At 58.2% G+C, this 57671-nt stretch carries 37 protein-coding genes and 2 tRNA genes (2 of these 39 cut by a window edge); 8 read left to right on the top strand and 31 right to left on the bottom strand.

Going from position 1 to position 57671, the window contains the following annotated elements:
• The 3 genes from tmk to G1C95_RS10950 all read right to left on the bottom strand — a co-directional run.
• On the bottom strand, window positions 1–285 hold the 5' end (the start) of the coding sequence (gene tmk, locus G1C95_RS10960; protein ID WP_169173020.1) for a dTMP kinase. 336 nt of this gene lie to the left of the window's left edge; only the first 285 of its 621 coding nucleotides appear in the window; it begins with the start codon at window positions 283–285; its stop codon lies beyond the left edge, outside the window.
• Between the two features lie 257 nt (window positions 286–542).
• The gene (gene topA / locus G1C95_RS10955) at window positions 543–3578 is read right to left on the bottom strand and encodes a type I DNA topoisomerase (RefSeq protein WP_169172987.1); all 3036 of its coding nucleotides are present in this window, start codon (window positions 3576–3578) and stop codon (window positions 543–545) included.
• A 99-nt stretch (window positions 3579–3677) separates the two neighbouring features.
• Entirely contained in the window at window positions 3678–4910 is a 1233-nt protein-coding gene (locus tag G1C95_RS10950; RefSeq protein WP_169172986.1) for a phosphatase PAP2 family protein, read from the bottom strand.
• Between the two features lie 330 nt (window positions 4911–5240).
• Here G1C95_RS10950 and G1C95_RS10945 point away from each other — a divergent pair, with 330 nt between their 5' ends.
• Window positions 5241–6602, top strand: a complete 1362-nt coding sequence (locus tag G1C95_RS10945) for an Abi family protein (protein ID WP_169172985.1) — start codon at window positions 5241–5243, stop codon at window positions 6600–6602.
• A 228-nt stretch (window positions 6603–6830) separates the two neighbouring features.
• Here G1C95_RS10945 and G1C95_RS10940 read toward each other — a convergent pair.
• The 3 genes from G1C95_RS10940 to gltX all read right to left on the bottom strand — a co-directional run bounded on the left by G1C95_RS10940 (window position 6831) and on the right by gltX (window position 8819).
• A tRNA-Gln gene (locus G1C95_RS10940) sits at window positions 6831–6905 on the bottom strand.
• 40 nt (window positions 6906–6945) lie between these two features.
• Window positions 6946–7018, bottom strand: a tRNA-Glu gene (locus G1C95_RS10935).
• A 250-nt stretch (window positions 7019–7268) separates the two neighbouring features.
• Window positions 7269–8819, bottom strand: coding sequence for a glutamate--tRNA ligase (gltX, locus tag G1C95_RS10930; RefSeq protein ID WP_169172984.1), 1551 nt, complete (start codon window positions 8817–8819; stop codon window positions 7269–7271).
• A gap of 158 nt (window positions 8820–8977) precedes the next feature.
• Here gltX and G1C95_RS10925 point away from each other — a divergent pair, with 158 nt between their 5' ends.
• Window positions 8978–10255 carry a DUF805 domain-containing protein gene (locus G1C95_RS10925; RefSeq protein ID WP_169172983.1) on the top strand — a complete coding sequence of 426 codons (1278 nt, stop codon included), beginning with the start codon at window positions 8978–8980 and terminating at the stop codon, window positions 10253–10255.
• 84 nt (window positions 10256–10339) lie between these two features.
• Here G1C95_RS10925 and G1C95_RS10920 read toward each other — a convergent pair whose 3' ends face one another.
• Both G1C95_RS10920 and G1C95_RS10915 read right to left on the bottom strand, forming a co-directional pair.
• Window positions 10340–11359: a prolipoprotein diacylglyceryl transferase gene (locus G1C95_RS10920; RefSeq protein WP_169172982.1), complete on the bottom strand. Its 1020-nt coding sequence runs from the start codon at window positions 11357–11359 to the stop codon at window positions 10340–10342.
• Between the two features lie 41 nt (window positions 11360–11400).
• A complete protein-coding gene (locus G1C95_RS10915) occupies window positions 11401–12060 on the bottom strand; it encodes a histidine phosphatase family protein (RefSeq protein WP_169172981.1) in 660 nt (219 codons plus the stop codon).
• A 351-nt stretch (window positions 12061–12411) separates the two neighbouring features.
• Here G1C95_RS10915 and G1C95_RS10910 point away from each other — a divergent pair, with 351 nt between their 5' ends.
• The gene (locus G1C95_RS10910; RefSeq protein ID WP_169172980.1) at window positions 12412–13839 is read left to right on the top strand and encodes an MFS transporter; all 1428 of its coding nucleotides are present in this window, start codon (window positions 12412–12414) and stop codon (window positions 13837–13839) included.
• A 318-nt stretch (window positions 13840–14157) separates the two neighbouring features.
• On the opposite strand, the gene G1C95_RS10905 is transcribed toward G1C95_RS10910, so the two are convergent.
• Window positions 14158–14691, bottom strand: a complete 534-nt coding sequence (locus tag G1C95_RS10905; RefSeq protein ID WP_169173019.1) for a GtrA family protein — start codon at window positions 14689–14691, stop codon at window positions 14158–14160.
• Between the two features lie 124 nt (window positions 14692–14815).
• Complete coding sequence (gene glf, locus G1C95_RS10900) at window positions 14816–15994, bottom strand: UDP-galactopyranose mutase (protein WP_169172979.1); 1179 nt, start codon at window positions 15992–15994, stop codon at window positions 14816–14818.
• A gap of 442 nt (window positions 15995–16436) precedes the next feature.
• On the opposite strand from glf, the gene G1C95_RS10895 reads away from it, so the two are divergent.
• Window positions 16437–17900 carry an ATP-binding protein gene (locus G1C95_RS10895; protein WP_169172978.1) on the top strand — a complete coding sequence of 488 codons (1464 nt, stop codon included), beginning with the start codon at window positions 16437–16439 and terminating at the stop codon, window positions 17898–17900.
• Window positions 17901–18047: 147 nt separating this feature from the next.
• Here the strand turns inward: G1C95_RS10895 and G1C95_RS10890 are convergent, their stop codons facing one another.
• The 8 genes from G1C95_RS10890 to G1C95_RS10855 all read right to left on the bottom strand — a co-directional run bounded on the left by G1C95_RS10890 (window position 18048) and on the right by G1C95_RS10855 (window position 28640).
• Window positions 18048–18644 (bottom strand): heat shock protein transcriptional repressor HspR, encoded by a 597-nt coding sequence (locus G1C95_RS10890; RefSeq protein ID WP_169173018.1) that lies wholly within the window; start codon window positions 18642–18644, stop codon window positions 18048–18050.
• A gap of 91 nt (window positions 18645–18735) precedes the next feature.
• A complete protein-coding gene (locus G1C95_RS10885) occupies window positions 18736–19755 on the bottom strand; it encodes a DnaJ C-terminal domain-containing protein (protein ID WP_169172977.1) in 1020 nt (339 codons plus the stop codon).
• Window positions 19756–19883: 128 nt separating this feature from the next.
• On the bottom strand, window positions 19884–20555 hold the full coding sequence (gene grpE, locus G1C95_RS10880) for a nucleotide exchange factor GrpE (protein WP_169172976.1): 672 nt from the start codon (window positions 20553–20555) through the stop codon (window positions 19884–19886).
• A 9-nt stretch (window positions 20556–20564) separates the two neighbouring features.
• Window positions 20565–22445, bottom strand: a complete 1881-nt coding sequence (gene dnaK / locus G1C95_RS10875; protein WP_169172975.1) for a molecular chaperone DnaK — start codon at window positions 22443–22445, stop codon at window positions 20565–20567.
• A gap of 311 nt (window positions 22446–22756) precedes the next feature.
• On the bottom strand, window positions 22757–25336 hold the full coding sequence (locus G1C95_RS10870) for a glycoside hydrolase family 31 protein (protein WP_169172974.1): 2580 nt from the start codon (window positions 25334–25336) through the stop codon (window positions 22757–22759).
• Window positions 25337–25489: 153 nt separating this feature from the next.
• Window positions 25490–26320, bottom strand: a complete 831-nt coding sequence (locus tag G1C95_RS10865) for a carbohydrate ABC transporter permease (RefSeq protein ID WP_169172973.1) — start codon at window positions 26318–26320, stop codon at window positions 25490–25492.
• Entirely contained in the window at window positions 26317–27195 is an 879-nt protein-coding gene (locus tag G1C95_RS10860) for a carbohydrate ABC transporter permease (protein WP_169172972.1), read from the bottom strand. Before G1C95_RS10860 ends, G1C95_RS10865 begins: the two co-directional genes overlap by 4 nt.
• A 53-nt stretch (window positions 27196–27248) precedes the next feature.
• Window positions 27249–28640, bottom strand: coding sequence for an extracellular solute-binding protein (locus G1C95_RS10855; RefSeq protein ID WP_169172971.1), 1392 nt, complete (start codon window positions 28638–28640; stop codon window positions 27249–27251).
• Between the two features lie 294 nt (window positions 28641–28934).
• Here G1C95_RS10855 and G1C95_RS10850 point away from each other — a divergent pair, with 294 nt between their 5' ends.
• Window positions 28935–29951, top strand: coding sequence for a LacI family DNA-binding transcriptional regulator (locus G1C95_RS10850; RefSeq protein WP_169172970.1), 1017 nt, complete (start codon window positions 28935–28937; stop codon window positions 29949–29951).
• 179 nt (window positions 29952–30130) lie between these two features.
• Window positions 30131–32389, top strand: a complete 2259-nt coding sequence (gene malQ / locus G1C95_RS10845) for a 4-alpha-glucanotransferase (protein WP_240947541.1) — start codon at window positions 30131–30133, stop codon at window positions 32387–32389.
• Window positions 32390–32547: 158 nt separating this feature from the next.
• Here the strand turns inward: malQ and G1C95_RS10840 are convergent, their stop codons facing one another.
• From G1C95_RS10840 to G1C95_RS10830, 3 genes are all read right to left on the bottom strand, one after another.
• Complete coding sequence (locus tag G1C95_RS10840) at window positions 32548–33150, bottom strand: DUF624 domain-containing protein (protein WP_169172968.1); 603 nt, start codon at window positions 33148–33150, stop codon at window positions 32548–32550.
• 306 nt (window positions 33151–33456) lie between these two features.
• Window positions 33457–34302, bottom strand: coding sequence for a carbohydrate ABC transporter permease (locus tag G1C95_RS10835; protein WP_169172967.1), 846 nt, complete (start codon window positions 34300–34302; stop codon window positions 33457–33459).
• Entirely contained in the window at window positions 34302–35156 is an 855-nt protein-coding gene (locus G1C95_RS10830; RefSeq protein WP_169172966.1) for a carbohydrate ABC transporter permease, read from the bottom strand. The genes G1C95_RS10835 and G1C95_RS10830 overlap by 1 nt, the downstream gene beginning before the upstream one ends.
• Window positions 35157–35514: 358 nt before the next feature.
• Here G1C95_RS10830 and G1C95_RS10825 point away from each other — a divergent pair, with 358 nt between their 5' ends.
• Complete coding sequence (locus G1C95_RS10825) at window positions 35515–36531, top strand: LacI family DNA-binding transcriptional regulator (protein WP_169172965.1); 1017 nt, start codon at window positions 35515–35517, stop codon at window positions 36529–36531.
• A gap of 158 nt (window positions 36532–36689) precedes the next feature.
• Here the strand turns inward: G1C95_RS10825 and G1C95_RS10820 are convergent, their stop codons facing one another.
• The 5 genes from G1C95_RS10820 to G1C95_RS10800 all read right to left on the bottom strand — a co-directional run bounded on the left by G1C95_RS10820 (window position 36690) and on the right by G1C95_RS10800 (window position 47910).
• Window positions 36690–38015 (bottom strand): ABC transporter substrate-binding protein, encoded by a 1326-nt coding sequence (locus G1C95_RS10820; protein ID WP_169172964.1) that lies wholly within the window; start codon window positions 38013–38015, stop codon window positions 36690–36692.
• A 739-nt stretch (window positions 38016–38754) separates the two neighbouring features.
• Window positions 38755–39807 (bottom strand): ketol-acid reductoisomerase, encoded by a 1053-nt coding sequence (gene ilvC / locus G1C95_RS10815; protein WP_169172963.1) that lies wholly within the window; start codon window positions 39805–39807, stop codon window positions 38755–38757.
• A 631-nt stretch (window positions 39808–40438) separates the two neighbouring features.
• Window positions 40439–41491 carry a ketol-acid reductoisomerase gene (ilvC, locus tag G1C95_RS10810; RefSeq protein WP_169172962.1) on the bottom strand — a complete coding sequence of 351 codons (1053 nt, stop codon included), beginning with the start codon at window positions 41489–41491 and terminating at the stop codon, window positions 40439–40441.
• 439 nt (window positions 41492–41930) lie between these two features.
• Window positions 41931–43295, bottom strand: coding sequence for an MFS transporter (locus G1C95_RS10805; RefSeq protein WP_169172961.1), 1365 nt, complete (start codon window positions 43293–43295; stop codon window positions 41931–41933).
• A gap of 478 nt (window positions 43296–43773) precedes the next feature.
• Entirely contained in the window at window positions 43774–47910 is a 4137-nt protein-coding gene (locus G1C95_RS10800; protein ID WP_169172960.1) for an LPXTG cell wall anchor domain-containing protein, read from the bottom strand.
• A 254-nt stretch (window positions 47911–48164) separates the two neighbouring features.
• Between G1C95_RS10800 and G1C95_RS10795 the strand changes: the two genes are divergently transcribed.
• On the top strand, window positions 48165–49208 hold the full coding sequence (locus G1C95_RS10795; protein WP_169172959.1) for a LacI family DNA-binding transcriptional regulator: 1044 nt from the start codon (window positions 48165–48167) through the stop codon (window positions 49206–49208).
• A 98-nt stretch (window positions 49209–49306) separates the two neighbouring features.
• Here G1C95_RS10795 and G1C95_RS10790 read toward each other — a convergent pair whose 3' ends face one another.
• From G1C95_RS10790 to G1C95_RS10770, 5 genes are all read right to left on the bottom strand, one after another.
• Window positions 49307–50335: a LacI family DNA-binding transcriptional regulator gene (locus tag G1C95_RS10790; RefSeq protein WP_169172958.1), complete on the bottom strand. Its 1029-nt coding sequence runs from the start codon at window positions 50333–50335 to the stop codon at window positions 49307–49309.
• Window positions 50336–50510: 175 nt separating this feature from the next.
• Window positions 50511–52142 (bottom strand): MFS transporter, encoded by a 1632-nt coding sequence (locus G1C95_RS10785; protein ID WP_169172957.1) that lies wholly within the window; start codon window positions 52140–52142, stop codon window positions 50511–50513.
• Between the two features lie 231 nt (window positions 52143–52373).
• On the bottom strand, window positions 52374–53903 hold the full coding sequence (locus tag G1C95_RS10780; protein ID WP_169172956.1) for an MFS transporter: 1530 nt from the start codon (window positions 53901–53903) through the stop codon (window positions 52374–52376).
• Window positions 53904–54133: 230 nt separating this feature from the next.
• The gene (gtfA, locus tag G1C95_RS10775; protein WP_169172955.1) at window positions 54134–55648 is read right to left on the bottom strand and encodes a sucrose phosphorylase; all 1515 of its coding nucleotides are present in this window, start codon (window positions 55646–55648) and stop codon (window positions 54134–54136) included.
• Window positions 55649–56136: 488 nt separating this feature from the next.
• Window positions 56137–57671 carry the 3' portion of a bacterial Ig-like domain-containing protein gene (locus tag G1C95_RS10770; RefSeq protein WP_169172954.1) on the bottom strand. 844 nt of this gene lie beyond the right edge of the window, so only the last 1535 of its 2379 coding nucleotides appear in the window; the start codon falls outside the window, past its right edge — the gene reads right to left on this strand; the stop codon is at window positions 56137–56139.

Below are 57671 nucleotides of genomic sequence, written 5' to 3'. Positions count from 1 at the left end.
GACTACGGCACCACGCTGCAATGCTGGGCGAATCACCTCCGCGACATGCTGTGCACGGTCAGCGGCGAACAGCAACGCTTCGGCGCGTGGCGCGATATCGGCCGAGCTTTGCGGCACGCCGTTCAGCAGCAGCTGCCTGATGGTGGCACCCAATGGTGTGCCGCCGGGCTCGCGGGTGACGACAACCTCACGGCCGCGGGCCTCGCAATATTCGCGCAGTCGCTCAACCTGCGTGGTTTTGCCCACGCCATCTACGCCTTCAAAGGAGATGAATATGCCTTGCATATCCATCACTGTACCCTGCGACGCTCACGACGCTACCGCTGCTCGCTGCCACAAACACTCCACCGGACTGTTTGTCCTTCAAAGGAGATGAATATGCCTTGCATATCCATCACTGTACCCTGCGACGCTCACGACGCTACCGCTGCTCGCTGCCACGGACAGTCCACTGGACTGTCCGCATTTTGTGCGGGCGCACGCGCTGCGTGCTTGGCTACGGACAGTCCACTGGACTGTCCGTCCTTCAAAGGAGATGGCAGTTACTTCTTTTTGGCGGGGGATTTGGCCACCACGGCCGGGCGCACATACCCCTCGTTGGCGGTTAGCCATTCGATGTCGGACTTTACGGTGGCAGGCGTGGAGCCGATGCTCTCGGCGATGCGCTGATTGGCCCATCCCTGATCCGCCAGCTTACGCACCTCAGCACGACGCTCGATACGCTTAGCCTCCGCAGCACTCACCTTCGGCGAGGCGGCAGCAGCCGCACCCTTACCCTTGGCACCGGCAGCCTTGCTGCCAGCACGCCCACGACCACGCGCACCACGGGTCGACGGCCCGGCAGCACGCTTTTCCGCCAGCAAACGGAACGCATCCTCAGGCTCGATGGTCGTGGGATCATACTGACGCGGCAGCGTACGGTTCGTTTCACCATCGGTGATGTATGCGCCGAAACGACCGTCCTTAATCGTCACGTTCTTGTTGGTGTTCGGGTCGGTGCCCAGCTCGCGCAGCGGCGGTTTGGCTGCTCCCCTACCGCGCCCGCGCCCATACTTGGGCTGGGAGAACAGTTCCTTGGCCTGATCCAGGGAGACGGTGAAAATCTCGTCTTCACTGGCCAGCGAGCGGGTTTCGGACTTGCCGTCGGCACCAGTTTTAGTCAGATACGGGCCATAGCGACCATTATTGGCGGCCACCGTGCACTGCGAAACCTCGCCAGTTTCGGCATTGGTTTCCTCATACTGGCCGACTTCGCGCGGCAGGCTCAGCAGTCGCAGCGCGTCGTCCAGCGACAGTGATTCGGGACTCATCGTTTTGAACAGGCTCGCCATCTTCGGGCGCGGTGCTTCCTTTGCCCCTTCGGGCGTGGGCAGAACCAGCGCCACATACGGACCGAAGCGACCGTTGCGCACTTCGACCACACCACCGGTGGCCGGGTCGGTGCCCAGCTCTCGCGGCCCGCCCGAATGGTTGTCGATCAGGTCACGGCCTGCTTCGACGGTGAGCTCGTCAGGGGCGAGCGTGTCGGGCAGGGAAGCACGCTTCGGATTGCCCTCGGCGTCCATATGCTCCATGTCTTCCAGATACGGGCCGTAGCGGCCCACACGCACGTGCAAACCGTCGCCAATATCGATGGTGTTGATGGCGCGCGCGTCGATTTCACCCAGCTGGGCGACCTGCTGTTGCAGACCTTCGTGCGCTTCGTCGGCGTTGCGTGCCGCGCCCTCGCCGGAGCCGAAATAGAAGCGCGTCAGCCAGTCGCGGCCGGTTTCCTCACCGTGGGCGATACGATCCAGGCCGTTTTCCATTTCGGCGGTGAACTGGTAGTCCACCAGCTTGGGGAAGTTCTGTTCGAGCAGTTTGGTCACGGAGAACGCCAGCCAGCTGGGAATCAGCGCACGGCCACGCTCGTAAACATACCCGCGATCCATAATCGTGGAAATAATCGATGCGTAGGTGGACGGACGGCCGATTTCCTTGGCTTCCAGCGTTTTGACCAGCGTGGCTTCGGTGTAGCGTGCGGGCGGCTGGGTTTCGTGCCCATCAGGCTTGATATCGCGGGCTTCGATCTGCTGACCGACGTTCATTGGCGGCAGTGAAGCGTTGCTATCAGCAGTATCAGCGCCAGCTTTCGCTTCGGCACCGGCTTTTGCCGTCGCAGCAGCATCGGCCGCGGCAGTACCCGACTTTGCGGCGGCGGGCTTGCGTCCTTCGCCGGTCGCCTTCATAAAACCAGGGAATTCGATCACCGTGCCGGAGGCTTGGAATACAGCCTCGCCGTCAGCGGCTCCGGCCGGAGCGGACAGGCGCACGGTGGCGGTCGAACCGGTGGCATCGGCCATCTGGCAGGCGAGCGTGCGCTGCCAGATCAGCGTGTACAGGCGCAACTGATCAACCGGCAGTTTGCTGGCCAGTTCGTCGGGATCATGGAATCGTGCGCCTGCGGGGCGGATACATTCGTGCGCCTCCTGTGCGCCAGCCGTTTTGGTGGCGTACTGCTTGGGCTCAGCCGACAGGAACTGATCGCCGAAGTGATAGCTGACAGCGTTGCGCGCCGCCTGAATAGCCTCCTGCGAAAGCGTAACCGAATCGGTTCGCATATACGTGATATAGCCGTTTTCGTACAGGCTTTGCGCGGCGCGCATCACTGCACGGGCACCCATGCCCAAACGGTTGCCTGCGGTCTGCTGCAGCGTGGAGGTGGTGAACGGCGGCTGCGGACGGCGACGGTACGGCTTGGTTTCCATCGACATCACCGTAAAATCGGCGGTCTTAAGCGCTTCGGCCACCGCCGTGGCACCAGCTTCGTCCAGCTGGCGAACATTATCTTTGAACCCGTCCGGCGTCAGCTTGCCATCGGCACCAAAATCCTTGGATCCGGCGAGTCTTTTGCCTCCCAGCGACACCATGCGCGCGGAGAATTCGCTGGTTTCCCCCGACGCATCGGGTGCGGCCAGCGTGGCGATAACATCCCAATAGGGCGCGCGGCGGAAGGCCATACGCTCGCGCTCACGCTCCACAATCAGGCGGGTGGCCACGGACTGCACACGGCCGGCGGACAGGCCCGGCCCAACCTTGCGCCACAGCACCGGCGACAGCTCGTAGCCATACAGACGGTCGAGAATACGGCGCGTCTCCTGCGCGTCAACCATCGCACCATCCACGTCGCGCGTTTTGGTCAACGAGGCGTTGATTGCGTCTTTAGTGATCTCGTGGAACACCATGCGCTTCACCGGCACCTTGGGCTTCAGCGTTTGCACCAAATGCCATGCAATAGCCTCACCCTCGCGATCCTCATCAGTGGCGAGGTAAAGTTCGTCGGCACCCTTGAGCGCGGATTTGAGTTCGGAAACCGTGCGCTTCTTGTCGCCGTCCACGATGTAGTAGGGCTTGAAACCGTCGTTGACGTCCACGCCGAACTTGCCGAACTTGGCTTTGTCGGCCGCGGGCACCTGACTGGGCTGTGCAAGGTCTCGGATATGGCCCACCGATGCCATGACGGTGTACCCCTTACCTAGGTAGTCACCGATTTTGTGGGCCTTGGTTGGGGACTCCACAATCACCAGCTTGGTAGCCATAGCCTCTCCTTATATATAGTGGCGACGAATGGAACGTCTGGCGTCATAATACTCACGGAATATAGCCAAACGGCAAATCGTATGCGCGTTATCTGGCGTTTATCTGCGCGGCGGGGCCGGCGGCGCGCCGATAAGACCGAGCCTGCTCAGAGGCGACGCCGTGAGTTGACGAAACGTCAGAATCAGACCTTGCGTGAGGGCTGCCAGCCCGCTCAGGCCAACGATGGAGCTGATAATCGCGCCTTCGACCGACCAGCTGGCGCTGATGGTCAGCCCCGGTGCCACCTGCCAGATGACGTACGCACTGTAGGCCAGCAACAGCAGTCCGCCGGTGATCAGCACAGTGCCCACAATTTGTATGCTGACTGATGAGACACGGCGGCCTGGCTCGTCCATGCCGGAAGCGCGGGTGAAAGTCAGGGTGAGCAGGGCGATGCCGGCGACCAGCAGCAGCGACATTGCTACGTCGCCGGTGCGATGCCACTGGCCCACCATCACCGACACGCCGACGGTCAGCGACCAGGCCACAGCGACGACGGAAGCCAGTGCCCTGGCTGCCCTGGGCACGCCGAGTACCAGCACTACAACTGCTGCTGCGGCCAGAATCGTATGGCCGGAGGGTGCCGAGTTCGCCGCAGGTGATTCGGTGTTGATGATGAATGGGCGAGGCAGTAGGCCTTTCAGGCGCGTTGCTGTCAGACACAGCACGGCGAAAACCGCCATTTGGCCGAGCAGCCACCAGCGGCGACGCAGAGCGGCTATGACAATGCCGATGATGGCAAGCACGCAGCTGACAGCGATAACCAGCCAAGAATGTGCGACGGCACCCATCAATCCCATGCTCCATGCGGGCGCGCGATCCGGCAGTTGCTTCCAGATCAGTTCGTCGTAGGATTGACCGCTTTCGGTGAATACGCAGCCATACCATACGCCGAACGCGGCGGCGATGAGCAGCAGGCCGAACAGCACGCACAGTATGCTGCTGGAGATGCGCGGGCGTGCGATTAACGGATCGACGCGTGTGATGCTGCGGTCAATGCTGGATGCGGAAAGGCCCGTCGGTGTATTGCGGTCGGGGCCGAGGGCCGCCAACGGATCCTGCTGATTGTCCGCGCGCAGGTTGCGCAACGCGTCAATGCGCGGAGTGTCAGCGTAAGATTCACCGGCATATGCGGCACCAGCGCGACTGCCGTCGGCGTGGCCAGCTCCAGCATTCACGGCACCGGCGCGCGGCATACCAACCGAAGGACTAGTCGGAGCGCTGCCGAGCGCATCGACCATATTGGCCGGCTTGCGCGAGTCGCGGATAATGGGATTGTGCACATCACTCATGGTTCCGACTGTACGGCTGTGCCCGGAACAGCGGCCACCTCGCCGCCCAACTCAGAGCCAAACCCGCACAACACGGGTATTTTCCTGGTTCGCCTGTCGTTTTGTTACTTTCGCCTGTCGTTTTGTCGCTTTCGCCTGTCGTTTTGTCGCTTTCGCCTGTCGTTTTGTTACATACTTACGTAAGAATCCCGCAGGCGAACCGTGCAAACTGATAGGGGAATCGTGCAGATTTAGTTCCTATAGCTCTTGTAGCCGCTAACCCCATATCTCATAAAACAAAACGGCCATCCTCTCGCGGAGGATGGCCCTGAATGCATTTACACTATAAGCATGAACGAAGAAGAAGTCAACCTAACCAGCGTGGAACAATTATTGAGCAAACCGAGGTTCCAAGCTTACCTTGATTATGCCAAAATGACGCTGCCAAATGCCGAAACATCCATCATCAACAGCAAAGCCGTTGACCTATACCGATGGAATAAACACGCTGCAGGAAAACTTCTGCCCATACTTTCAGATGTCGAAGTTGTGGTACGCAACGCCATAGACCAGCAGTTGATACATTGGCTTAGAGAACAGCAAGGAAGAGAACCATCAGACTGGATTGACGTAGGTTCTAATACGCCTATCGAACAAATCCGAAATCTCATTAACGGGAACAACCCAGATTGTAAAGATTATTTAGCTGAAGCTCGTTCACGTGCTAGACGCAACGAGAAAAATTGGCGCAGAAACAGTAATGTGCGTCATCCACGGCACAATGATGTCGCCAATCGTGACGACGTGTTTGCCGAATTGACTTTAGGCACATGGTGCGGCGTACTAGACCGCATCTCAGCAAACGACTCCCCTTCACTGTTTGACTCCATAATGAACGCTTTTCCTCTAGTGGAAGCAGCTTGGAAACAAGAACAACAGCGAATGCCACATGCACAGCTACCGGGCAATAATTCAAATCCAAGAGATGGCTATCGGGAAGAGCTATCCTCCAGACTTAAACGAATTAAAAATATACGAAACCGCGCAGTGCACAATGAAAATCTTCTGCGCGTCGACTTCCCAGGGCTAGCCTATGACATTCTGTTTGTACTCAATGCTATCGGGCCAGAGAGCGTCCAGTGGGCAATGCCGGACAAAGGACGATGGCTACGCCATGAAGCCGACCCCAAGATCATATTTCACTCTGACAGGCCCACAACTAGTCAAAAACCTCGTATCACGCCAATAACCTCCAGACGTATATTCCGAGATACGGCGGTTTCTCTCGCCATGAGAGAACTGGAATCTCACAACGCCCAGATTCTCTGGCGAAAAGGGTTCTTCGGGCCAGGAGCGCCTGCCATCCTTACTGTTAACCAGCAAGGGCGGCGCACACTTTATTTCGTTCTAGCTCGCATAGCACACATACCTCACGCGAATATCAAAATCCATATCGACACCATCCGTAAGCTCACAAGCATTGCACAGAAAGAGAATGCTGCACTGGGAATCTCGACAGTGGTAAAAATCATCTCTGATGAAGACTCGTCACAAGAACTCTATGATATTCGCCTATTTGATGGGCCGCTCATCGACGAAGATCCCGTGTTCAATCAACAATGGATCTCTCTTGTCGGCAATACAACACGTCTCTTTTCTGATTCATCTCATGTACAGTACCTTCGTCAGTCGGTGGATTCTCAAGCAATATAAACACTTAGCCCCACCACGAATGCTCGGCTGACGTATGGAATGAGAACACGCATGGCAGATGACAAAATCAGAACGGTCCCGGATTATTTGCGACGCATATTTAATGAACCGGCAACAGAGTTTTATTGATAGGACAACTGTGCAGACCCGCAGGCGAACCCGAATTGGACTACAACTCCAGCCCACTCTGCGGAAAAACAAAAAAACCCTCGCATCTGCGAGGGTCATTGGCTGGGGTGCCTGGACTCGAACCAAGAATGGCTGAACCAGAATCAGCTGTGTTGCCAATTACACCACACCCCAATTTGGCTTGGCGTAGCAACCCCGAAGAGTTGTTTCGTCGTACCCCCAACCGGATTTGAACCGGTGTTGGCGCCGTGAGAGGGCGTAGTCCTAGACCGCTAGACGATGGGGGCATATTCAGTTTTCACTGGCTGCTCAGCAGTGCGCTGTGCAACGAGTGATTAATCTACGCGACTCCACCAACAAGCGCAAATTAGCGGCGTGTCGCGCGCCAATCTTTCCTTTTGGGAAAGATATATGCGCGCGACGCGAGGAGGCCGAAGAGAAAGCCCAGTGGGCTTTCGTGCCGACGGAGCCATCCTTATAACAAAAAGCCGACCCCATATGAGGTCGGCTTTATGCATCAGCTACGCAAACGCAGCATCACAGGTGTTCGCGCAGGCCTTTGAGGCGGGCGATGGTGATTTCCTTGCCCAGGATTTCCATGGACTCGAACAGCGGCGGGGACACGCGGCGGCCGGAGACGGCCACACGCACCGGGCCGAAGGCCAGACGCGGCTTGTAGCCGCCCTCTTCGATCAGGGCCACATTCAGCAGCTCGTGCAGCGGTTCGGCCTTCCATGCGCCAGCAGCCTCATCCACGCCTTCGAGCGTGGCAATGGCCTTGTCAAGCACATCGGCTGCGGAATCCTTAAGCGTCTTGCGTGCATCGGCTTCCGGCTCGATGTAGCCCTCGGTGGACAGCAGCGAGCCGACCATGCCGGAGACTTCGCCCAGCAGACGCACGCGCGGCTGCACGAGTTCGGCGGAGGCATTGAGAATCTCACGTTCGCGGTCGGTAAGCGCGTCCCAGGAATCGGCGGAGACCACGCCATCGCGGAAGAGGTACGGCACCGAGCGAGCCAGGAAGTCAGCCGGCTCAAGCATGCGAATGTGCTCGGCGTTGATCGAGATGGCCTTGTCCAGATCGAAGCGGGCCGGGTTGGCCTTCACGTCGCGCACGTCGAAGGCGGCGATCATCTCGTCCATGGAGAACACGTCGTTGTCCGGCGCGATGGACCAGCCGAGCAGCGCCAGATAGTTGAGCAGGCCTTCGCGGATGAAACCGTTGTCACGATGGTTGAACAGGTTGGATTCAGGGTCGCGCTTGGAGAGCTTCTTGTTGCCCTGGCCCATCACGTACGGCATGTGGCCGAACAGCGGCATCTCCTTGGCGATGCCCAGTTCCATCAGGTAACGATAGAGCACGATCTGGCGCGGGGTGGAGCTGAGCAGATCCTCGCCGCGCAGCACCACGTTGATTTCCATCATCGCATCGTCCACCGGGTTGGTGAGCGTGTACAGCGGATCGCCGTTCGGGCGCACGATCACGTAATCCGGCACGGAACCAGCCTTGAATTCGATGGTGCCGCGAATCAGATCCTCGAAAGCGATATCTTCATCGGGCATCTTGAGGCGCAGCGCAGGCTTGCGGCCCTCGGCGCGGAAGGCGGCCTTCTGCTCTTCGGTCAGGTTGCGATCGTAGCCGTCGTAACCGAACGCTTCGGGGCGGCCGGCAGCGAGGTTGCGCTCCTTGATTTCCTCCGGCGTGGAGAAGGATTCGTAGGCGTAGCCGGCTTCAAGCAGCTTGGCGGCCACATCCTTGTAGATGGCGGTGCGCTCGGACTGGCGGTAGGGGCCGTGGGGGCCGCCCACGTCGATGCCCTCATCCCAGTCGATTCCCAGCCAGCGCAGGGATTCGAGAATCTGGTTGTAGCTTTCCTCGCTATCGCGCACGGCGTCGGTGTCTTCGATACGGAAGATCAGCTTGCCGCCGGTGGCGCGCGCCTCAGCCCAGTTGAACAGGGCAGTGCGAATCATGCCGACGTGCGGCGTGCCGGTGGGCGACGGGCAGAAGCGTACGCGCACGTTCTTCGGCAGCGCAGGCTTGCCATCCTTGGGTTCATAGTATTTTGCAGTAGCAGCATCAGTCATAGTCCACTATTGTGCCGCGCGCCCGAGACCCTGCGCCAATATGGTTCCAGCGATTTCGTGAGGTCGTTAATCAGACATTTTTAGGCGATTATGTTAGGTTGTAGGGCGCAACTATGGAAGAATAGGCTGTGATGTAACCATCTTGTGAAAGGGGAACAATGACTGATCCCAACAACACTCCTGACAACACTTCCGCAACGCCTTCGCCCGACGGTGCGCCCACGCCGCAGCAGCCTGTGGTGCCGCCAATTCCCGCCGTACCCCAGTATGGGGCGACGCCGGCGAGCGCGGCCCCGGCTTACAGTCGGAACGCTCCCGATTATGGCCAACAGTATGGCGCCCCTGCTGATCAGTCTGAGCCTGCCGCAGCATACGGAGCATACAATCAGAGCACTTCCGGCTATGGTGCTGCCGGCTATGGCGACGCTTATCAGGCGCCCGCATACAACGCGACGACGCCAGGTAACGCTGGAAATGACAATAGCAACGGCAATCCTTTCGCCGCTAGGTCGGCTAATCCGTACACCCAACCGCAGTACGGTCAAACGCCTCAGTATGGTCAACCCCAGTATGGCCAGCCACAGTACGATCAAACACAATATGGCCAGTCGCAGTACGGCCAGCAGCCGCAGCAGCCTACACCACAGTTTGTGCCGCCGCAGTACGCACCGAACTCCCCCACCGGCGGCGAAGTTCCGCTGGATAAGCCCCACTATGGCTGCTCGATGCCCGAAGCGTTCCTGCGTTTCTGGAAGAAGTACGTCGTATTCAAGGGCCGCGCTTCCCGCAGCGAATATTGGTGGTGGATTCTGTGCGCGTTCATCATCGGCACAGTGCTGAATATCATCACCGATAATGGCGATAATTCCTTGGGATTCCTGTCTACGCTATGGTCGCTGGCCACGCTGATTCCGACGATTTCGTTGGCTGTGCGTCGCCTGCACGATATCAATAAGCCTGGCTGGTGGGTCGCTATCTTCTATGGCGTAGCGTTTGCCGCCGGCATCATCATAGCCATTGGTGGCGGTGCCGCCCTGCTCGGAGCCATCGGAGCCTACAGCGCCGCCGGTTACGGTTATCACTACAGCAGTTCCGCCTCGACTGCGGCAGGCGGCATTATCGCGGTTGTTATCGGCGGATTGCTGCTGCTCGCCACTGCCATTACCTATATCGTGTTCATGGCGATGCCCAGCAAGCCGGAAGGCGCACGCTTTGATGAGAATTATGTCGCTCCGGGCGCGGGCTACGGTACTGGCTATGGCACCGGCTACGGCGCTCCGGCCGCACCTTACGCTCCCTACGCACCTTCGCAACCATATCCAACGCAACAGGCTCAATCGGCACAGCCTGCAGACAGTCCTGAAACACCAACGACTGGCTCGGCGAATAATCAGAGTACAGACGCTGCAAACAACAACGGTCAGCGTCCTTGGTAATTCATAGTTAATAGTTATTTGTTTATGCCTACCCATCAATGCCATTGATGAGTAGGCATAAACATTTTTCGTCAGCAACGATAATTACAACTCCACGTGCGGCTTGGAGGGATCGTCTTTAACGTGCGCGAACTTGGCGGCGAGCGCCTCCTTGTTGCGCTTTTCGTCCTCTTCTTTGGCCTTCTTCTTGGCCTCGTCGGGGTTCCACAGCACGTCTTCGCGATGCTTGCGCCATTCGACGGCGGCAAGCGGCGCAATGGTCACGGCGGTCACATCCAAGGTGGCGTCGGCGGCATCACTGCGAGCGGCAGCGGCCGCACGCTCACGAATCAAATCCAGCACCTGCTCGTCGGATAGGCAGATGCGCGGAATCGAGCACTGTTCGCGCAGCTCATTGACATACAGCAGCACCGGCAGTGCACGGGCAGCAGCCGCGCGCACCGACTCGTCGTCGGCAGCATCGGCAACATTGGCGACTTCGCCGAGCAGCGCATCGCATACGGCAAGTGCGGAGGCAAAGCGTTGAGCGATTGCGGCGGTCTCGTCAGCCTTGTCGCCCTCAGCTTCAGTTGCATCGGCAGCGTCGACACTGGCAGTATCATCTGCGTCACCGGCCTCACCAGCTTCCCCAGCCGCATCATCCTCAGGGGCCTCACCACCCTCAACAACCTGCGCTTCAGCAGCGTCGATAGTCTCACGCACGGCCGCAACCGTGGCGTCACCCCAATCCACGCCCAGCGCTTCGGCAGCGTCGAATACCAGCTGAGTATCGCCGGTGTCGGAGTAGTCGGCCATCGCATCATAGGCGTCGTTGGCGGCAAGCAGCGCATCAACGATGGTTTGCGGGCGTCCGGGGATTTCGTCGGCACCTTCGTACACGTATTCGGCGTCGGGCACGGTTACGTCCTGACCGGTGAGGATGCGGGCAAAGGCGCGGGTGATGCGCACTTGCAGGTTCTCCGCGTATTTCGCGTCGTTGTCCATCTGCATGGCCTCGGTGAGCGGCCACAGGGCGATCAACTCCTGCGCGGCCTTGGCGGCTTCGACCACGGCTGGCAGCCCGGCTACGCGCGCGATGGATTCATGGTTCAGCTCAACAGTCATTCATGCTCCTTTGCGGGGACGTCTCTTTCCGTATTGTCCCTCTATTCCACGTCGGCCGCAGGGTCAACATACGTGATTGACATCACACGGCCGTTCTGGTTGTCGTAGGTCACCGACGTGACGGACGCCAGCGCGGTGTGGCGAAGGAACATCCAGTGTTCGGGATGGCCGGTTTCCAGCATATGCCGGTAGCTCCAAATAGGTGATTCGTGGGAGACGACCACGATCTGTTGGCCCGGATGCTGGGCTACTTTCTCGCGTGCGAACGCGCTCATACGCTCGGCGATATGACGGTAGGATTCGCCCCAAGTGGGCTTGTAGAGGTTGCGGATCAGCTTCAGGTTTTCGGGACGCCACAGCGCGCCGGCACCGTAGCCGATGCGTTTACCGCGGAACTCGTTGGACGCTTCGATCACACGTTCGTCGGTGACCAGTTCGAGCGGGGCTTCGCCGCGTTCGGCGCGCACGGGGTTCAAGGCGTCGAGAATCGCACCGGCTGTCTCGCGCGTGCGGTCCAGCGGCGAGGAATAGACGGCGGCGATGGTGTTGGTCTGCGGGTTTGCCGCCAAGTAGGCACCGGTGGCTTGGGCCATGCGCAGGCCTCGATCGGACAGATGGAAGTCGGGCAGACGCTCATACAGCAGATGGTCGGGATTGTAGACCTTGCCGTGGCGCACAAAATGGATGGTCGTTGCGCTCATCAGTTCTCCTTTGCTGCCGTTGGGCCGCCGGGCGGGTGAATAACATTTAATGCTCCACTCACCAATCTACCCACCAATGTACCGCGTGTCGTGGTGCGGCAAACGATTAGAGTATGCGTGACGCAAATATGCGAACCAAACAGCGACGGGCGGCACCCACGTGGGCTAGTTGCTAGCGTAGGTCATTCACGTAGGTTGTTTTCAGCAATCACCGCGCGGGGCCGGACCGAATCGCACGCAAACTTTGCGCGACCATGGACACCAACACACATCATTCGATGAGGGCTTCGTGCGCGACGCCAAGCGCGCGAGGGACATCCAATCGGGAGCGGAAAGGAGCGTAGTGCTGTCATGTCCAATCAAGTCATAGCCGGGATCCGGGAAGTGACCCATAAGGTATTCGGCGGGTACGCGGAGCTGCTGCGCATCCCGCATACCGCACGCTATTCCATCGGCTCGGTGATCGCCTGCATGCCGTTCCCCATGGTCGGCATGACCATCACCATTTCCGTGCAGCATTACTACGGCAACTATTCGCTGGCCGGCCTGCTGACCGCCGTCCAAGCGATCGCGCTGGCACTGGCCACACCGTTGCTCGGCAAATTAACCGATAAGTTCGGCCAACGTCAGGTTTCGATTCCGACGATTATCGTGTGGATTATCGCCGCGATTTCGCTGGTCACCTGCATTACCAATCGTGCGCCGGAGTGGGTGCTGTTCTGCATCACGCCGTTTATGGCCGCGATTCCGCCGTGGGGTGCGATGAGCCGCGCCCGCTGGACGCGCATTCTTAAAGGCGATCACGAACGCACGAATCGTGCACTGTCGCTGTGCGGCGTGCTCGACGAATGCATGTGGGTGATCGGCAATCCGCTGGCCTCCACACTGGCTGTAATCTCCGGTCTGTTGGCCTTCTCGTTCACTGGCGTGTGCGTGGTAATCGGTGCGCTGATGTTCCTAACCGAGCTGAGCACCGAGCCGCCGTCGCAAACTGATTTGGCTCGCGCCGACGGTATCACCCGCAAGGAATATCGCGAGCGTGAGGCCGCGCGTGCGGAGGCGTTGAAGGCGGAAACCGCCGCCGAAGAGACTCGTCGTCGCCTGAAGCGTGAGGGCGTAACCGACCAGACTGCTATCGACCATGCTGTGGAGCAGGCCGTGGCTGACGCGCGCAGTGGCAAGAAGCAGTCGATTTGGGGGCCGGGCTTGGTTGCCGTGTGCATCACCTGGTTCTCGCTGGGCGCGTTCCAGTCGGCCACCAGTATTTCAATCATCGCGTTCGCCACCGAGCAGAATATGAAGCAATACACGGGCTTTGTGTTCGCATGCTTCTCAATCAGCTCGCTGATTGGCGCGCTCGTTTATGGCGCGAAGAACTGGCATATTCCGCTGTGGAAGCGCTTCTACTTCTGCCTGGCAGTGGTCAATATCGGCATCGGTACGTTCATGTTCGCCAAGCATCTGTGGGTCATCATGCTGATCTACCTGCTGATCGGCGTGTGCCAGGCACCGACGTGGATCAACGGCAATCAGCTAATGCTGCACTTGGTACCGCCGTCGCGCCTGACTGAAGGCATGGCATGGATGGGCGCGATGAATTCCATCGGTTCCTCCGCTGGCTCGGCCATCGCCGGACAGTTCATCGACCGTATGGGCTCGCACGGCGGCTTCATGGTGGTGACGGTGCTGGCGCTCAGTTCGCTGGTGATCGCATTCCTCGGTTTCAAGCAGATCAAAACCTCCACCGAACAGCCCACCCTCACCGAAGTGGCGGTCTGACGGCGGCGGTTGGCCGCTTGCCGACGGCCGCCAGCGCTCCGGAAACCCGGTTTCGCAACTTTCGCGACTATTTGGCGGCCGTATCATCGCACGCATAATCACTACCCCGCAAAATCAAGAATCACTACCCCACAAATATCGGCATATTTGCGGGGTAGTGATTATCACAGCCCCACAGATACCGGGATATTTGGTACTTGTATATAAACGCCTCTATCACTACCCCATAGGTACCTTCATATCTCTGGGGTAGTGATAGCAAACAATAGCCAACAACCGACAGCACCCGCTGAAACGGACGGTTTCAGCGCCCAAAACCTACTTTGGCCAGCCGTCGGGTGTGTGATCCAACGACCACAGGCCGAGACGATGGGAAAAACTGCGCTCCCACTTGGCCTCAAGCTGCTCGGGGGTGAGTTTCTTGTCCCCGGAACGCAGACGGTTCATGGCGTTGGTGTGGGTGTCATCCAGCAGCCACTTACGGATCACGAAATTCCACACCATTACCACGGCGGTGGCCACCAGCTTGCCGATATTGGTGCGAATCATGTATTCGGTGTGCTGGGTGATCATGGCGTCGTGGTTCATGCCGAACGTCGAAATGTAGATGATCACTTCGTTGATGAACAGGCCCACCACAGACGCGCCAACGAAGATAAGAATCTCCATCCAGCGGGCCATATCCGGGCGATGCTTGAACACGAACTTCATGCTCGCCACGTAGTTGAAGGCCAGGGAAATCAGGAACGAAACGGTGCTGGCGAGGATGTTGTGCAGGTGGAAGGCCAGCAGCAGGTTCATCAGGCCATAGTCGATCACGAAGGCGACTACGCCGACGATGCCGAATTTCATCAGCTGTTCAATCAGTTTTCTCACGAAGCACATTCAACACTGCGAGGCTGACCATACCACCCAATAGTTCCGAAAAATCCACTGAATCCCCGTAGAGAGAGGATACAAGCGGGATACTGAGCTGCTACTTGGCGAGCATGGGTGCGACCTGCTCCTCGTAGGCGGTCAGCGCGGTGTCGATCACCTGGTGCATGTCGTAGTACTTGTAGGTGCCGAGCCTACCGCCGAACACCGTGTTCGGTTCGGCGGCGGCCTTCGCCTCGTACGCCGCGTACAGTGCCTTGTCCGCATCCGTGTTCACCGGATAGTACGGCTCGTCGCCACGCTCGGCGAAGCGGGAGTATTCCTCCCACACCACGGTTTTGTCCGGATTCTGCGATTCGCGGCGCTCCGGATTGAAGTTCTTGAACTCAATCGCGCGGGTGTATGGCACGTCCGCGTCGGAGAAGTTCATCACCGGGCAGCCGAAATGATCGCCCTCGTCGTAGCGGCGCTCCACGAAGTCCACCGTGCGCCACTTCAGATCCCCAAGTTCGTAGTCGAAGTAACGATCCACCGGGCCCGTGTACACCACCGGCACGCCCGCTTCAGCGAGGGCCTGCTTGTTGTACGGTTGCGTCTCGTCGAAGAAGTCCACGCCCAGGCCGACCGTGATCTTGGGATCGTCGATCATCCGTTCCATCCACTTGGTGTAGCCGTCCGTCGGCAGGCCCTCCCAAGTGTCCCTGAAGTAGCGATTGTCGTAGTTGAAGCGCACCGGCAGACGTTTGATGATGTCCGCCGGCAGCTCGGCCGGATCGGTCTGCCACTGCTTGGCCGTGTAGTTCTTAATGAACGCCTCGTACAGGGGGCGGCCGATCAGGCTGATGCCCTTGTCGTTGAGATTCTCAGGATCCTTGCCGGCCAGTTCGCCCGCCTGCTCGGCGATCAGCGCGCGGGCCTCATCCGGCGTGTAGTGCGCACGGAAGAACTGGTTGATCGTGCCCAGGTTCGTCGGCAGCGGATATACCTCACCGTTGTGGGTGGCCCACACGCGGTGCACATAGTTCGTGAACGACGTGAACCGGTTCACGTAGTCCCACACACGCTTGTTCGACGTGTGGAACAGGTGCGCGCCGTAGCGGTGGATTTCCGCACCCGTCTCCTCATCCATATAGCTGTATGCGTTGCCGCCGATATGGTCGCGCACGTCGATGATGTGCACGCGAGCGCCCGCATGCTCCACCGCCTGCTGCGCCACCGTCAGGCCGAACAGGCCGGCACCCACAACCACCAAATCCGGATAATCCACAGCAGTCATCATTCTTCCAATCGTTCGATCATTCAACCGTTGTCCGTCGCCCATACTACCGACGCCCCTGCCGCGCACGTTGCCGGCTGGCGTCATCCGCACCGCACCGGCACAGGTGGACAGTCCTGCCAGCGTAAGTCTATCCGTGCCGGCGAAAGCCCATTCGTCGGCACGATTGCTGTAACTATCGCAACTTCACAGCCACCACAGCAGATGTGGCCATTACAACCAACACAATCAAACAACTAACGCATCCAAACAGCCAACGCACGGCACCAATCAGTATCTATCGTTTATTTGATTCGTAACTGCGAAAAATGCACCTCAAACACCAAAAACGTTGGAATTCCAACGATTATTTATTTGACTGGTATTTGACTCGTATTTGATTCGTATATGACTGACACGCTATGCTAGTAACTGCAACAAGCCTTGCCTGTCCAAAGGAAAACCCATGCCGGAAGATCTCATTCAACTCATCGACCAGCTCATCGCGCGATCTACCGAGTCCCAGACGGTGGAGTTCAAGGAGTCGAACGACGATGCCTTCATGATTGGCAAGGACATCTCCGCACTATCCAACGCGGCAGCCATCGAAGGCCAGGATTACGCCTACATGCTGTGGGGTGTGGACGACGCTACGCATGAGATCGTCGGCACTTCATTCAATCCTCTCGCCGCTAAGCACAAGGGCCAGGAACTGGAGCTTTGGCTACGTCTGAAGCTGTCGAAAAACGCGGAGTTCAAGTTCATCCCCGTGGATTATCGCGGCCATCGGACGGTTATACTGCGCATCTGGCCGGCAACCGGCTACCCTGTGTCGTTTGATGGCACAGAATACATACGTTCCGGCACCTCCACACAACCTGTTGCGAAGAATTCCCAGCGCGAACGTCGCCTGTGGGAGGTCACTAAATCCGAAGCCTTTGAGGATCAGATCGCAGCCCAATGGCTTACAGCTGAAGAAACATTGGATCTGCTGGATTGGAATATCTACTTCCGACAAACAGGCACTCCCCTGCCTTCGAATCGCACGGAAATTCTCCACTATCTTGAATCCGACCACATTATTCGGTTTCTTGACAGCGGTCAGTATGCCATCACTAATCTCGGAGCGCTGCTGTTCGCCGCTGATATGCAACGTTTCCCCACGGTCACGCGTAAGGCGTTGCGTGTCATCAAATACGAAGGCGACCGCAAATCCTCACCGTCGCGTTCGCGAGACTATGCCCATGGGTACGCCGATTTGGATGACGTCACGGCTTTTCTGCAAGCATGGCTGCCAGAGAGTGAAACCATCGGACGTGGGCTTCGCGTCACACATACCGCCTATCCGCAGATTGCGATCAGAGAGTTGCTGGCCAATATGCTGATTCACCAGGATCTCACGACCAGAGGCGCCGGGCCATTGATTGAGATTTTCAACAATCGTGTGGAGTTTTCTAATCCTGGCAATTCGCTGATTCGTTTGGAGCGACTGGTTAACGATCCGCCGGAAGCACGCAACCCGAAGCTGGCTGATTTGTCACGTCGCCTGCGCATGTGCGAGGAGGCAGGTTCCGGCTGGGACAAAATCATCGATGCCTGCGAGACTGCGCATATCCCTTCGCCTGTGGTGCAGCAATCTGATGGCACCGATGGTAACGCCAGCATTATGGTGCGACTATCCCAGTATCGCTCCTACCCTGATCTCAGCCTTAGCGAACGCATGGATGCCTGCTATTGGCATGCCTGCATTCAGTTTGCCAATGGCGAGTGCCTCACCAACGCTTCGCTGCGTGAGAGGTTTGGATTGGATGACTCATATTCGTCTCCCATCTCACGGCTGATTCGCGAAAGTGTAACGTCAGGGCTTATCAAACCGTCAGATCCGAACGCGCCACGCAAGAAGATGGAATATATCCCCGGTTGGGCGTGATAAACGATTGGGTCGCAATTCGATTTGCGGCCCAATCGTTTATTTGATTCGTAACTGTGAAAATTGAGGATCAAACATCAGAAACGTTGAAATTCCAACGATTTTTTATTTGACTGGTATTTGACTGGTATTTGATTCCGAAGCCGTTTATCGCCAGCCCCAGAGCACCAAAGATTGGCTGTTGGGGTCGGTGGGGGAAGTCGCTCCGGCAGTGCCGCGCGCGTTGGTGGGCGTGCCGTAGGTGGAGCGGCTGGGCAGTTCGCGGGTTTGACGGCGAATAGCATTGCGCCATAGGCGCGCACGGTTCGAGCGTTGCACTTCGACGATATCGCCGTCGCGCCCGGCTGCGAATACGCTGTCTTCATCCTTGGCCCGCAGGCGCTTGAGTTCACGGCGCAATTGGCGGTTCTCTTCTTCGAGATCCAGAATGCGGGTGATGCCCGTAAGATTGATGCCTTCATCCTGGCTCAGGTGCTGGGTGTGCGCCAAACGCGCGATATCGCGCAAACAGTAGCGACGCGCGCCACCCTCAGTGCGCTGGGGGCGCACCAAGCCAAGACGGTCGTATTGCCGAAGAGTTTGGGGGTGAATATTGGCCAGTTCGGCGGCCTGACCAACAGTGAACACAGGCAGCTCGATGTCGAAGCCGACATCATCGGCACCATCGAGATCCGCGCGTCCCATGACGAGCGCGGTTGCACACATCGCGTAGAGCTGCCGCATATGAGTGTCCAACCGCGCCATCATTCACCTCCCGATTGGCCCTGATTGAGCAGGGCATTGTTTTGACGTTACAGTCTCCCGACTGCCTCCCGCTTGCCGACGGGAGTATTGGTCAGCGTTCCAAGTAGTTGCCGGCCTTATCGTCGAACTCCTTGGCGGCATGCTTGACGCCAAGACCCGGCTTGGCGGGAACCATGATCTGCACACGACCGATCAGGTCGCCCGGCTGGTTGCCGCGCTGAACGCCCAGTCCCGACACCCTGACTTCGGTGCCGGAGCTGGATCCGGCCGGCACCTTGAAGGTGACGGAATTGCCGTCGATATCATGAGCCTCAACCTTGGCACCGGCCACGGCTTCGCCCACGGTGACGGGCAGATCCATGACGATGTCGCTGCCTTCCATGCGGAAGGTCGGATCGGTTTTCACGCTGACGTGCAGGTACAGGTCACCGGCCCTGCCGCCGTTGCGCCCAGGCTTGCCTTTGCCGGCCAGCTTGATCTTCTGGCCGTCCTTGACACCTGCAGGCACGTGCGCCTTGAACTTCTTGCCGTCGACAGACAGGGATACGGTCGCGCCTTTGACCGCCTGGCGCAGGGTCAGACTGATCTTGGAGTTACGATCCTCGCCCTGCTCGGGTTGCGGTGCCTGTTCGTAGGCCGACTGGCCGTACGGCGAGCCGCCATACGCGCCACCTGCACCAGGGCCGCCAGCGGCACCACCGAACATCGAGAAGATGTCGTTGAGGTTGGGCTGACCGCCGTTGCCAGAGGTGGAGAAGCGAATACGCGAGCCGCCGGGGCCGCCTGCGGCACCACCGAACATGCCTCCGAACAAATCGGAGAAGTCAGCACCGGAGAAGCCACCTGCGCCGGTACCACCGGCGAAACGTGCGCCACCCATACCAAATTGGCGAATGGCGTCATACTTCTGACGGCTGTCCTTGCTGCTCAACACATCGTAGGCTTCAGAGATGTCCTTGAACTTCTCTTCGGCTTCCTTGGTTTTATTGACGTCCGGGTGATATTTACGGGCCAGCTTGCGGTAGGCCTTTTTAATCTCGTCGTCGGTAGCGTCCTTGGAGACACCAAGGACCTTATAGAAATCTTTGGTCAACCATTCATTCTCAGCCATCGTTGCCTCCCTTCGTTACAAGTCATAGCTGTATAGGCTGTATAGTCTCGTCATTTTTCAGCGGAGCCGAGGAATCCCTGAAGATTCTTCGGCTCCATGTTCGACTCCGCTAAAAATGACGGATAGGGTCAGTTTTGCGGGGAAGCGACGACCACGCGGGCGGCGCGAATCACGCGATCGCCGATGCGGTAGCCGGCTTCCACCACGGTATCGACGGTTTCCTTCTCAGCCGATGCGTCCGGCTTGTGCAGAATCGCGTCATGCTTGGTGGGGTCGAAGTCCTCGCCCTGTTCGCCGAACTTCTCCACGCCGAACTTCTCGAAGGCCTTGTCGATTTTCGCGGCTACGGCTTTGAAGGAGTCGTCCATCTCGCTGTGCTGACGGATGCGGTCGATATCGTCGAGAGCCGGCAGCAGAGCGGTCAGCACGTCGGTAATGCCGTGCTGACGGAAGCGCTCCTGCTCCTTCTGGGCGCGGTTACGGAAGTTGATGAACTCCGCACGTTCGCGCTGCAGGGCTTCCAGATATTCGGCAGCTTCCTTCTTGGCCTTGCCCAGCGGGGTCAAAGTATCTTCGCTCGCACCTTCGCCGTCACCGGCACCGGCAGAATCAGCAGTAGCTGCCGTATCGGCACCAGCATCAGCCGCACCAGCGGTATCAGCGGCAGAAGCAGCTGCAGAAGCAGCGCCGGCATCCGCCGGGGCCGAGGAGGCCGCCTGATCCGCAGCAGCGGACTGGTCGGCAGCCTGATCGGCGTCCGGCAGATCGTTCAGGTAGTCGTCCTTGTTGAACTCAGCCATGGGGCGACCTTACTTGTTGTTCTTGTCGTCGTCATCGTCCACGACTTCGGCTTCAACGGTGTCGTCGTCGGAGCCAGCAGCGGCGGAATCGGAGGCACCGGCACCAGCAGCGCCGGCAGCGGCACCTTCAGCACCCTGCTGGGCGTAGAGGGCCTGGCCGATCTTCTGGGCGGAGGTCATCAGCTCGCTCTGCGCGGTCTTGACAGCCTCGGTGTCCTCACCCTTCAGGGCTTCCTTCAGAGCGTTGACCTTGTCGGTCACTTCCTTAACGACATCATCGGAGAGCTTGTCCTTGTTGTCGTTGACGAGCTTTTCGGTGCTGTAGGCGAAGGCTTCGGCCTGGTTGCGGGTCTCGGCGTCTTCCTTACGCTTCTTATCCTCGGCCTCGTGGGCTTCGGCTTCCTTAACCATGCGGTCGATTTCGTCCTTCGGCAGGCCGGAACCGCCGGTGATGGTCATGGACTGTTCCTTGCCGGTGCCCTTGTCCTTGGCGGAAACGTGCACGATGCCGTTGGCGTCGATGTCGAAGGTGACCTCGATCTGCGGCACGCCACGCGGCGCCGGAGCGATACCGGTCAGCTCGAAGGTGCCCAGCGGCTTGTTGTCGCGAGCGAACTCACGCTCACCCTGGTAGACCTGGATGAGCACGGACGGCTGGTTGTCCTCAGCGGTGGAGAACACTTCGGAACGCTTGGTCGGGATGGCGGTGTTGCGGTCGATGAGCTTGGTCATGATGCCGCCCTTGGTCTCGATGCCCAGCGACAGCGGGGTCACGTCGATCAGCAGCACATCCTTACGGTCGCCCTTGATGACGCCGGACTGCACGGCAGCGCCCACAGCCACAACCTCATCCGGGTTCACGGACTGGTTCGGTTCCTTGCCACCGGTGAGTTCCTTGACAAGCTCCTTGACGGCGGGCATACGGGTGGAGCCGCCGACCAGCACCACGTGGTCGATGTCGCTCACGGAGATGCCGGCGTCGTGCAGCACGTTGTTGAACGGGGTGCGGCAGCGGCCGAGCAGGTCGGAGGTCATTTCCTCGAAGCGGGCACGGGTCAGGGTTTCGTCCAGGTGCACAGGGGTGCCGTCAGGGGTCATCGCCAGGTACTGCATGGAGATGGAGGTCGAGGTGGAGGAGCTCAGCTCCTTCTTGGCCTGCTCAGCGGCTTCCTTCAGACGCTGCAGAGCAATCTTGTCCTTGGACAGATCCACGCCGTACTTGTTCTTGACTTCGCTCACCAGCCAGTCGATGACCTTCTGATCCCAGTCGTCGCCGCCCAGGTGGTTGTCGCCGTTGGTGGCCTGCACCTGGATGGTGGAGAAGCCGTCATCATCCTTGCCGATTTCCAGCAGGGAGACATCGAAGGTGCCGCCACCGAGGTCGAAGACCAGGATGCGCTCATCTTCCTTGCCCTTTTCCAGACCGTAGGCCAGAGCCGCGGCGGTCGGTTCGTTGATGATACGCAGCACGTTGAGGCCTGCGATCTTGCCGGCGTCCTTGGTGGCCTGACGCTGAGCATCGTTGAAGTATGCCGGGCAGGTGATGACCGCGTCGGTGACGGGCTCGCCGAGGTAGGCTTCGGCGTCGCGCTTCAGCTTCATCAGGATCTGCGCGGAAATCTCCTGCGGGGTCCACTTCTTGCCGTCGATGTCGACGGTCCAATCGGTGCCCATGTGACGCTTGACGGAGGAGATGGTGCGGTCAACGTTGGTGACGGCCTGGCGCTTGGCCACTTCGCCGACGAGGATTTCGCCGGACTTGGAGAAAGCGACCACCGACGGGGTGGTGCGCATGCCCTCGGCGTTCACGATAACGGTGGGCTCGCCGCCTTCCAGCGTTGCGATGCAAGAGTTGGTGGTACCAAGATCAATACCGACTGCACGTGCCATAATGTGTGCTCCTTTTGTTCGTTGCGCCCCAGCTTGGTTCGGCTGCGGCGCAGGTTCTGTTTCACGGTTTCCCGCTCACGTTTTCTTCGAGCCTCCGGTGGTTCTTGCCGAACCATCTTTCGACCCGTTCCAAAACTTGAGCCTACACCACTCAACTTTGATTCGTCAACTTTTATTCCCGCCTCTTCACAAAAAACTTGAGTCTTCTTGACTGAACTTTTGCAGCGTGTCGTATATGAGAAAACCCGCCCAGGTTCGCGGGAACCAGAGCGGGTTATCGTGAGTGCAGATATCGGCTAGCTTTGCGCAACCTATGCGCGCAGCAGTACTTCTTCGATGGCACTGATCACGCTTTGCGGCATATGCGACTGCCAGAAGTCGCCTTCGCCGCGCTTGTCACGTTCCAGCGCATGCAGGCCAACGAGCGCGCCCATGCCGAGACGATCGACCATATCCATGGCCTTGCCCTTGGTCAGGAACTGCATCTGTGCGCTGTTGAGAATAGCGAACACGTCGTCATGCACCGGATTGTCGGCCACAAGGGTGGCCTTGCCATCCGCCGGGGACAGGGAGATGACGATGCTGGAAGCCGTGGATACGGCCGGCAGCGTGACGCTCATGCTCAGCGTTGCGGGATCGTAGGAGGTTGTTGCGGCAACTTCAGCGCCATCCACGCTCGCCGTGCAGGTTGCGGGGGCGACACCGCGCAGCACGATGGTCCATTCGCGTGCGGCAGGCACGGATGCGACTTCGCCGCGAACCGGGTCGATGGCGAACGTGCAGCCGGCACCGTCGGCATTCCAAGTCAGGTGCATATCGGTTTGGGCGAGGCCAGCTTCGCGTGCGGCCGTTTCGGCATCATGGGACTCCGGGAAGCGCCCGGCGTCTTCGCTTAGGGTGAACGAACCGTTGGCACCGGGGAAGGCCACCACGCGCAGGGCGCGGGGGTTGGCGATGTCGTTGCAGCGCTGGGCGTCAACATCAGTACCAGCCACAGCAGCATCAGCGGCACCAGCCTCATCGACCAGCGGCTGCATCGGCACAATCGCACCGGCCTTGGCGAACACAGGGATGCGGTCAAGCTCACGCCATACCGACAGGCGACGGCCGTTTTCATCGGCGGCAACGTAGCGTCGGCCGTCGAAGAAGTCGAACCATTCGCCCTGCGGCAGCCATACGTCGGCCTTGGCACGGCGCGCATCGGCATCCCCCGGATCAACGATCGGGGCGACGATCAGTTCGCTGCCGAAGCGGAATTCGTTGCGGTAGTCGTAGGCGCTGTCGTTGTTGGGTTCGGCCCAATACATCGGCTGCACAATCGGCTCATCGTCGAAGGCGGCGCGCCAGTTCATGGTGTAGAGGTACGGGATGAGCTCGTGGCGCAGTCGCAGCGCCTTGTTCATCGCCTCGCGCGTGTTGCCGTCGAAGTTCCACGGCTCCTTGCCATTGAACGGCGAATCGGTGGAGTGCAGGCGGTTGATGGGGCTGAAGACGCCCAGCTGATACCAGCGAGCCTCAAGCTCGTCATCGCGGTAGCCGAACATGTGGCCGCCGATATCATGGCTCCACCAGCCGTAACCCACATTCGAGGCAGTGGCGGTGAATTCGGGCTGGAACTTGAGCGACTCCCACGAAATCACGGTGTCGCCGGAGAATCCGACCGGGTAGCGGTGCGAGCCGGGGCCGGCGTAGCGAGAGAAGGTGAGCGGCCAGCGGCCGTCGCGACCGGAATCCAGGTAGTGCATGTGGTTGAGCATCCACAGCGGGTCGAGGCCTGGCAGGCGGGTCACGCCGCCCTGCTGCCAGTCAAGCCACCAGAAGTCAACGCCTTCATCCTCCAGCTCATGGTGCATGTCGAAGTAGGCTTCCATGAACTTCGGGCTGGTCAGGTCGAATTCCACGGGTTCGCCGGCCTCGGCATTCACGCCCATGGCAGCCGCAACTTTGGCGTAGGGCTTTTCGAAGGCACGCACGCCGTCGCGCGGGTGCACGTTCAGCGTGGTCTTGAGGCCACGACGGCGCAGTTCGGCAAGGAAACGCTCGGGGTCAGGGAAGAATTCGGTGTTCCAGGTGTAGCCGGTCCAGCCGGAGCCGTACTTGGGGTCAACCGCGTCGACCAGATGCCAGTCCATATCGATGACGGCGGTGGTGAACGGCAGTTTTTCGGCTTCGAAACGGTCCATCAGGTTCAGGTATTCCGACTCGGTGTAGCGATGGTAGCGGCTCCACCAGTTGCCCATGGTGAAACGCGGCAGCAGCGGGGTCGGGCCGGTCAGGCGATACAGGTCGCGCACGGCGTCCTTGAATCGCAGGCCGTGGCCGAAGAAGTAGAGGTCGGTTTCCTGGTGATCGCGCGGGGCGACCCACAGGCCGAACGGATTCGCCTCACCGTTCACCTGTTCGGCAGCCGCGACCACGTTCGAGGCGGAATCGTCGATTACCGCCCAGCCGTCGGTCGAGCAGACACCGAGGCCCATATCAGTGCGACCGTCGACCTCATCCAAGGTGCGGGCGGTGCCGCCGAGATTGCCGTAGGGCGTATCGCCGTAATGCCAGGTGTTGCGCTGCGAGCGCGGCACGCCTTTAACCACGATGCTCAGGCCCTCCTTGGTGAAAGGCTTGCGATCGTAGGTCAGGCGCAGCGCGTCGGTTTCGATAATCAGCAGGCCGTCGCGCTCATCGGTGGTGAAGTGGGGCGTCTCACCGCCAAAATCGCGGTTGAAAGCCATCTGCGTGGCGTTGTCTTCAAAGACACCGCTGTCGGACCATTCGAGGCGCAGCAGTGAATCGGACAGGATGCCGATGCGCCAGTAATCGCCTTGAATTGTGGCAGCGGCGTTCATCCGCGGGCTCATGGACGGAGTGAACGTGGCAGCGGAAATGGAAGTCATAATGCGGTCTCCTTTTGTGACCATATGGAGGAAGGTGGCAGCCCCCCCGCGAATAGTTCGAATATCACGCGCATCGCGCCATTGGCATGACAACAATGCACAAATAAACCGGATGCCGCCAGTGTATCGCCTTGGCGGCATCCAGGGGCTGAACTACTTGCCCGAACCGGTGGCGATACCGGCGATGAACTGCTTCTGGAACAGCATGTACACGATGATTACCGGAATGATGGCGATTGAGGTGGCTGCGAACAGTCCGCCGTAATCAGTGCCGTACTGGCCGGAGAACATCTTGAGGCCTACGGACAGCAGCTGCTTGTCGTCATCGGTGATCATCAGGAAGGGCCACAGGTAGTCCTCCCAGTTCCACAGGAACACGAAGATGGCGAGCGCGGCGATGGAGTTGCGGCTCATCGGCAGCACGATGCGGTGGAAGATGCGCGAATCGCTGGCACCGTCCAGTTTGGCGGCTTCGATGATTTCGTCGGAGATGCCGCCGATGGACTGACGGAACATGAACACGCCGAAGCCGTTGATCAGACCGGGGATAATCAGCGAACGGTAGGTATCGAGCCAGCCGAACTGCACCATCATGTCGTACTGCGGGATGATGGTCACGGCCCACGGCAGCATCATCGTGGACAGCACTGCACCGAACAGCACGTTGCGCCCGCGGAAGTGCATTTTGGAGAATACGTAGCCGAGCACAGCGCTGAAGTAGATGATAAGTACGGTTTTGATGGTTGCCACGAACAGCGAGTTGCCGAACAGGCGCATGAAGTTGAACTTCTCTTGGATGCCTGTGTAGTTGTCCAGCGTGCTAGGTGTGGGGAAGATACCACCGGTGATCTTGACGATTTCACTGTTGGGGGCGAACGATGAGACCAGCATCCAGATGAACGGGATAACGGTGATGGCTGCCAGCACGAACAGCAGCGCGGTGATGACGATGGTCGAAATCTTCTTGCCGGTTGCGGTATTCATCGCGATTCCTCCAATTTATCGCCGGAAGCCTTGAACATGAGCAGCGTGAGTACGCCGGTGAGGACGAACAGGATCACGCTCATTGCGGAAGCAACGCCGAAGTTGTATTTGGTGAACGCCTGATCGTAGATGAGGTAGCTGATGGTGTAGGTGTCGGTGCCGGGGCCGCCGCCGGTCATCACAAGAATCTGGATGTAGGCCTGCAGGTAGGTGATCAGCGAGGTGATGACGATGAGCAGCGTGGTGGGGCGCAGCAGCGGCAAAGTGATCTTCCAGAACGTCTGCCATTTGCCGGCACCGTCGAGGCTAGCGGCTTCGTAGACGTCGGTGGGCAGGGACATGATGCCGGCCATATACAGCACGGTAGCGTAACCAAAGTCCTTCCAGATGGTCATGATGATGACCGCTGGCATGGCCCAGTGCGAGTCGTTCAGCCAGCCGATGTCAAGTCCAGTGACCTTATCGATCATGCCGAACTGCGGATCATACATCCACATCCACACGAAGCTCACTGCCACCAGCGGGGTGATGGTCGGCATGTAGAACAGGCCACGCAGAGCACTTTTAGCTTTGACGAGCTTCGAGGTGAGCAGCAGGGCGAGTGCCAGTCCCACGATCACACGGAATGCGACGGAGAAGAATGAATAGACGGCGGTGTTCCAGATCGACTTCCAGAACAGGGAGTCGGTAAGCACCTGCGCATAGTTCTCGAATCCCACCCACTGGTAAGTGTCGGTCAACGGGTTCCAGTTGTGCATGGAGCCGGCGAAGGCTTTGATGATTGGATAGGCCATGAACACCGCGAAATAGCCGACAAGCGCTACTACCGCGATGTTGCGCATCGAAAAGATGCGTTGCAGCGTTGTGTTGTGCATGGAACTTCTCTTTTCTTAATTCTGTATTGCTGGTTGCGTTGCGCGGTAACGGGCTACTGTGCCTCGTCGATGTGCGCGTACTTGGATTCAAGTGAGACGAAGTCACTGCCCTTCATATCGGTTTCGATCTGCGCTTGGGCGGTGGCTACGGCGGTATCGATGTCCTGACCGTTCTGGATGACGTTCTGGAACGCGATCTTCGGGCTGCTTTCCAGAGTGGAAGGCACCGGTCCGGGCCAGATCAGTCGGTCAAGGCGCGGCTTGATGGCAGCCATCACCGGGTTGGAGAGGATTTCGGAATCGTCCTGCAGACTCTTTTTGCCGGGGAAGGAGTTCTGCAGTTTGACCGCGGAGCGTACGTAGTCGTCTCCGGCGAGCAGGAATCGGATGAAGTCCTGCGCCACGGCACGCTGTTCCTCGCTTTGGTGCACGTTGATGCCGGGCGTGGATTCGCCGTTGTAACGGTCGTAGGCGAAGGGTACGTCATCGCTGAAGGTCGGGGTAGGGAACACACCGTAGTCGATGTCGGGGTATTTGGTCTCAAGGGTGCCCTGCAGCGCACCCCAGGCGTAGATCATGGCGGATTGCCCGTTGCCGAAGCTTTGTTCGGAATTGTCGCCGAATTTCACGGACGAGACTTTGTCGGTTTCGTACAGGTCGCGCAGGAATTCGAGGTTTTCCTTGGTGGCTTCGCAGTCGTAGTTCGCGACGGTGCCGTCCTTGCTGAACATCAGAGCGCCGCGCTGGTAGTTCAATCCCTGCCACAGACCATCGTAACGACCATCGCCGTTCATATTGAAGCCGGACTGAATCATCTTGTTGCCGTCGAATTTGGTAAGCTTCTTGGCGACTTCGACGAATTCGTCCCAGGTGGCGGGGATATCGTCTTCAGTCAGACCGGCTTCGGCCCACAGCGTTTTGTTGTAGTAGATATTGCCGGTGTTGATCACGGAGTCGATGTACATGATTTTGCCGTCGACGACGTGCAGGTCAACATTGGTGTAGTCAGCCTCGAGATCGGCCGTGTCGATGTCGTAGGCTTCCATGTGCGGGCGCAGCAGCGCGTCCTGAGAGTTGTGCACGTTGAACAGCACCGGTGCGTTCTTGTTGCCCTTAAGCGACAGGGGCGTTTTCACCCAGTAGTCGCTCCAAGCCACCTGCGAGATTTTTACGGTGACATTCGGATGGATCTTCTCGTATTCGTGCAGCATACCGATCACCGGATCGGTGCTGGCGTCACCCCAGCTCCAGTAGCCGATTTCGATGGGCTGCCCGTCGTTGACCAGATGGTTGGGATCGTAGGTGACGTGGTCGCCGAGTACGGCCAGGCCCTTGTCCGCGTTGGTATCCACAACGCCGGATGCTCCTGCAGTACCGCAACCGGTTGCAGCAGTAGCAATGAGCACGGTTGCAGCAATGGCCGCACAGGTTTTTGCTAGTTTCATACTCTCCTACTTCCTTGTAAGACTGAAGAAGTATGAAAAGTATGGCACGCTTGAACGACGCCGTCAACCAACTTTCAACTTTGTTGCAACCCGTTGCATCTGCAACCCGTTGCAATTCATGGTTTTCTCAGGTTTTTATTTGATAACATACGGCGTGTCGCAATATGACAACAGTTTCATATATAGCGCACGAAATACGCTCTGCAACAACTTCGTCGTGCTAAGCTGAACAACAGCACCCAGCAATCACGCGACGAAAGCCGCCGTGGCAGTCGACACAAAGGAACGCGACTGATGAAAGCCAGTATCGACGACGTCGCCCGCGAATCCGGGGTCTCCAAATCCACGGTGTCACGAGCGCTCTCCCGCCCTGACATGGTGTCGGACGCCACCTGCGCCAAGGTGTTGGCTGCAGCCGAACGCTTGAATTTCTCCGTTTCGCGCGCGTCAGGCATCCTCAAATCCGGCCGCTCCCAGCGCATCGCCATGCTGGTCGGATCGAATCAGATCGACTGGTTTTCCGCCAAAATCATTGAGGGGCTAAATCCGACATTCCAACAGGCCGGCTATGACCTTGTCGTATACCCCGTCGCAGGTCAGGAGGAGCGCGCCACTTTCTTCGATAAGCTGCCGGTGCGCGGCAACGCCGACGCCGTGGTCGTCTCGTCCTTCGACATCAGTCCTGCCGAAATCAAACGCTTGGGCACCGCGCACGTGCCGATTGTCGGCATTAACGTGGCCTCCACTGACGAATTCACGGCTTCGGCCAGCATCGACGACGACGCCGGCATTCGCTTGGCCGTCAAGCACCTCGCTCAGCAGGGGCATCGCAACATCGTTTATGTGCAGCCGCAGGTCGTCTCCACTCTGCACTTCAGCTCCTATCGCCGTATCACCGGGTTCACGGCAACCTGCGCACAGCTAGGGCTGCTCGGCCGCACCGTGACCGTGCCCGCGTCTCAAGGCGAGGATGACACCCACGTGTTCGATGCCGTGATCAGCGACATCCTCGCCGCCGACGACCGCCCCACTGCACTGTGCTTCCATCAGGACTCGATGGCAATTCCCTTTTTCTTCCGTCTGGGCCAATGCGGCCTGCGCATTCCCGACGATATTTCCATCGTCGGCTATGACGACAGCACCTTCGCTGCGGAAGTCGGCCTGACCACCATCCGTCAGGATCCGCGCGCCATGGCCGAGCACGTGGCGCGCGCCACCCTGCGCCTGATCGACGGCGGCACGTTGAGCACTCCGCACGAACGATTCGCCCCGCAGCTTATCGTGCGCTCCTCCACCGCACCTGCGGCCTGATATTCCGGCGCTTTCGCACATTCGACACGCCTTGCGCAATGTTTTGCAATCGTTGTCAAAAAGTCGTACGCTGAGTCATGCATTACTTGCATACCGCCACCATCGTTCAACGACGATCAGCAATGCCTGACGTATGCAACCAGCACACAATCGGCACGCAACCAGACAGAGGAGTCATCATGGCATCCACCATCGAACAGCGCAGCGAAAGCCCGGAACGACTTGCACGACCGCTGATCAGGCTCGCCAAAACACACGGTCTGTCCACTTCGTTCTTCGATCAGCTGGGTAACTACACCGAAATCAGCGACGAGGCGCTGGTTGCCGTGCTGGCCGCGCTGGGCGTTGACGCATCATCGGAACAGTCCATCGAGCACGCGCTGGAACAAGCTGCACAGGCTGATAGCAAACGTTTGCTAAAACCAACTATCACCACTATCGCTGGCTCCCCTGCCACCATCGAGCTCAACTGCACAGCCGACGAAACCGTCAACGCCTCCATCGAACTTGAAGACGGCACCACATTCGCTGGAACCATTGCAACACGTACTATCGAAGCCGGCCATCACACGGAACAGGCCGAACAAGCTGAACAAACCGATCATGCCAGCCGCGCCAAGCACACCGAACACATTACGCCTACTGAGACCACCGGGCACATTGCACTAATCATCGACGCCAGCCTGCCAATGGGCTACCACACGCTTACCGTCACCGCCGGCGAGCGCCACGGCACCGCCACCATCATCAACGCACCCTCCCGCATTCCTGTGCCGACCGCCGTGCAGGAGCACCATCGCTGGGGCTGGATGACGCAGATGTATTCGGTGCGTTCGGCTGATTCGTGGGGCGTGGGCGATTATGGAGATCTGAAGCTGCTGCTGGGCGATGCTGCCAAGTCCGGCGCTGATTTCATGCTGATCAATCCGATTCATGCCGGCGCCCCCATCCCGCCGCTCGAGCCCTCACCGTACCTGCCGGAATCGCGCCGTTTCTTGAACGTCACATATATTCGCCCGCAGAATATTGCGGAATATGCCACGCTTCCGGCAGAGGCCAAGGCACAGGTGGACGCCCTGCACGCTTCGGTGGCCGAACGCAACAACGATGCCGGCCCGATGGACATCAACGCCGCATGGCATGCCAAGCGTCAGGCGTTGCGGATTATTTTCGATGCCGGGCGCAATGCAAAGCGCGAGATGGAGTTCATGCATTTCCGCACCACAGCCGGCCCTGATCTAGAATCTTTCGCCACCTGGTGCTTGTGTTTCGAGCTGTGGGGCGCACCTTGGGAGTCAAACCGCTGGTTCTTCGAAAAATCCATTGATTCGTCCGAAGTACAGGCATTGGTCGAGGCGCATAAGGATTTGTTCGATTTCAACTGCTGGCTGCAATGGATTGCATCCGAGCAGGTGAATGCCGCACAACAGGCTGCACTGGATGGCGGCATGGCGCTGGGTTTGATGATGGATATGGCTGTTGGCGTGCATAGTTTGGGCGTGGATGCCTGGGCCAATCCGGAACGTTTCGCTACCGGTGGCGTGAGTGTGGGCTGCCCGCCCGACTTCTATAACCAGCAGGGCCAGGACTGGGGGCAGCCGCCGTTCAATCCGCGTTACTTGGAATCCACTGGCTACCGGGTGTATCGCGACATGGTGCATGCGATGTTTGCGCATGCGGGTGCGGTGCGCATCGATCACATCCTCGGCCTGTTCCGCCTGTGGTGGATTCCTGCCGGACTGGGCGCGAAAAACGGTGCCTATGTGAACTACGATCATGAGGCCATGCTTGGCATGCTGGCCATTGAAGCCACGCGCGTCGGTGGCATGGTGATCGGCGAGGATCTGGGCACTGTGCCGGATTATGTGCGTCGTATTCTGGCTGATCATGGTGTGCTGGGCACCGAGGTGGAATGGTTCGCCCGCGTGGACGATTCGCCCAACGCCGGCGACCCGTATAAGCCGGCATGCGACTACCGTAAGCAGGCCTTGGCATCGGTGACTACGCACGATCTGCCGCCTACCGCAGGCTATTTGCAGTTCGAGCATGTGAAACTGCGCGAGCAACTGCAACTTTTGTCTGGCCCGGTTGAGGAATTCGCGGCGTCCGCCTTGGCCGAGCGCACAGCGATGATGAATCGGCTAGTGGAGAGCGGATATCTGCCGCAACAGTATGCCGATAATGTTGACGAGCATATTCAGAGCATTGTTGAAGCGATGCATGCGATGCTGGCGGATACGCCGTCGCTGCTGCTGCAAGCAGCGCTGGTGGATGGCGTGGGCGAATGCCGCTCGCAGAATCAGCCCGGCACATCCTGGGAGTATTCGAACTGGCGTGTGCCGTTGGCCGATGAGCATCTCACGGTGGTACACACCGATGAAGTATTCCAGTCGTCGCGCGTGCAAGCCCTAGCCCAAGTCATGTGCGGAACGCGATAGTAATAGTCAGGCGCAGTTGTCACTCCGCAGCGTTCCGCTTAACGTCTGCGCCCACTTGCTATCTGCCCGCTGATGCCTGTGCCGAAGCCCCCGCGATGATACCGGCGCAGGCATCAGCCATCTCAATCACAAACATTTACTGCAAAGCTGTTAAAAAATTACCTCAAATACGGCCGCAAGGCATGCTCCAGCAGAGGGATATGCAACGCAATCATAGTGCCGTACCCCAGCACGACAAGCAGAAATAGTCCCTGCGGCATGAGGAACCAACTGGCCACAAGCAGGCCGAGGAATACAGCATCGATGGCCAACATCGCCAAGGTGACGGCGAATTTGGTCACACCGAATACAAATGCGTTTTTCCAAGTGGCAGTCACTGGATTCTCAAACCGTGCCTGCAAAGCGAAAGTCCATTCGAAACCAATCAGCCAAAGCATCGTAAGCGCAAATTTTGCAATAAGCAATGGCGTGATTTGCAGCACCACCCATGCGTACAACAGGCCACAGGCAACCAACAGATAAGGCAGCCATAATATCGTGGCCTTGACAAAATTCGAAGCAAACGCCCTACAGTAATTGCGAGTCGCTCCACCTCCTTCTCCCTGAATGGAACGACGAATCGCATCATGTCCGGCGGCAAGCGAGGCACCAATGGTCACTAAAGGGATGGATGTGATCAACATCAGAATATTGACCACCACCGCATCAATCAGATTGCTCAGCCCCTGCATGAACTTCGAATCGGGGGAAAGAAAACCCATCACACCTCCTAGTCAATATCCCAGTTGTACAACTAGTTGAGCCCCGCGCAATGCACGGGGCTCAAATTTTCTTCGCCGCCCTGCCAGGCCGGCTCAGGCAGACACCTGCGGACGCCCCACCGGGGCGTCCACCAAGGACTGATGACACAAGTCATCAGCCCTTAACAGCGCCGCCTTCGGCCCCGCAATTACGGACCACGCTTCGCGCGGACCCATCATTACCTTCGCCGCCCTGCTAGGCCGGCTCAGGCAGACACCTGCGGACGCCCCACCGGGGCGTCCACCAAGGACTGATGACACAAGTCATCAGCCCTTAACAGCGCCTGCCATCACTCCGCTGACGATGTACTTTTGGCAGACTAGGTAGAAGATGATAATCGGAATGATAGCCAACACTAGGCAAGCCATCATGGCACCCATATCCACCGATCCATAACCGCCCTTCAAATACTGCACAGCCACCGAAATGGTCTTGTATTTACCCAAGTCAAGTGTGAGGTACGGCAACAGATAGTCGTTCCAAATCCACATGGCCTCAAGAATCGCCACCGAGACGATAGATGGCTTCATAATCGGCACCACAATCTGGAAGAAAATACGCGGCACGGAAGCACCATCGATCATAGCCGACTCTTCCAATTCCGCAGGAATGCCCTTAATCACGCCAGTGAAGATGAACACGGCCAGACCAGCACCGAAGCCAAGGTAAACAATCGTCAATCCCCACGGAGTATTGAGTTTCAACATGTCAGCGATCTTGGAAAGGGTGAACATCACCATCTGGAACGGCACGATCATATTGAACAGGAACAGGGTATACAGCAGCTTCGCGGCCCAATTGTTCACACGTACAATCCACCACGCGCACATTGAGGTACATAGCAGAATCAGCACCACTGAACCAACGGTGATCAGCAATGTCCAGCCAAAGGAGGCGAAAAATTGTGTAGTTTCGATACCACGCGTATAGTTTTCGAAACCGACGAAGGCTTTACCCATAGGAATCGAAAACGCGTTGCGTGAAATATAAGCCTTCTGCTTGAAGGAATTGATCACCACCAAAACAATCGGGAAAATCCAGAACAAGGAGATGACGGTAAACAGTACCGTCCACAATCCGCCGTGCTTGACAGGCTTGTTGTTCTCGTTCATCAGGCTGCCACCTCCTTGCTTGTGGTGAGTTTGTTCTGAATAAGCGCGATAACCGCCACCAGAATGAAGAACAACACGGCCTTCGCTTGGCCAACGCCTTCCCAGCCCATACGTCCATAGAAGGTGCGTGTGATGTTCATGGCCAAGCCTTCGGACATATTGCTTGGCGCGCCATTGGTCAACGCAAGGTTCTGATCATACAGCTTGAAGCCATTGGTCACAGTCAGGAAGGAGCATACGGTGATGGACGGCATCATCAGCGGAATGATGATGCGGAACATCGTTTGACGTCCATTCGCACCATCCACCTGTGCTGCCTCAAGCACGTCAGTGGGCAATGCTTGCAAACCGGCGATATAAATGATCATCATGTAACCGATCTGCTGCCAGCACACGAGAATGACCAAACCCCAGAAACCATAGGAAGCTTTATAGGTGAGCGCTCGACCCCAGTGTGCCAGCACGCCGTTGAGCAATAGCAGCCAGATATAGCCCAAGATGATGCCGCCGATAAGGTTCGGCATGAAGAACACCGAGCGGAAGATTGTGGAGCCTTTGATGGCTTTGGTCAGCATGTAGGCGATGGCAAAGGCCAGCACGTTAATAACGATGGTGGTAACAATGGTGAAAGCTGTCGAGAAACCCAGCGCATGCAAAAATTCGGGATCCTTTAGCGCTTTGCCATAGTTCTTAAGACCTACCCACTCACCGTCGGTAACAGTGGTAAATTCACAAAAGCTCAGGTACACACCCATAATGAACGGCACCACGAACCCGATAATGAACGCAGCGAACGTGGGCAACGCGAACAGCGCCCACCATCTGCGTATCGCTTTGCCAGCCATGCTGATCATAGCATTCCTCCTCCTTGAGCCACCGCCAGCTCAACGTTGGTCGGCGTCCATTCTCAATAATGACTTCACGTTTGGTATTGGCTGCCTCGCCAATGCCATCGCGCAAATCTACCGATATGATAACGCGCATCTAACATGAAGTCAAACGTTGTCATTTTGCAGCATTCACACTCATCATTTAGGGTGATTTTGCCTAACTCTCAAATAGCATTAAAATGTTGTTTTATCAACGATAATTCAGCATTATTGCCCTATAACAAACGTTTGCAATACAATCGTTATCATCATATTATCCACAGCATTGCCGTGTACACTGGAGTGAGTTCAAACAATCCCTACACCCAGCAAAGGAGCGGATATGAGCAGCAGTCTCCAAGACGTCGCCAAAGCGGCAGGAGTTTCCATTTCCACCGTATCCCGCTCATTCACACGCCCTGATCTAGTCTCGGCAAAAACCCGCGAACGCGTGCTGGGAATAGCCAACGAACTGAACTTTTCGCTATCTCGCTCGGCGGCGGCACTCAAGTCTGGACGTGCGCTACGCATCGCCGTACTTATGAGCGGACATATTCGCCTGTGGTTCACCGCCTCAGTAATCGAAGGACTGAATGAAGTACTGAGCGCCAGCGGCTATGACATCTCCATATTCCAAATCTCCAGTATCGAAGAACGCAGGGAATTCTTCGAAATGCTCCCCATACGCCGCAATGCCGATGCCGTGATCGTAGTGTCCTTCGATATCGACAACGAGGAGACCAAGCAGCTTGCCTCCGTGGGAGTACCAATTATCGGCATCAATTCGGTCGATCCGGCCGAGCGAGGGTTCGCGGCCGCCGTCAATATCGACGATGACCAGGGCTCCACGCTTGCGGCCCGCCACCTTATTGCTTTAGGCCACCACGATATCGCTTATATCAGTACCAACCGCGAAGTGTCGCTGAGCTTTTCCGTGCAAGGACGTTTCGGCTCATTCATCTCCTATTGCAGAAGCGAAGGAATCGAGCCACAGGTAATCGTATGTAAAGTAGATGCCAACGGTAAGTATCAAATTGGCGACGTGGTCACCCAGCTGATGAGTCTGCCTACAATGCCCACCGCCATTGCCTGTCAGGAAGATGGCATTGCGTTACCGTTGATGTTCCAGCTGGAACGCAACGGTTTCCGTGTGCCCAGTGATGTATCCGTAATCGGCTATGACGATAGCTTCTATACTGACGACATCGGCCTGACCACGATTCGTCAGGATCCTACAGAAATGGCGCGGCAGGCGGCGCATATGACACTTGACCTGATCGAAGGCAAAACACCAGACGAGCCGTATGCCACATTCCCCGCTCATATCATGGTTCGCGCCTCCACCGCACGTGCCCGCTGATTGCACCACCTACAACCAACCGGCTCCTAACCATGATTGAGGCCACCGCCCCGTAAATGGGCGGTGGCCTCAATCATGGTTAGGAGAAGCTTGAACGCACTAGCTGCACTGGTTGGTACGCGAATGAAGCTTCACGCACCAACCATCAGGGCTCACACTCAGTGCGAAGCCGCGTATTCGGAAGCCCAGCCCTTGACGAAGGCATTTTCGACAGCAGACCAGTCACCAGTGCCCTGAGCATACTCAAGCAGAGCAGCACCAAGCTTATTCTTCCATTCCTCAGAAGGCATCATAGTGAAGTTCCAGCTCACGGCGGTGCGTCCGGACTTCTGGTCGGCCACAGCGGCTTCAGTCAGCGGGTTGTCAGAAGTCACATCGTCAAAAGTCTTGAACGGGGTGGTGAAGCCCATGTCCTTGGACAAAGCTTCCTTACCTGCATCAGAAGTAATAACCCACGTCAAGAAGTCTTCAGTGGCCTTCTTGTCAGCATCAGAGGCTTTATCGTTGATGCACCAGTAATTTTCGGAGCCAGTGGCCAGACCCTCATTTTCCTCGTCCGGGCCGCCGATGTAAATCGGCATCATGCCCACGGAATCGGCAGACATACCAGCCTTCTGGAGGTCGGTCCAAGCCCAAGTACCGTTCTGATAAAAGGCCGCTTCACCGAGAGCAAACTCAGAATTAGCATCGTCACCAGTCTTGGCGCTAATCTGGGTGGGCTCAGTGGTGGAATCCTTCAGATACAAATCCCAAATCTGCTTGTATTCCGGCAGATAAGTACCCTTGATTTCTGCCGGCTGTTCGGTGACGTTGTCTTCCTTGAACTCGTAATAGAGCGGCAGATTAGCCAGATGGGTCTTGAAACGCCAATCCGAGGAAGAATCCATGCCAGCGGAAGTGAACGCACCCTTGATACCAAGCTCATCCTTCTTAGCCTGCATGTCATCGGCTACAGCCTTCAGCTTGTCAAAGGAATTGATCTCATCCACGCTCTTGGCTTTGGCGCCATCGGTAGCAAAGTACTTGTCAAGGATATCTTTGTTGTAAATCAGACCATAGGTCTCCATCACATACGGCACGCCCACAACCTTGTCGCCATCCTTCAAGGCAACATCCTGATTGGTGAGTTCCTTGTAAATATCCGTGCCAGACAGATCAGCCGTGTACTTCTTCCAGTTCTGGTAGCCTACCGGCCCGTTGACCTGGAACAGGGTTGGAGCTTCGCTCTTGGCGATTTCCGACTTCAGGGTCTGCTCATAAGTACCGGAGGCAGCGGTTTGCACCTTGACTTCGACACCTTTTTCTTCAGTGTATTTCTTGGCCAGAGCTGTCCACTGATCAGCGGCTTCAGGCTTGAAGTTCAGGTAATAAACTTTGCCCTTAGCATCCCCGTCTGAGGAATTCGAGCTGCCGCAAGCGGCCATGCCGAGCGACATTGCGGCAACAGCAGCAACTGCAACCATCGACTTCACTGTGCGATTCATCTTCGAACCTTTCTCTATAGGTCGTTTCCAGCAATCTGCTGGCAGGATGATTCACTCCCCATCCTTGCGACTAACGACATGTTCTATTCTGCACCCATTTTCCAGAAATTGCAAACGATTTCATCTGGCCTATAAGTAAAAATAGGCACATTGGAGCTTAATATCTACACAATTACAAAATATTCTTTTATCAAGAAATAGGCTAAACATCAATGTTTTCAGCATTGATAGCGTTAACAGCAGCAGCGAACCGCAATCTTTGCTTTTGTAACATATCTGCGACACGCCAAACAGTTTTTTAGCAATCGTTTGCTAATTGATCTGGCCTCAACAGATCTCGTCTAGCTTCAATCAGAAGCACTTACTCTAAGCCGCGATAAGTGCCCTAACACAAGACGCAAGGTCTGTTAACGGCACTTTTCGCGGAACAAACCGCAAGAAGTGCCGCAAGCAAGCATAAAACGGCCGCTACGAGGTACTTTTTGCGGAACAAGCCGCGATAAGTGCCTCTAACGCGGGATGCAGGGTTCGTTAACGGCACTTTTCGTAGGGAAATCCGCAAGAAGTGCCGCGAACGATGCGCCGCACACGCACCGCCACACATGCACCACGGCAACGCAGCACGCACCACGGCAATACGACGAAACAATACGACGAAGGCCGCCGCTCCGAGCGAATCGGGGCGACGGCCTTTATCGTATTAATTGCGTAAGTAGCAATCAAACGTTATTTAACGAGCTCACTGCACCTGGGTACGAGCGATCTTGCCGTTGAAGGACTGAGCCATATCGGCGTCGGCGTCCACCTGGTTGTTCCAGGAGAACATGGCGCGCAGCTTCGGACCAACGGTCTCCAGGTGCGGGTGGCTGTACTCCTCCTGCAGAGCCTTGAACTTCGGAGCGCCGTTAGCCTGATCCTCCATGAACTCCTTGGCGAACTCGCCGTTCTGGATGCGCTCAAGCTGGTACTGCATGCGCTTCTTGGTGTCTTCGTTGATGACGATGCAGGTGTAGTCGCCGTACTGGGCGGTGTCGGAGCAGGACCAACGGGCCTTGTTCAGGCCGCCTTCGTTAGCCAGGTCGATGAGCATCTTCAGCTCGTGGAACACCTCGAAGTAGGCGATCTCCGGCTGGTAGCCAGCCTCGGTCAGCACGTCGAAGCCGAGGTCGCACAGGTGGTTGATGCCACCCATGAGCACGGTCTGCTCGCCGAACAGATCGGTTTCGGTCTCTTCGGTGAAGGTGGTCTTGATGCCACCGGCGCGCAGAGCGCCGATGCCCTTGGCGTAGGCCAGGGTGATGTCCCAAGCGTCGCCGCGGGGATCCTGCTCGACGGCCACGACGACCGGCACGCCACGGCCGGCGGCGTACTCACGACGAACGATGTGGCCCGGGCCCTTCGGGGCGACCATGAACACCGGGTGGTCTTCGGTGGGCTTGATGTAGCCGTAGTGGATGTTGAAGCCGTGGGCGAAGGCCAGAGCGGCGCCTTCCTTCAGGTTCGGCTCGATCTCTTCCTTGTAGACCTTGGCCTGGTACTGGTCAGGCAGCAGGATCATGACCACGTCGGCCTCAGCGGTGGCTTCGCCGACGGACTTGACCTCAAGGCCCTGCTCCTTGGCGAACTCCACAGACTTGGAGGTCGGACGCAGGCCCACGACCACTTCAACGCCGGAATCGCGCAGGTTCAGCGCGTGGGCGTGGCCCTGGGAGCCGTAACCGATGATGGCAACCTTCTTGCCATCGAACACGGACAGATCGGCGTCCTTTTCGTACCAGATAGTTGCTGCCATAATTTGGCACTCCTTTTGTATGTAGTGGGGTCGGACACGGCATTCGTGTTCCGAGTATCTACTTGTCTTCGTGTTCGGCCTCCGCGCGCCCACGATTGGTGACTCATGATCGGGCGGCGGCCTTGCGCTGCAATCAGAAGGATTGTGTCCTTCAAACCGAGCACTATCCTACCGGCAACCCCGCCGAATCAGACTTCCAGTCCAAAACGTGAGCCGGACCACAACCACAGCGCGACCACAGCACAGCAACAGCTACTGCACAATCACTTCCCTGTCAATAAGCCCGTTGCCGCTTCATTACAGTAGTTGGCCATATTTCATTACGGTAGTTGGCCATTTTTTGTTACAGTAGTTGGCTGTTTTTTACTACGGTAGTTGGCTATATTTTGTTACGGTAGTTGGCATATGTCTGCCTTTGCACTTGTGAAAAATGAGGGAACGACACTGCAAGGACCAATCCTAAGGAAAAGAACCACCATCGGTTTCTTCTGAGCATGCCATCTCAACAGTTGAGGATATGCGAAGGCCGCCATCCGGTTGGGGTGGCGGCCTTCGTATGCGTTTTAGGATTCGCTACGCAGTGGGCGAATCAGCAAGCAATGCTCACTGAATTCTGCTCACTAAGCGTGACTCACTGAACCTGGGCGCGAGCGATCTTGCCGGTGAAGGACTCGGTCTCGTCAGCGTCCTTCGCAGCCTCGTTGTTCCAGGAGAACATAGCGCGCAGCTTCGGACCAACGGTTTCCAGGTGCGGGTGAGAGAACTCTTCCTGCAGCTTCTTGAACTTCGGAGCGCCAGCGGCCTGGTCATCCATGAACTCCTTGGCGAAGGAGCCGTCCTGGATGCGCTTGAGCTGGTACTGCATGCGCTTCTTAGTCTCCTCGGTGATAACCGTGGAGGTGTAATCGCCGTACTGGGCGGTGTCGGAGCAGGACCAACGGGCCTTGTTCAGGCCACCCTCGTTAGCCAGGTCAACCAGCATCTTCAGCTCGTGGAACACCTCGAAGTAGGCGATCTCCGGCTGGTAGCCAGCCTCGGTCAGCACATCGAAGCCCATATCGCACAGGTGGTTGATACCACCCATCAGCACATCCTGCTCGCCGAACAGATCGGTCTCGGTCTCCTCGGTGAAGGTGGTCTTGATGGCACCAGCGCGCAGAGCGCCCAGAGCCTTGGCGTAAGCCAGGCACAGCGGCCAGGTCTTGCCGTCAGGATCCTGCTCAACAGCCACGACGACCGGCACGCCACGGCCAGCAGCGTACTCACGACGCACAATGTGGCCCGGGCCCTTCGGAGCAACCATGAACACCGGATGATCCTCAGAAGGCTTGATGTAGCCGTAGTGAATGTTGAAGCCGTGAGCGAAGGCCAGGGCAGCACCCGGCTTCAGGTTCGGCTCAACTTCTTCCTTGTAGACCTTGGCCTGGTACTGATCGGGCAGCAGGATCATCACGACGTCGGCTTCCTTCACCGCGTCGGCCACGGACTTGACCTCGAGGCCCTGCTCCTTGGCGAACTCCACAGACTTGGAGGTCGGACGCAGGCCCACGACCACGTTGACGCCCGAGTCGCGCAGGTTCAGCGCGTGGGCGTGGCCCTGGGAGCCATAGCCCAGGATGGCGACCTTCTTGCCATCGAACACGGCGAGGTCGGCGTCCTTTTCGTACCAGATAGTTGCTGCCATAATTGGCACTCCTTTGTTGGGATGGGCTGGGCGGCGTGTGCCGTCCGGCGTTCCGATCCACACGGGTCGTGCGGGGAATTCGGCCTGCCCTGACCAAGCAGCGGGTTGGATTCTTCGGTGATCCGCATGAATGCGGAGAAGTTTGGATAAATATTCAGTTATATGTCATGCGCCCTGCCGCAGGGGTATCGCGGGGGCTACGTGGTTTTCCTTGTGGGCTTTTCCGGTATGTAGGTTTAGTACCAGCACCGGAACGAAGCACCATGGGGTTCACGTTGTGGACGCAAGTTTTTCAGTTATGAGATTGAGGTTTGCCGAGCAAAACCACCCTGTCATCCTGAGCGGAGGCCGTAGGCCGGAGTCGAAGGATCTCACGAACGTTTCGGAACGGAGATGCTTCGACTCCGCTACGCTCCGCTCAGCATGACGAGGCAACGATTTACTTGGTAAAATCGACGTCTTTAGTTTCACGGCAGCTGAGCACAGCGATAAGCGCGCACACGGCCATCACGCCGAGGTAGAGGCCCACAGAGTGCACGCCCCAGTGGGAGCTCAGCCAGGTGGCGATGGTCGGCACGAAGGCCGCGCCGACGATAGCGGCGAGGTTGTAGCTGATGCCGGAGCCGGAGTAGCGCACATTCGCTTCGAAGAGTTCAGGCAGGATCGCACCGATCGGGCCGAAGGCGCAGCCCATCAGGGCGAAGCCGATGCACAGGAACACCATATTGGCGAAGAAGTTGCGCTGGCCGACCACTTCGCCGTTCAGCAAGAACGGGAACAGTGCAGCGAACACAATCAGCGCCACGGACGAGAAGGTGATCACGCGACGACGGCCGATCTTATCGGCGTTGACGCAGGAGATCACGATGAACGCGGCGAACACGCAGATGGCGATCATAAGCATCAGCAGGTATTCCTGATTGGTGAAGCCCAGTCCGCCGCCGCCCTGGCCGGCTTCCTTGGTGCCCCAAGCCAGCGACCAAGTAGCCAGCGTGTAGAACAGCGTGTAGGTGACGGCCACAAGGAAGGTGCCCTGCAGCACCTGCAGCCAGGACTTCTTGAACACTTCGACCAGCGGCGCCTTGACGACTTCGTTGCGCTCCTGAGCCATACGGAAGATCGGGGTCTCCTCCATATGCACACGCACCACAAGGCCAACGATCACGAGGACCGCGCTCAGTAGGAACGGCACACGCCAGCCCCAAGCCATCATAGCGGCCTCGTCGTTGAAGGATTCCAGCACAAAGTAGGTGCCGTTGGACAGGAAGAAGCCGATCGGAGCACCCAGCTCCGGGAAGGAACCATACAGGGCACGCTTGCCTTCCGGTGCGTTCTCGGTGGCGACCAGCGCCGCGCCGGACCATTCGCCGCCCAGGCCGATGCCCTGCACGAAACGGCACAGGCACAGCACGACGACAGCAACGATGCCCCACATGTCATAGGTGGGCAGGCAGCCGATGAGGAATGTGGCGATGCCCATGGTCAGCAGGGAGACCACCAGCGTGGTCTTGCGGCCCATGCGATCGCCGAAGTGTCCGAACACCAGCGAGCCCAGCGGGCGTGCGATGAAGGCGATGGCGAAGGTGAGCAGCGAGGCGAGCAGGGCGACCGTGGGGTTGCCGGTGTCGCCGAAGAACACCTTCGGGAAGTAGTTTGCCGCGGCGGTGCCGTAGGCATAGAAGTCGTAGAATTCGATGGCGGTACCGACCATGGAGGCGGCGATCACGGTTTTGACCGAATCGCGGGCCATGGCTTGGACCTTGCCACCGGCAGTGTTGCCAGTCGTGGGTTCGACTGAAGTCATGAGAGGGGCTCCTGACAATGTTGTGTACTGTTACGTACTCTTGTATTCTTCTCTGTGCGACTGCTGTGCGGGCCCTTGTGGGGCATAAAACAGCAAAGCCCCGCCAGTTTGAGGCGGGGCTTGAAGCAAACGTTATTTGCCGACCCCGCCTTCACTGGCGGGGCTTACTTGCGATAGCCGAATTAGTCCGCCAGCGAAGACGGAATAATAATTCGTGCGGACACAAAACGTTCCATCATCACGGCGAACCTCCTTTCGCTATCAAAGTCGTTCATCGAGCTTTCGCTCGAACCAGTTGCAGAATTTAGGAGCGTCCCTCGGCTCGTTCCAGCGAAGGTTCACTATGTGGGCACCACGTTACACAGTAACGCTATAGCCTTAGCGGCATGGGAACACCAAGGTAAGGTGTCTCCATGCCGCCAAGGCTATAGCGTTACTAATGAATGCCGGAGTGCCGACTGACCGGTCGGCCAGTCACTCAGGCGTTACGACGCTTGAGAATCGTCACGCCCACACCGGCAACCAGCGCAATCCCTGCGATCGCAGCAACGATAGCCACCGAGGCACCGGTCTTGGCAACACCGATAAGCTGGCCAGAGGACTCCTGGCCCTGACCGCCAGGCTTCCGGTCGTTATTGTCGGATTCACTGTCTTGTCCGCCAGTATTGCCTTGATCGCCTTGACCACCGGTATTGTCACCAGAACCGTCGCCACCAGGCTGTTGGCCCTGATCTGCCGGCTTCAACGCGGCTGCAGCGGCCTGCAGGTTCGCAAGCGCGGCGTTAACCTCGTCCTGCGTAGCGTCGGCGTTAGCGAGCACTTCCTTCGCAGAGGCCAACGCCTTGGCAAACTTGGCCCACGAATCAGCCGTGTGATCCGACTCCGCAAGTTTGCCAGCGGCGTCCACAGCAGCTTGCAACGCAGCCTTATCAGCCGGCTTGACTTCCGGATCGGGTTCAGGTTCGGGTTCAGGCTCCGGATCGGGATCCGGCTTAGGTTCTGGATCAGGATCAGGATCAACGGTCTCATCATCCGTAACCTGAATCGTCACATGGCCAACATTGCCCTCGATATCAGTGGCAGTCACCGTGGCCTCGCCGACCTTGAGCAAACGCACCTTTTGGATCGACGCAACGGATACTGTAGCGACACCATCGGCCTTAGACTTCAGCAGCTGCACCACCGCTTCATCTGAAGACGACCAAGTAACAACACCCTCGATGGCCGGCATGGTTACGGTGAGTGTCAGTTCATCGCCAACCTTCGCCTGAACCTTGCCATCAACGATCTCGGCACCCTGCGCCGCAACCGCGATGTCCAGCTGCCGGAGCACAAGCGCCTCGCGCGCCTGCTGCAAGCGGCTGCAAGCTGAATCAACCTCGGCCTGCAGAGCGTTGGTATTGCCCGCCACAGTCTTCGCCGCAGATAGTGCCTCCTGGAATGCCTTCCACGAGCTGACCGTGTACTTGCTTTCGGCCAGTGCACCGGATTCAATCTGGTTGTCCACATCAGCGATGGCTTGGTTCAGCTCAGTTTTGTCACCGCCAGCCTCAGAAACCCATACCATGGCCAGACGGGCGTTCCACCCGGAAGTGCCGTTGGTGCCGAATTCGACGTCGACCACGCCATCCTCGGGCACGGTCACGGTCTGCACCACCTGCGTGGCCTCGCCGTTGGAGTCGGCGGTCTTGTGCCCGGCGAGCACGGTGCCATTCTGCGAGACCGTGGTGTAGATTTTGGTGGTGCCACCCGAACGCGGGTTCTGCGCCGCGCCGATTCGATACGTGCCGGCCTTAAGAGTCAGATGGTAAGTGACGGGCGTGTTGTAGTAGCAGCCCAGGAACGAGCTGGTCCAATCATCCACGCTGCCGGCCGTGTTCGATCCGAATCCGCCGGAATAGCCCCAGGTTTTTCCTTCGCTAACCCCGTCCCATGTCTGGTCGGCAGCGTCCGCATTAAGCAGACCTTCACCTGCTGCGGTCTTCACCGCGGCGAATTCCTTGCCGGACGCATTCTCCGCACCGGAGTCGATGAAGTAGCGCAGGTTCTCCGGCACGGTCACCACATAACCGGAGACGGGAGCGCCGTCTTCAGTAGTGCCGGACACGTTGAGGTTCGCCACCGTCGTGGCCTTCGCGGCCGCAGCCTTCGAAGCCTCGGACCATGTCACCTTCGCGCTCTTGCCACCCACGGTCACGGTCTCGGGCAGCACGCCCGCGGCCGCGCCCACGAAGCCAAGTTCCTTCTCCTGCTGGGTCACGGTCAGCCAGTTGAGGATCGGATCGGCGCCGGCGCCGGATGCGCGGGTCACCGTGTAGGTTACGGTCTGCGCCTTGTCGAGCGTGAAGTCCACGCTGCCGGTCGCGGACGAGGTGCCCTTCTTGGTGACGACAGAGTCGCCAGTGGCAATCACGGTGCCGTCCTCACCGGTGATGGTCTGATCCATCTTGCGGTTGTTGTTGTACTGCGCCCACCAGTCGTAGAAGCCGGCGTTCAGCGTGTACGAACCGGCGTCCAACGTGAGCTTGTACGAGATGGTCTTGCCGCTATTGTTGGTGTACAGACCAGTCTGGTCACGGGAGTCTCCGGCATCGTTCTTCACCACGGCGTTCTCGGTCACATAGCCCCAGTTCCTGCCTTCAGCCCAGGCCTGGTCGGCGGCATCGGAATTCCGCAGGCCCGGCACGGCTTTCACAACCGCCTGGTACTCCGCAGCCTTCGAGGAATCGGTCACGCCGGAGTCGATGTAATATTCCAAGCCCGCAGCGATCACCTGCACGGAAATCGTGTAGCGCTTGCCGTTCGCGGTGAAGTTCAGACTCAGCGTCGCGTTCGCGGCGGCGTTGGCCACCTCATCCTCAGCGCCGTCCGCCCATGTCACCGGTGTGTCGACATCGTCGATGGCGACCGTATCCGGCAGCAGCGAACCCTTGGACAGCACCAGCGTGCCGGCATCCTGCGGCATGCGGTACAGGCTCTCATCATTCGGATCCCAGGAGTCGTAGCCTGTAATGTGGAACGGATCGGCGGAATCGGTGTCGCCGAGTTCGATCGGTGCCCAGATGAGTTTGGTGTCCGAACCGGCGGAACCGGTTCGATTATCGACCACCCAGCGGTCGCCCATATAGATGAACTCGCCCTTGGCCTGGTCCTTGACCAGCACGTAGGTGGTCTGCGTATCCAACGCCTTGTCGGCGTTAGCACCGCGGAACGGATTGCCCAGGTATTCCCACTGCTCCGACTGCAGCATGCTCTTGGCACGGAACACGGTGTTCGTGTTGGACGCCCAGCCGCTGGTGCCGGAGGTGATCATGTAGTAGTAGCCGTCCCAGTAGAACAGGGTCGGCGCCTCGCGGATGTCCTGCGGCAGCACGCGAGCGCGCCAGTTCTCGCCCTGCGGCTCGCTGTCGCCTTCCACGGCAGGGCCGGTGTAGTCGTTGTTGAGGCGCGAGATGTAGATCTTCGCGTTCATTTCCGAGGAGTAGACGGCGTAGGCGTCCACGCTGCCGTCCGCGTTCGGGTTGGCGTAGTCCACGTACACGGTCATATCGCGCGATTCACCGAAACGGGTCGAGTGAATCGACTTGTCATAGTTCATGCGGGTGGAGTTGACCAGTTTGAACGGGCCGAACGGGGTGTCGGACACCGCAAAACCGATTTCGGCGCGGGAGTAGCGCGAACCGTTGTTGTCGCTTCCGTCGAAGAAGTATTCCTTGCCCTGCGTGATATCGTACTTGCCGGAATCCGTCAGGCCGGTCACCCATTTGGCACGATCCGCATTCGCATTGGTGGCACCGTCGGAGTGGAACACGATGACGTATTTGCCGGTGTTCTTGTTGTAGACCATCTTCGGACGTTCAACGATGCTGTACATGCCATACAAATCCACGAAGGCGAGCTCCAGCGCGTCTTCGTCGTATGCCTTGGCGGTGCCGTCCGCGTTCCATTCGGCGACATACGCTTTGATGAACGTCTTGGCGTTGGCTGCGGCATCCGCATGATCTTCGGCGGCGGCCGCCTCCTCAGTCAGGTTGGCGAGACGCTTGAGTTCGGCGAGGTTCTCCTCGCTCATCACCGTGTACTGCTGGGATCCGGACGCGTAATTACTGCGCTTGCCGTCCTGCGAGATCTTATGGTCGGCACAATACTGCTGGGAGTCCACGTCGGTGTAGCATTCGTCGCCGGCGATGGCGATGGTCTTGTGCGGCAGCACCTCGTGGGTGGCGAGCACGGTGCCCATGTTGTGCCAAGTCACCAGATCGGTGGACCAGTAGCCATTCACGCCATCGACCGGGCGGGTGGCATTGGTTTTGTTCTCTCCATACAGCAGATAGACATCGTCATCCATGTCACCATCACCGGTGACGTCGTAATTGAGTTCGGATTCCTTGTACATCATGGCGCCGCCGCCATGCGCTTCAATAAGGTTGCCGTCGGTGTCTCTCCATTCGGATCCAACCTGAATCTCATTGGAAGACACAGTTTGCGCTGTGGCCGCAGCTGCGGCCACAGCAATTTCTGAATCGTTTGCGAAAGCAGGCGTGGAGACCAGTCCCACACACATTGAGACAACCGCCGTCACAGCGGATACGCCTCGCATGGGTCTCTTTCCCATAAGGGTTCCTTTCCTTGTATACAAGCCACTTCCAAGGCAGCAACGCCCTTGACTCCGTTGTTCAACGGTGGTTTCGATCACTAATCTTTTGTGATCAACGTCAATCATCATAACGCAGTTACAATCATTTATCAAACGTTTAAGAAATTGTGTCGAATATAACGCAGGCATGCTGTGCCATCTACGACTAGAATCCGCCTAGATCATGGGATACCATCGTTTCAGATGACTGTAAGGGGGAGGTCACGATTCCCATGGACACCACGTCTGGCCCATCGCAACACCGGCAGCAAACCACGCTACGCGACGTGGCGAAACTCGCAGGAGTCTCCATCGCCACCGTCTCCCATTATCTGAGCGGCTACCCCTATATGAGGGAATCGACCAAGGCTCGGGTCAAACAAGCCATCGACCAGCTCGGTTATGTAGCCAACACTTCCGCCCGGAACCTCAAGGCCGGACGCACGCATCTCATCACATTGTCGGTGACCGATCTGCGGCAAAGTTATTTTGCGGAACTCGCAGAACGCATCATCGCGGCCGCACGCTATCGCGGATACAGCGTGCTGGTGGAGTCCACCGGACTGAATCTGCAGAACGAACTCGCAAGCATCGATTCCGTGCGCCAACAACGCACTGACGGCCTGATCATCAGCCCCGCGATACTCGACACAGGCAATTCGTCTGCGTTGGACGGCAACTGGCCACTAGTAATGCTGGGGGCACAACCATCCCCCGCCTCTGCCCCCTACATTCATATCGACAATACGCAAGCGGCCAAGGAGGCCACAACCAGTCTGATCAATGCAGGATGCCGCCGCATCGCCATGATCGGCGGTGCGCTCACTGGCCCAATCTCGTCACGCACCACACGCGCCAAAGGTTACTGCCTTGCCCTTGAAGAAGCCGGCATTGCCCTTGACAAACGACTTATCCGCGAGGTCGGCGATTGGAACAGCCTTTCCGGAGCGCGGGCCATAGGTGACCTGTTTGATTTGGGAATACAACCTGATGGCATTCTGGCAGGCAACGATCACCTAGCATTCGGCGTCATCCGACAACTTAAGGACATGGGTCTGCGGGTGCCTGCCGATGTGCGCGTCATCGGATTCGACAACATCGACGAGGCACAATATTCCATTCCCTCGCTCACTTCGGTGGATCAGAACGCCGACAATATTGCTATTCGCGCAGTAGACTCACTGATCGACCAAATCAACGCGGGCCATCGCGCGCCTTCCGCCGATATCGTTATGCCGCACACCATCGTGTACCGCGCCAGCTCACCAAGCGTGTAGCCATGCCGATAGGATGCCAACAGAACGCTGAAGCACGAAGACAATTACTGATTACTTAGCACCTGTTACGGATAGGAATTCTGCCTAGACAACCACGACTATCGCGTTGTCTTGCCGGCTACGAAGGTCACTGGCACCAGCGCATCGAGGGGTTCGTCAGCAGTGGCATCAGCGTTGGATGAACCGTTTCTGGCGATGCCACGCTCCATGCGTTCGGCCACACGACGTGCCAGCGCATCCATATCCTGGCACACCGCCGACAGGCGCAAACCCGCCGCATCGGCCATATAGGTGCCGTCATAGGCGATGATCTGCAGATCCTCGGGAATACGAATACCGCGCCGCAACGCTTCCTGCACCGCATAGGCCGCGACAACATCGGAGCCGACAATGGCATCCGCATCGGGGAATCGGTCGAAAATCGAGCGGGCGGCACGGGCATGCGATCCCAAATCACTCACCGAACCGGCATCCATATAGTCCCATCGCATGCCAGCCTGCTCCACCAGCCGTTCCATCGTCAGGTGGTATCGGGATGTGGGGAAGGTGGCCTTCTCCCCCAACCCCTCGAATTGCGATCGCGGGCCACCGACCGTTACAACGTGACGCGCACCGGACGCGATAAGATGCTCGGCGATCAGACGACCACCCTGCTCGTGATCGGATTCGACGGATGGAATCGCCCCGCCCAGCCGACGATCGAAGGCGACCACCGGCCGATCGATGGAAGCCCAGTAATCCTCGGTATGTTCGGTGTGCGCGGCCATCACAATGCCGTCCATCATGTGGCGTCTGAGCATATCGACGTATTCAGCCTCGCCGTTGCGCGCATCAGCGGTGGAACAGAGCATCGTGCGCAAGCCCAGCGCCGCAAACTCACGTTGCAGCGCGGCCATTAGCGTAGCGAAGAACGGGTGGCTGATAGTAGGCACGATCACACCAATGGTATTGGTGCGGTCATGATACAGGTTGCGGGCCAATTCGTTGGGGATATAGTTGAGCTCCCGCATCGAGGCTTCGACCTTGGCGCGCATGTCGGCAGAAACGTAGCCGGTGTTGTTGACCACCAGAGAAACGGTGCTCAGAGACACTCCGGCCGCTTTGGCCACATCACGCATGCCTACCATGATTCACTCCCTCGTTACTTCGGCACTCAGCGATTGCTAATTCCCCATCGTCCGCAACGAGCTTGCGGAACTTAGTCAGCAGCCCGTTATCGTTCGGGAAAAAGACATAATACCGCCCTAGTGTACCCGAACGTTATTGAATCAGATTGAACCGGATTGCACCGGATTGCACCGGTCAATGGCGAGCCGACATCGTCAGCACACCGGAGATCAGCACCATCACGATGGCCGCAGGGAACAGCACATAGTAGCCGAAGCTTCCGGCAAACACCGTGACCAGCACAGCACCGATAATTGCCGCAGCGGCCTGACCTGCCATATTAGCCAAGCCATAGAAGCCGAGATCATGGCCGGCGTTGCGCGGATTGGGCAGCGCATCCATCACCAGTTCCAAGCCAAGCGCATCAACCAGACCGAAGGCGAAGCCGGTGACCAGCGCAAAGATGATCATGCCGTTTTCGCGCGCAGTGCCGGCGGACCATACGCCCAAGCCCCAAGCCACGGCCACGCCAGCGGCGTAGAGCACGCAGCATCCAGCCACAACCTTGGCGGTGGCGAGGCCACGATCTTCCACCCATTCGGAAATCGGGCCTGCAGCCCACGAAGCCAGTGCGGCACCGGCGAGCGTGGCCAGCGCCATCAGTACAATCAAGCCTCCGGCGGGCACAGTCAGCGGCGCGGATGTGAACACTACAGCCTTGCCGTACACCCAGAAACGCACGAGATACCACAGGAACACACCGGTCAGACCCACACCGGTCATCATGCATGCGCGGGCCGCGAATACGCGCGCGAACGCAGGCGCATCCGCCGGCGGACGCAACTGCGTACTGATTTGCTCCCAATGCAACCTCTGGATCGGTTGTGCCTCGCTGGATGGTTCCTTGGGCAGAATCAGCACTGTGACAATACCGGAGATGGTGAATACCGCAGCAATTGCCACGAACGGCACGTATGGGCCAAACATCAGACTGAATGCCGCAAGGCACACACCGGCGGCCTGTCCAAGCATCACGCCAATGCCATGCCAGCGTTCGATGCGGGGACGGAACTTATCGGGCACACGCTCACTCATCGCGGCAGCCAGCGGAGCGGACATCATGGCATAGGTGAACTGCAGCAGAATCCACAGTATGCACATTGCCGGCAACGCGGCGCATTGGCCGAGGATCAAGGTGAGTAGCGCGCACAGTACACCGCCGCCCACCATCCACGGGGTGCGGCGGCCAAAGTTGACTCGCGTGCGATCGGATAGTGCGGCGACCAGTGGCGTGGAGAATAATGCGGCGATTATGCCGAGCACCACCACAACCGCAAGCGGCGTGGCCAGCGAGGTGCCGGTGGGCAATGCGCGGCCGGTTGCAGGGTTGACCGCCGCCGCAAAGAACTCGGCGGTGTTATAACCACCAATCGCCGCAACGACATTGGCAATCGCAACAGTGTTCAGTGCCATCCATGGTGCACCGACCAGAATCGCGGCCACGAAAAAGCCCCAATTCAAACGGGAAACCTGCTTGGCGGTTGGCCGCTGACCGTCGGCGGACACCATCGGGTCGCGCATATCAAGATAGGCGGATGACATATCCGGAGCTGGAGTATCCACGCTGGCGGCGGCTGCAGCGGCCGTCGACGAACCAGCGGCGGCCAAGCGGGCGGCCTGAGCTTCGGGCTGATCGGCCGATGCCTCAGGCGGACGGCGATGATCCTTGATGGCCAGTCGTGCCACGGCGGCTTTGTCTTCCGGGCTTAATGCCTTGTCAAGATCCGGGCGATCATCAATACCCGGACGAATATATGGTTGCAACATCCTCAAGCTCCTGCTTCTTGCCATTCCTTACGCGTCGTGAGGCCGCAGGCAGACGGATCAGCGACCATTGCACAGCCAGAAGCGACTTCACACAGCCTCAAACGCGAATCGCCCGCAGCGCACTGGCTTCAGTGCACGGCGGGCGATTCATCTTCCTTCTTCTAGTTTACGCCGAAGCGGGTATGGCCCGGGTTCGGCGTCCATGGTAAGAACGTTGAGCCGAAACGGCTGTTACTTCACGTTCTTGATACGCATGATCAGGAACGCGGCGATAAGAACCACGACAATGCACACCGGGAACACCAACGCGTAGTTGCCGCCGGTCATCATCACCAAACCGGAAGTCAGGCCGGAACCAAGCACGGTGGACAGGGTGTTGGACATGTTGAGCACGCCCAGATCCTTGCCCGCCTCAGCCGGATTCGGCAGGATGGATACGTTCAGCGCCTGGTCAATGGCGTTATACACGCCATAGCCGAAGCCAGCGATCGCGGCGAACAGGAACATGCCCATGGCATCGCGGAAGATCCACGGCATGGCCGCACCGATGGCGAACAACACGCTGGAGAGTGCGACCGGCACCTTGCGCATGCCCAGACGGTCAGACACCGGGCCTGAAATGAACGCGGCCAGCAGCGACACGACCATGGTGATCACGGACATGGTGGCGATGATGCCAGCGGCCTTGGTGGACAGATCGTCAGCGTTGAGACCGGAATCCGACAGCGTGTAGTACTTGACGATGTACAGCTGGTAGCCGGTGATCATCTGGTAGCCGGCGACCATCATCAGACGGCCGAACAGCGCGTAGTAGAAGTTGCGGGCACCCTTGCCGTGCGGCGGGATGAAGGCCATAAGCACGGTTTTGACGCTAAGCGGCTCGCGCGGCTCGTCAAGGTTGGAGCCTTCACGCGGCCAAATGCCGATAACCAGGAAGCCGACCATGGCGAAGCCGATAGCACCGATGGCGAAGCCCAAGTCGATGTTGGTAATGAGCATGGAACCGACCAGTGCACCAGTGGTCTGGCCAAGCACACCGCCCGCACCCATGAAGGATGAAACGGTGCCGCGGAACTTGTCGGGCACACGGTCGGACAGCGTGGCGACGAATGGCGCGTTCATCCAGTTGTAGAAGAGCTGCATGCCGCACCACAGCAGCAGAATCAGCGGCAGCGAACGCGTGAACGTGAGTGCGAACACGCACAGGCCGCACAGCACGCCACCGGAGCAGATCCACAGGGTGCGCTTGCCGAACTTTGAACGGGTCAAATCGGAGAAGGTACCGAACACAATGTTGGCAATCAGCGCCACCACGGAACCGACGGCATTAATCAGACCGATGAAGCCCTCACGCTGCCCGGGGGCAATAGTGTCGACGAGCTGAGGCACGAGGATGCTAGACAACGACACCCATACAATGCCGGTGATGATTAGTGAGAACGTAAAGCCCGCACCCAAACGGAACACATCGAGCTTGCTCGGACGGGAGCCATTAGCCGCCACCATCGGATCACGCATGTCAAGGAAGGCGGATTTCGGGTCGGCGACTTCGGAGCGCCCTGCAATCGCACCAGATGGGTTGGTTTCAGCCATGCGGGCCGTCTGGCGATCGGTGTTTTCCACAGCCGCCTCGGACTCGATGGTTTTGGTGTTGGTCGGATTAATAGCCAAACGATTAACCGCGGCCTTTTGCTCGGGCGTGAGCGCCTTGTCGAGGTCCGGACGATCATCGATGCCCGGACGGATGAAATCATCTACCATGATGACTGCTCTTTCTTCCTTGTGTTTTCTGTTTCTTGTTGTTGTGTTGTTTGTTGTGCGCTTGGATAAGCATGGGCGATCCCTCGACTACGGACTTACGGCCTTCGCTCGGGATGACGGGAAATGAGCCTTACGGCCCTTGCCCGACATGACGCATTGATTGTCATGCCGAGCGAATATTCCCGTCATGCCGAGCGAAGTCGAGGCATCTCCAATACGCGAAGCCGCACTCAGGCGACGGTCGGCGGGTTGTTCAGCAGGTCGTCGGTGACGTGCTCGCCGGCGGCGTCGGTCCAGCTCAGCGAGGCGACCGGAGTGGTGTTGTCCACGCCGAGGCCGCGCTTGGGCTCGAAGGTGAGGGATGCAGCGGTGGTCGCACCCTTCCATGTGAAGGTGATAGAGTCATCGCCGTCAGCTTCGTAGCTGAATTCGCCGTCGAAGGCGTCGAGTTCGTTGCGGAACTTGGCCAGCGCATTCAGCGCCTTGACCACCGGGCGAGCGAGATTCTCGTCGATTTCGGCGGTCGAGTAATAGTGGCGGTTGATGTCGCGGCCGTTGTTCGTCTTGCGCAGCAGTTCCATATCGTTCTTGCCGGCAAGCGCACCCACGTAGTAGACCTGCGGCACGCCCGGCAGGAAGAACTGCACGGCGCGGGCGGCCAGATAGTGCTGGTCGTTGCAACCGAGAGCCGAGTAGTAAGTGGAGTTCACCTGATACAGGTCGAGGTTGGAAGCGGCGGCACCGGTGGCGGCCTGGGATTCGCCGTGGGTGTTGGCGTGGATGGTGTTGACCAGGTTATCGACGTCCTCGTCGGGCACGAGGCCCTTCAGGGAGCGGTCGAGCTGGTCGGAGCCGATGTCGATTACGCCGATGCCGTCGTGCGTATCGAGCACGGTGACGGCGTTGTTCGGGCGGATGCTGGTCCAGTGGGCGACGGGCTCTACGTGGCCGGTGAACAGGCTGTGCAGCAGCAGCGGAGGCAGGGCGAAGTCATAGACGCGATCCACCTTGGAGGCGATTTCCACCTGCTTCTTGTAGTAGGAGTGCACTTCGATGAGGATTTCCAGACCGCGCTTGACGCCCTCTTCGCGCAGACGGGAGATGAGCTTGAAGGTCTTGGGGGTCATGAAGCAGCTGGTGCCGGCTTCCTTGGCGCCGTAGCCGACGGCGTCGAGGCGGATGTAGCTCACGTGGCTGGCGGCCATCTGGTCGAAGATCGACATCAGGTATTCCCAACCCTTGTCGGAGTCGGTGTCGATGTCGACCTGCTGCGGGGTGAAGCTCACCCACACGAGGCGGGTTTTGCCGCCGAGGTTGTAGTGGGTGAACGGCAGGCCCGGGCGCGGGCGGTAGATGCCGGCGAGGTCCTCTTCGGTGGCACCGTTCGGGAAGACGGAGCTCATGGTCAGGAACATCGGGTAGTACTCAGACTTCTCACCGTTGGCAAGCACGTCCTGGAACTGCTTGGATTCCCAGCTCATGTGGTTCACGATGGCGTCGACCATGATGTTGTGGGTGGCGGAGAGTTCGGCCACATCGTCCCAGCTGCCGAGGCGCGAATCGACCTTGGTGTGGTCGATGGGGTCGAAGCCGGCGTCCGCACCGTCGAACGGGGTGAAGAACGGCAGGATGTGCACGCCGTCATACACGCCGTCGAAGCGCGTGCGCAGAATCTCGGTCATGGACTTCAGCGTGCCGTCGCCAAGACGATCCGCGTAGGTGATGAGCTGAACAGTGTTCTTCATAGGCAACCTCTGTGTTGTGTGACAAGTGCTTCGCACCTGTCGTTGCCCGCACGCCGGCGGACTGCTGATTATGTGGTGCGTCCGGTTATACCCCGCCGTATCGAACCGGTTCGATATTAACGCAAACAACTAAGTATCGTCCAATTACCGGCGTGTCGAACCGGTTCGATGTCAATTGATGTAATCCGGCCCACGAAATGCCGCAGCTCCCCTGTTAATCGTCGCGGTTCGCCTGTCAGTTTGCACGACTGGCCTATCAAACCGCACGGTTCACCCGTCAGTTTGCACGGTTGACCTACCAAAACGCACGGTTGACCTGCGGGATTGTCACATACTTACGTAACAATCCCGCAGGCGAACCGTGACAACCAGCAGCCCAACTACACAAAACCGCAGTTCACTACCAAAAACGCCGATGAGGGCCGAAACGACATTGCATTTCGGCCCTCATCGGCGTATATCATGCGGTTCAACCGCTATTGGTTGCGTCACTCGGCAACGAATCCGACTCCTTCATCGCGCCAACCGGCGGCGAGCACGGCGGCACGTTCCACCGCATTGGCGGTAAACAGATGATCGCCATTGCCCGTATTGTAGAAGCGCGCCACCTTCGTGCCGCCATCTTGCGGCGCATGGAAGGCGACACCTTCATAACGCCAACCGGCCGCACGCAATGCAGCCGTTTCGGCCGCATCGGTGGTGAACATGTGCAACCCTGAATAGGGGTTGTAGAAGCGGTGCACCTCGGTTCCGTAGTCGGACATAACAAACGCCACGCCCTCATAACGCCAGCCTCTGGATACCAGCCCGTTCTTCTCCGTCACGTTGGCGGTATAGAAGTGTTCTCCCGAACTGGTGTTGTACAGTCGATGCACACTTACGGAACCAGCGACAATCTTCACCTCGAACGTCACTTTGCGGCTCCGATCCGCTTTCAGCGTCACTGTTATTGTCACGGCGCCCGGTTTGGACGAGTCGAATCCGCTGACTTCATAATCGTCAGCCTTCACCAGTTGTGTGGATCCGTCGGACCAGTGCTTGGCGACTTTCAATCCGCTCAAATCCAGTTCATCGCCGATGCCATACGTGGTGCGATCCGGCTTTGACACAATGGTGATACCCCGATATACAACCGATGGTGGAGGCGTCGGAATTGCTGTAATGGTGATGGTGAACGTGGCTGTTTTCGACGTGTCCTCATTGAGGGTCACCGTAACGGTCTGTTCGCCAGCCTTGCTCATGTCAGGGCTTGACAGCGTATATTCGTCAGCTTCCAGAACGATTTCATCCCCGTTGGCCATGGTTTTGGTGACTTCCAATCCCGCAGGGTCGAACGTGTCGCCTGCCTGGTATTCGGTCACCGTCGGCGACTGTGTAACAGCAATGGATACGACGTTGTTCGCGATCTCCAACGTTACAGAAGCGCTATCGCCACGGGTCGTATCATCTCCCTTGCGAACGATGGTGATGGTCTTGCCGTACCAGTCTTTTGCGATGGCAATGCGACCCTGGTCATCCGCCGTATACGCGACAGCTTCGCCATCGGCAACGGCGATAAGATATTCCACGCCGGCTTCCAATCCGGTGAGGTATGCGCCGGCAGAGTCCATCTGTGGCGCAGGAGTCGGCCATGCTTCAAGCACCGTTAGGGTGAATGTGTAGTAACGCATACGCTGCGAGATGTTCGGCGTGCCATTAGGCCCATTTGGGAGCCCTGTGACATCAACGCCGGCTCTATAGGTTATCTTGCCAGGTTTGACTGGCTCTGTCGGTGTCATGAAGCGTATGCCCAGCGCTTTCACATTTGTGGCGTGGGCGGAAATGATTTGCCAGTCAGCATTGTTGTCATCCCCGAACAGCAGCAAACCATTCGATTCCGCAAACGACGGTATATCGACACCCAGCATGGCATCAATCGAGGAGACGTTCGACACCGTGAACAGATCACGCCTCCACGTAGACGTATATGCGCTGCTGACCGTGCCGAGCTCGATCACCGCTCCATCTTCGGGCAACCCTTTGA

It is taken from the genome of Bifidobacterium oedipodis, assembly GCF_012932425.1.
Lineage (GTDB): Bacteria > Actinomycetota > Actinomycetes > Actinomycetales > Bifidobacteriaceae > Bifidobacterium > Bifidobacterium oedipodis.
This window is presented reverse-complemented; position numbering and strand designations above follow the sequence as displayed.

Excerpts from the sequence above, each read along its gene's own strand:
- topA (WP_169172987.1), bottom strand. The coding sequence starts at position 3,578 with ATGGCTACCAAGCTGGTGATTGTGGAGTCCCCAACCAAGGCCCACAAA.
- G1C95_RS10950 (WP_169172986.1), bottom strand. The coding sequence starts at position 4,910 with ATGAGTGATGTGCACAATCCCATTATCCGCGACTCGCGCAAGCCGGCC.
- G1C95_RS10945 (WP_169172985.1), top strand. The coding sequence starts at position 5,241 with ATGAACGAAGAAGAAGTCAACCTAACCAGCGTGGAACAATTATTGAGC.
- gltX (WP_169172984.1), bottom strand. The coding sequence starts at position 8,819 with ATGACTGATGCTGCTACTGCAAAATACTATGAACCCAAGGATGGCAAG.
- G1C95_RS10925 (WP_169172983.1), top strand. The coding sequence starts at position 8,978 with ATGACTGATCCCAACAACACTCCTGACAACACTTCCGCAACGCCTTCG.
- G1C95_RS10920 (WP_169172982.1), bottom strand. The coding sequence starts at position 11,359 with ATGACTGTTGAGCTGAACCATGAATCCATCGCGCGCGTAGCCGGGCTG.
- G1C95_RS10915 (WP_169172981.1), bottom strand. The coding sequence starts at position 12,060 with ATGAGCGCAACGACCATCCATTTTGTGCGCCACGGCAAGGTCTACAAT.
- G1C95_RS10910 (WP_169172980.1), top strand. The coding sequence starts at position 12,412 with ATGTCCAATCAAGTCATAGCCGGGATCCGGGAAGTGACCCATAAGGTA.
- G1C95_RS10905 (WP_169173019.1), bottom strand. The coding sequence starts at position 14,691 with ATGAAATTCGGCATCGTCGGCGTAGTCGCCTTCGTGATCGACTATGGC.
- glf (WP_169172979.1), bottom strand. The coding sequence starts at position 15,994 with ATGATGACTGCTGTGGATTATCCGGATTTGGTGGTTGTGGGTGCCGGC.
- G1C95_RS10895 (WP_169172978.1), top strand. The coding sequence starts at position 16,437 with ATGCCGGAAGATCTCATTCAACTCATCGACCAGCTCATCGCGCGATCT.
- G1C95_RS10890 (WP_169173018.1), bottom strand. The coding sequence starts at position 18,644 with ATGGCGCGGTTGGACACTCATATGCGGCAGCTCTACGCGATGTGTGCA.
- G1C95_RS10885 (WP_169172977.1), bottom strand. The coding sequence starts at position 19,755 with ATGGCTGAGAATGAATGGTTGACCAAAGATTTCTATAAGGTCCTTGGT.
- grpE (WP_169172976.1), bottom strand. The coding sequence starts at position 20,555 with ATGGCTGAGTTCAACAAGGACGACTACCTGAACGATCTGCCGGACGCC.
- dnaK (WP_169172975.1), bottom strand. The coding sequence starts at position 22,445 with ATGGCACGTGCAGTCGGTATTGATCTTGGTACCACCAACTCTTGCATC.
- G1C95_RS10870 (WP_169172974.1), bottom strand. The coding sequence starts at position 25,336 with ATGACTTCCATTTCCGCTGCCACGTTCACTCCGTCCATGAGCCCGCGG.
- G1C95_RS10865 (WP_169172973.1), bottom strand. The coding sequence starts at position 26,320 with ATGAATACCGCAACCGGCAAGAAGATTTCGACCATCGTCATCACCGCG.
- G1C95_RS10860 (WP_169172972.1), bottom strand. The coding sequence starts at position 27,195 with ATGCACAACACAACGCTGCAACGCATCTTTTCGATGCGCAACATCGCG.
- G1C95_RS10855 (WP_169172971.1), bottom strand. The coding sequence starts at position 28,640 with ATGAAACTAGCAAAAACCTGTGCGGCCATTGCTGCAACCGTGCTCATT.
- G1C95_RS10850 (WP_169172970.1), top strand. The coding sequence starts at position 28,935 with ATGAAAGCCAGTATCGACGACGTCGCCCGCGAATCCGGGGTCTCCAAA.
- malQ (WP_240947541.1), top strand. The coding sequence starts at position 30,131 with ATGGCATCCACCATCGAACAGCGCAGCGAAAGCCCGGAACGACTTGCA.
- G1C95_RS10840 (WP_169172968.1), bottom strand. The coding sequence starts at position 33,150 with ATGGGTTTTCTTTCCCCCGATTCGAAGTTCATGCAGGGGCTGAGCAAT.
- G1C95_RS10835 (WP_169172967.1), bottom strand. The coding sequence starts at position 34,302 with ATGAACGAGAACAACAAGCCTGTCAAGCACGGCGGATTGTGGACGGTA.
- G1C95_RS10830 (WP_169172966.1), bottom strand. The coding sequence starts at position 35,156 with ATGATCAGCATGGCTGGCAAAGCGATACGCAGATGGTGGGCGCTGTTC.
- G1C95_RS10825 (WP_169172965.1), top strand. The coding sequence starts at position 35,515 with ATGAGCAGCAGTCTCCAAGACGTCGCCAAAGCGGCAGGAGTTTCCATT.
- G1C95_RS10820 (WP_169172964.1), bottom strand. The coding sequence starts at position 38,015 with ATGAATCGCACAGTGAAGTCGATGGTTGCAGTTGCTGCTGTTGCCGCA.
- ilvC (WP_169172963.1), bottom strand. The coding sequence starts at position 39,807 with ATGGCAGCAACTATCTGGTACGAAAAGGACGCCGATCTGTCCGTGTTC.
- ilvC (WP_169172962.1), bottom strand. The coding sequence starts at position 41,491 with ATGGCAGCAACTATCTGGTACGAAAAGGACGCCGACCTCGCCGTGTTC.
- G1C95_RS10805 (WP_169172961.1), bottom strand. The coding sequence starts at position 43,295 with ATGACTTCAGTCGAACCCACGACTGGCAACACTGCCGGTGGCAAGGTC.
- G1C95_RS10800 (WP_169172960.1), bottom strand. The coding sequence starts at position 47,910 with ATGGGAAAGAGACCCATGCGAGGCGTATCCGCTGTGACGGCGGTTGTC.
- G1C95_RS10795 (WP_169172959.1), top strand. The coding sequence starts at position 48,165 with ATGGACACCACGTCTGGCCCATCGCAACACCGGCAGCAAACCACGCTA.
- G1C95_RS10790 (WP_169172958.1), bottom strand. The coding sequence starts at position 50,335 with ATGGTAGGCATGCGTGATGTGGCCAAAGCGGCCGGAGTGTCTCTGAGC.
- G1C95_RS10785 (WP_169172957.1), bottom strand. The coding sequence starts at position 52,142 with ATGTTGCAACCATATATTCGTCCGGGTATTGATGATCGCCCGGATCTT.
- G1C95_RS10780 (WP_169172956.1), bottom strand. The coding sequence starts at position 53,903 with ATGGTAGATGATTTCATCCGTCCGGGCATCGATGATCGTCCGGACCTC.
- gtfA (WP_169172955.1), bottom strand. The coding sequence starts at position 55,648 with ATGAAGAACACTGTTCAGCTCATCACCTACGCGGATCGTCTTGGCGAC.